Below are 57,671 nucleotides of genomic sequence, written 5' to 3' on the forward strand. Positions count from 1 at the left end.
TGGGGAAATCGAAGCCCCACACCTCTTCCAGGATGCGGCTGCGGGTCAGCACCCGGCGCGGGTTTGCGATCAGCATCTCCAGCAACGCGAATTCAGTGCGGGTGAGGCTGATCTGCCGTTGCCCGCGGGTGACCTCACGGGTCACCGGGTCCAACGTCAGGTCGCCGAAGGTCAGCGCGACGGCTTCCACTTTGTCTTCAGGCCCGGTGCGGCGCAGCAGCGCGCGCATCCTGGCCAGCAGCTCCTCGAGAGCGAATGGCTTGGGCAGGTAGTCATCGGCGCCCGCGTCCAGGCCGGCCACCCGTTCGGACACCGAATCGCGAGCGGTCAGAACCAGAATGGGCAGGTCATCGCCGGTACTGCGGAGCTGGCGACAGACCTCGAGCCCATCGAGCCTCGGCATCATCACATCGAGGACCACCGCGTCGGGACGGTCGGTGGAGATCGCGTTGAGCGCCTCGACGCCATCCTCGGCCAATGAGACCGAGTAGCCGTTGAAGGAAAGGGAACGACGCAGGGACTCGCGCACCGCGCGATCGTCATCAACGACAAGAATGCGCACGGCCACCAGTGTTATCCCAATGTCTGAGAGCGGCCTGAGAGGCGCTCCGAGGAAGTTCCGAAGAAATTCCGGGCGCCCCGGTCACGGAGCGACCGAAGCTCAGCGCTTGTCGAGGTCGACGAGGCCCAGCCGAGCGGCCTTCAGCAAACGACGCGGCACCTTGTGCTGGGCGCCGGCGACGGTCACGTTGACCAGTCCGGTGGCCTCGGTCTTCCACTGCGCGCGGCGGCTACGGGTGTTCGCGCGCGACATCCTGCGCTTGGGCACAGCCATGACGTGCATCTCCTTGCTTGTGTGGTCCGCCGCGCGAAAAGAGCACACGACGCGGCGACGATTGCGATACAGAATAGCCCGCGAGCAGCGTCGGCTCCAAAACGCGCCGGCCTGACCGGCTAGCGGCGACTCTCCGCCCAGCCCACCAGGGTGGCCGGGACCATCACGGCGAGCACCCCGAGCACGCCGATGCCCAGGCAGATCATGGCAGGCCGGCCGTCGCTGATCAGCCAGACCCCGCCTACCGCGACCACCGCGCTCATCACCGCACCCAGCGCCAGCAGCTTGTGCCCACCGACGCCGGCGCGCCGGCGGGCAGGCGAGTTCCAGCGGGACCGGTCGCCGTCGCGGAAGTTCTCCACCAGCGAGGCCAGACCGAACACGGCGAACAATGCCCCGGCCCACGTCGTCGAACCTCGACTGAACTCGACCGCCGGACTGACCAGCATGCCGACCCCGGCACCGACCCACACCACGCCCGCGATCAACATCAGCGTCCGGAATGCCATGCGGCCAGTCTCGGTGGCGCCCGGGGCGGCAGCAATTCACCCTTGACTCGGTACCGCGGGTCCCGGGTAACCTACCGGTTGGTTGGACGACGGGAGAATGTGTGACTGTGCTGGTTCCGCAGGTCCGTATCGGGAACTGTTCGGGCTTCTACGGTGACCGGCTGTCGGCCATGCGGGAAATGCTCACCGGCGGCGAGCTCGACTATCTCACCGGGGACTACCTGGCCGAGCTCACCATGCTGATTCTCGGCCGGGATCGGATGAAGAACCCCGACCGCGGATACGCGAAGACCTTCTTGATCCAGCTCGAAGAGTGCCTGGGCCTGGCGCTGGAGAAGAAGGTACGCATCGTCGCCAACGCCGGCGGCCTGAACCCGGCCGGCCTGGCCGCGGCCGTGCGGACCCTCGCGAAGCGGCTGGGCCTGTCCGTCGATGTCGCATACGTCGAGGGTGACGACCTGCTGTCCAGGGCCGCCGACCTGGGCCTCGGCAGCCCCCTGACCGCCAATGCGTACCTGGGCGCGTGGGGCATCGCCGACTGTCTGCACTCCGGCGCCGACGTGGTGGTGACCGGCCGGGTCACCGACGCTTCGGTGATCGTCGGCCCCGCCGCGGCCCACTTCGGTTGGGACCGTGCCGATTACGACCGGTTGGCCGGAGCCGTGGTCGCCGGACATGTCATCGAGTGCGGGGTGCAGGCCAGCGGCGGGAACTTCGCGTTCTTCGGTGACGTGCCCGACCTGCTCCATCCGGGCTTCCCGCTGGCCGAGATCTACGCCGACGGCACCTCGGTGATCACCAAACACCCCGGCACAGGTGGGCTGGTCAGCGTCGACACCGTCACCGCGCAGCTGCTCTACGAGGTCACCGGCGCGCGATACGCCAACCCGGACGTGACGGCGCGCCTGGACCGCGTGGAGCTCACCGATGACGGGCCGGACCGGGTGCGCATCAGCGGTGTGACGGGCGAAGCCCCTCCCCCGACCTACAAAGTGTCACTCAACAGCATCGGCGGTCACCGCAACGCCATGACCTTCGTGCTCACCGGGCTGGACATCGAGGCCAAAGCGATGTTGGTGCAGCGACAGCTGGGCGCGGCGCTGACCACCACCCCGGCCGAACTGGAGTGGACGCTGGCCCGGACCGACCACCCCGACGCCGACACCGAGGAAGCCGCCAGCGCCCTGCTGCACTGCGTGGTCCGCGACCCCGACGCCACCGTTGTGGGCCGCCAGTTCTCCAGTGCGGCAGTCGAACTCGCCCTGGCGAGCTATCCCGGCTTCCATGTGACGGCACCCCCGGGCGACGGACAGGTGTACGGCGTGTTCACACCCGCCTATGTTGATGCCGGCGCGGTCGCCCACACCGCGGTGCACGCCGACGGCACCCGCGTCGCGATCGTCCCCGCCTCCGAGACCCTCCCGTTGACCCCGGCCGCGGAGCCGGAGTTGCCGTCTCCCCTGCCCCACGGTTCGACCCGCCGTGCACCGCTGGGCACCGTCGCCGGGGCCCGCAGCGGCGACAAAGGCGGCTCGGCCAATGTCGGGGTGTGGGTGCGCACCGAGGATCAATGGCGTTGGCTGGCACACCTTCTCACCGTCGAGAAGCTCAAGCAACTGCTGCCCGAAACGGTCGCACTCGATGTCACCCGGCACCTGCTGCCCAATCTGCGGGCCGTCAACTTCGTGATCGACGGCCTGCTCGGGCAGGGCGTCGCCTATCAGGCCAGGTTCGATCCGCAGGCCAAAGGCCTCGGGGAATGGCTCCGCAGCCGTTACGTCGACATCCCGGAGGACTTTCTGTCGTGAGTACCTGGAACACCCCCGAGCGTGAGCAGCTCCGCAAGACAGTTCGCGGTTTCGTCGACCGGGAGATCACCCCGCACATCGAGGAATGGGAGCGGGCCGGCGAGCTGCCGCGCGACCTGCACCGCAAGGCGGCCGACGCGGGCCTGCTGGGCGCTCCTTTCCCCGAACACGTCGGGGGTGGCGGCGGTGACGGCGCCGATGCCGTGGTGATCTGCGAGGAGATGCACGAAGCCGGCTCGCCCGGCGGAGTTTTCGCATCGCTGTTCACCTGCGGTATCGCGGTGCCGCACATGGTGGCCTCCGGGGATCGGCGGCTCATCGAGCAGTTCGTCGTCCCCACCCTGGCCGGCCAGAAGATCGGGGCGCTGGCCATCACCGAGCCCGGTGGCGGCTCCGACGTCGGACACCTGACCACCAGCGCGGTCCGCGACGGGGAGTTTTACATCGTCAACGGCGCCAAGACCTACATCACTTCCGGGGTGCGCGCCGATTACGTGGTGACCGCGGTGCGCACCGGCGGTCCCGGCGCCGCCGGCGTCTCGCTGCTGGTGGTCGAGAAGGGCACCCCGGGTTTCGAGGTCAGCCGCAAGCTGGACAAGATGGGGTGGCGCTCCTCCGACACCGCCGAACTGTCGTACACCGATGTGCGGGTTCCCGCCGCGAATCTGGTGGGCCCGGAGAACTCCGGCTTCCTGCAGATCGCCGGGGCATTCGTCTCCGAGCGCATCGGCCTTGCCGCCCAGGCCTATTCGAGCGCACAGCGCTGCCTGGATCTGACCGTGCAGTGGTGCCGCGACCGGGAGACGTTCGGGCGTCCGCTGATCTCGCGGCAGTCGGTACAGAACACCCTGGCCGAGATGGCCAGGCGCATCGATGTGGCCCGGGTGTATTCGCGCCATGTCGTCGAACAACAGCTCAACGGCAACCCGAATCTGATCACCGAAGTGTGTTTCGCCAAGAACACCGCGGTCGAAGCCGGTGAGTGGGTGGCGCATCAGGCGGTGCAACTGTTCGGCGGCATGGGGTACATGGCCGAGTCCGAAGTCGAACGGCAGTATCGCGACATGCGGATCCTGGGGATCGGCGGCGGAACCACCGAAATCCTCACCGGCCTGGCCGCCAAGACACTTGGATATCAGTCATGACTTCGCCGCCTCCTCCTCATCGCTCCTGCGCTGCTGCCCGACTCCTCAGCGGCTCGTCCCTCGCCGCATCGTCGTTCGGGCGCGTCGCTCTGCATCGTCGGCGGCGCTCATGACCGCGCTGCAGTCCACCCTCGACCCCACGTCCCCGGCCTTCACGGAAGCCGCCGACGCGATGGCCGTCAAACTCGCCGAACTGAACGGTGAGCTGGAGAAGGCGCTCGCCGGTGGCGGCGAGAAGTACGTGCAGCGCCACCACGGTCGCGGCAAGCTCACCCCGCGGGAACGCATCGAACTGCTGGTGGACGAGGATTCACCGTTCCTGGAGCTGTGCCCGCTGGCCGGGTACGGCAGTCACTACCAGGTGGGCGCCAGCCTGGTCATCGGCATCGGCGTCGTCGAAGGTGTCGAATGCATGATCGTCGCCAACGACCCCACGGTCAAGGGTGGCACCAGCAACCCCTGGACCATCCGGAAGTTGTTCCGGGCCAATCAGATCGCGCTGGAGAACCGGCTCCCGGTCATCTCACTGGTGGAGTCCGGCGGCGCCGACCTGACCACCCAGAAAGACATCTTCATTCCGGGTGGCCGTCAGTTCCGTGACCTGACCCGGTTGTCGGCGGCGGGCATCCCGACGATCGCGCTGGTGTTCGGCAATTCCACGGCGGGCGGCGCCTACATCCCGGGTATGTCGGACCACGTGGTGATGATCAAGGAGCGGTCCAAGGTGTTCCTGGCGGGCCCGCCACTGGTCAAGATGGCCACCGGCGAGGAATCCGACGACGAGTCGCTCGGTGGCGCCGAGATGCATGCTCGCACATCGGGTTTGGCCGACTATCTGGCCGTGGACGAATCCGATGCGCTGCGTCTGGGCCGTCGCATCGTGGCACGGCTCAACTGGCGCAAGCGCGGGCCCGCACCGGGCCCGGTCACCGAGCCGCTGTTCGACGCAGCCGAGCTGGTGGGCATCGTGCCCGCCGATCTGCGTGTTCCGTTCGATCCCCGCGACGTCATCGCCCGGGTGGTCGACGGCTCCGATTTCGACGAGTTCAAACCGCTCTACGGCAGCTCGCTGGTCACCGGCTGGGCGCGGGTGTACGGATATCCGATCGGCATCCTGGCCAACGCGCGCGGGGTGCTGTTCAGCGAGGAGTCGCAGAAAGCCACCCAGTTCATCCAACTGGCCAATCGCAGCGACACCCCATTGCTGTTCCTGCACAACACTACTGGCTACATGGTGGGCAGAGCCTATGAGGAACGCGGCATGATCAAACACGGCTCGATGATGATCAACGCCGTGTCCAACTCGACGGTGCCGCACATCTCGCTGCTGATCGGGGCGTCCTACGGTGCGGGTCACTACGGCATGTGCGGGCGCGCCTACGACCCGAGGTTCTTGTTCGCCTGGCCCAGCGCCAAATCCGCGGTGATGGGTGGGGCCCAGCTCTCGGGCGTGTTGTCGATTGTCAACCGAGCCGCCGCCCAGGCCCGCGGCCAGGAGTATGACGAGGCCGCCGACGCCGCGATGCGCGCGGCGGTGGAAGGACAGATCGAGGCCGAGTCACTGCCGATGGTGCTGTCGGGGATGCTCTACGACGACGGGGTGATCGACCCGCGAGACACTCGCACGGTGCTCGGGATGAGCCTGTCCGCCATCGCCAATGGCCCGATCGAGGGGACGTCGAACTTCGGCGTCTTCAGAATGTAGGGAACGTGATCGCACGAGTTCTGGTGGCCAACCGCGGCGAGATCGCCCGGCGGGTCTTCGCCACCTGCCGGCGCCTCGGCCTGGAGACGGTGGCCGTCTACACCGATCCCGACGCCGACTCCCCGCACGTCGCCGAAGCCGATGTGCGTGTCCGGCTGCACACCAGCTACCTCGACGCCGCGGCCATCATCGCCGCGGCCACCGCTTCCGGAGCCGACGCGATCCACCCCGGCTACGGATTCCTCTCGGAGAACGCCGATTTCGCCGACGACGTGCTGGCCGCGGGACTCATCTGGATCGGCCCGCCGGTGTCCGCGGTGCGGTCGATGGGCTCGAAGATCGAGTCCAAGAAGATCATGGCCGCCGCCGGGGTGCCGGTGCTCGACGAGCTGGACGCCGATGCGGTGACCCAGGCACAGCTGCCCGTTCTGGTGAAGGCGTCCGCCGGAGGCGGCGGACGCGGTATGCGGGTGGTCACCGAACTCGGCGAGCTGGCCGAAGCGGTGAACGCAGCCCAGCGTGAGGCGCAGTCCGCCTTCGGTGATCCGGCGGTGTTCTGCGAACGTTATCTGCCGACCGGGCACCACATCGAGGTCCAGGTGATGGCCGACCAGCACGGCACGGTGTGGGCGGTCGGCGAGCGTGAGTGCTCCATCCAGAGGCGTCATCAGAAGATCATCGAAGAGGCCCCGTCGCCGTTGGTGGAACGCACTCCGGGTATGCGGGCCGAGTTGTTCGACGCGGCCCGCAAAGCCGCGGGCGCCATCGGCTACACCGGCGCCGGCACAGTGGAATTCCTCGCTGTCTCGGACACCGACGGGTCCACCGAATTCTTCTTCCTCGAGATGAACACCCGGCTGCAGGTCGAGCATCCGGTCACCGAGGCCACCACCGGACTTGACCTGGTGCAGCTGCAGCTCGCCGTCGCCGACGGCGCCCGGCTCGACCCGGAACCCCCTGCGACATACGGACATTCGATCGAGGCCCGACTCTACGCCGAGGACCCCGCCAAGGCCTGGCTCCCGCACTCCGGCACCATCCACCACTTCGAGGTGCCCACCGCACGAACCGCGTTCAGCAGTACCGGCGGCACCGAGATCCGGCTGGACTCCGGCATCGTCGACGGCTCTTCGGTATCCATCCACTATGACCCGATGGTGGCCAAGGTGATCTCCTGCGCACCCACCCGCACGCAGGCGGCCCGGCTGCTGGCCACCGCCTTGACCCGCACCCGCCTGCACGGTGTGCGGACCAACCGCGACCTACTGGTGAATGTGCTGCGGCACCCGGCGTTTCTCGACGGCGCCACCGATACCTCGTTCTTCGACACCCACGGGCTGGCCGCGCTGGCGGCTCCGTTGGTGGACTCCCGGGGAGCCCGGCTCTCGGCCGTCGCCGCTGCCCTTGCCGACGCCGCACACAACCGGGCGGCAGCGCCGGTGCTGGCCTCGGCACCCAGTGGCTGGCGCAACCTGCCCTCGGGCAACCAGGTCAAGACCTACCGGACGCCCAGCGGCGAGGAACGCGTGGAGTACCGCGTCACCCGCGGCGAGATGACACTGCCCGGCGACGACGGTATCGGGGTGCGCACAGCGAGCCCTGATCAAGTGGTGCTGACCGACGCCGGCGGCGTCGAGATCCCGTTCGATGTCCGCCGGTACGGCGCCGACGTCTTCGTCGACTCGGCCTTGGGGTCGGTGCATGTGGTGGCGGTGCCGCGGTTCGTCGAACCGGGTTCCAGCACCGCCGCGGGCTCGCTGGTGGCCCCGATGCCCGGCGTCGTGGTGCGGGTGGGCGCCGAAGCCGGCGCATCGGTCACCCGAGGTCAGCCGTTGGTGTGGCTGGAAGCCATGAAGATGGAGCACACCATCGCCGCCCCCGCCGACGGCGTGCTGACCGAACTAAAGGCAAGAGCGGGCGATCAGGTCGAGGTCGGCCAGGTGCTGGCCGTGTTGAACACCGAGGGAGAGCAATGACAGGCTTTGTCGAGGGCTTCATAGAGGGCCCGGAGCGCACGGCGCTGCGCAAGTCGGTGGCCGCGTTCGCGGCCGACTACGGGCAGGACTACTACCTGGAGAAAGCCCGCGCCGGCCAGCACACCGACGAGTTGTGGCGTGAGGCGGGCAAGCTCGGGTTCATCGGAGTGAACCTCCCTTTAGAGTACGGCGGCGGCGGGGCGGGCATGTACGAACTGAGCCTGGTCATGGAGGAGATGGCCGCCGCCGGGTCGGCACTGCTGATGATGGTGGTATCGCCCGCCATCAACGGCACCATCATCTCCAAATTCGGGACCGACGAGCAGAAGCAGCGGTGGATCCCCGGCATCGCCGACGGCACCATCACCATGGCCTTCGCCATCACCGAACCCGACGCCGGTTCCAACTCGCACAGAATCACCACCACCGCGCGCCGCGACGGCAGCGACTGGATCCTCAGCGGCCAGAAGGTGTACATCTCCGGTGTCGACCAGGCCCAGGCCGTCCTGGTGGTCGGTCGCACCGAGGACCACAAGACGGGCAACCTCAAACCCGCGCTGTTCGTGGTGCCCACCGACACTGCCGGGTTGAGCTACACCAAGATCGACATGGAGATCGTCAGCCCCGAGTTCCAGTTCCAGCTGTTCCTCGACGAGGTGCGGCTGCCTGCCGACGCCCTGGTGGGCTCGGAGGACGCCGCGATCGCGCAACTGTTCGCCGGGCTGAACCCCGAGCGGATCATGGGCGCGGCAAGCGCGGTCGGGATGGGCCGCTTCGCACTGGCCAAGGCCACCGAGTACGTCAAGACCCGCCAGGTCTGGAAGACACCCATCGGCGCGCACCAGGGGATCTCACATCCGTTGGCGCAGAACCACATCGAGGTGGAGCTGGCGAAGTTGATGATGCAGAAGGCCGCCTCGCTCTACGACGCCGGTGACGATTTCGGGGCGGCCGAGGCCGCCAACATGGCGAAGTACGCCGCGGGTGAGGCCTCGGTGCGCGCCGTCGACCAGGCGGTGCAGTCACTCGGCGGCAACGGGTTGACCAAGGAGTACGGGGTCGCCTCGATCCTCACCGCCTCCCGACTGGCGCGTATCGCACCGGTGAGCCGCGAGATGATCCTCAACTTCGTCGCACAGACATCACTCGGCCTCCCCCGCTCCTACTGATGACCGGCCCCCTCGTTGCCTACCGGGTCCAGTCCGGCGCCGCGTACCTGACCCTGGACTCACCGCACAACCGCAATGCGCTGTCGACCGCGTTGGTGGGGCAGTTGCACGAAGGCCTGCGCAAGGCGACCGCCGATCCGCAGGCGCGTGTCGTGGTGCTCGGTCACACCGGTGGCACCTTCTGCGCGGGCGCGGATCTGAGCGAGGGTTCGACGGGTGATGCCAGAGCGCAGGCCGTCGCGCGCGCCACCGAGATGGCGACGCTGCTGCGCGCGATCGTCGAATGCCCGCTGCCGGTGATCGGGGCGGTCGACGGGCATGTGCGGGCCGGCGGTCTCGGATTGGTGGGCGCCTGCGACATCGTGGTGGCGGGACCGCGCAGCACCTTCGCGCTGACGGAGGCCCGCATCGGTGTGGCACCGGCGATCATCTCTATGACGCTGCTCCCGAAGATGTCTGCGCGCGCCGCGGGTCGCTACTACCTCACCGGTGAGACGTTCACCGCAACCACGGCCGCCGAGGTCGGGCTGGTGACCGTGGCCGCCGACGATGCCGCGGCGGCGGTCGGTGGGTTCGTCACGGAATTGTCGAAAGCGTCACCCCAAGGGCTGGCTGCGTCAAAAGCGCTGACCACAGCGGCGGTGCTGGCCGGTTTCGACGCCGATGCCGAACGGCTGAGCCAAGATTCGGCGGCGTTGTTCGTCAGTGACGAGGCCAGGGAGGGGATGCTGGCTTTCCTCGAGAAGCGCCCGCCGCGATGGGCATTGCCGAGCTGACGGTGTATCGATTTCGCCGCCCACCTTTGCGGTTGACAACGATCGTCGTAGGCTCGTGCCTGATGAGCAATTCAGCGCCGCGGGACTCATCGTTGCGAGCCGCAGACAACGGTCGGATCCAAGAAGACCGGGTCCAGGTTGCGCAACTGCTGACCGATGCCGCGGCGCAGGGCACGCTGAATCTCGCCGAGTTCGAGGACCGGCTCGCGCGGGCGTACGCCGCCACGTCCTACGAAGAGCTCGAGCTGCTGTCGGCGGACCTGCCGGGGATCGCCAACACCCGCCGGGGCGCGTGCAAGCCCGCGCCCTCGACGGTCCTGCTGGCCATCATGAGTGGTTTCGAACGGCGCGGCCGCTGGAATGTCCCGCGGAAACTGACCACCTTCACACTGTGGGGCGGCGGTGTGGTCGATCTTCGTTATGCGGACTTCACCTCGGCCGAGGTGGACATCCGCGCGTATTCGGTCATGGGCGGGCAGACAATCCTGCTTCCCCCCGAGGTCAACGTCACCGTCCGCGGCACCGGCCTGATGGGCGCGTTCGACCACAATGTCGGGGAAGCCGGCACTCCCGGCGCACCCCAGATCACCATCACCGGTTTCTCGCTGTGGGGCAGCGTGGGCATCAAACGCAAGAAACGCCGCCCCCCGGCCAACGAACTCACCGCCTGAGACGAGAGTCCTCAGAGCGGCTGTCGCGCTGCCGGTCCGGCCGTCACGCGCAGTCAGCGCAGGTCAGGGTGTCCGGCACGGCCAGTCGGCTGCGGTGGTACACCAAAAAGCAGCTCGAACACGTGAACTCGTCGGCCTGCTTGGGGATGATCTTGACCACCAGTTCTTCCCCGGACAGATCCGCACCGGGCAGCTCGAACAGCTCCGCGAACTCGCTGGGGTCGTCATCGACGGCGGCGTCACCGTGCACCGTCAGCCCGGAGGCCACCTCCTGGATCGGATCCGCCGGGGTGTCTTCGACGTCTCGGCGGCGCGGTGCGTCGTAGTCGGTAATGGTTGCCATCGTCCCTCTTTCAGCCGGTGAGCGGGCGTTGACGCACCACACCGTCGTCAACGTGCGATCGGTGTTACCCACCTTTGCGCCGATCCACACCACCAATCCGAGAAAATTTCTGCGCACACCGAATGCACTGTCCCACAACGATTTTCGCAGTCGCTCCGAATTGGCCGTGCCGCCGCGGACTAGTCACGCGGCGGCACAGTCATTACAGTGCGTACCCACTGACGTCCAGAGACAACGGTGCACCCGAACTCTTAACCGGCGCGAAACGGGTCAGGCGTTGTTCAGCAGCGCACGGAACTCCGCGTGCTCGGCATAGCAGTCGATCCACGCTGCCACCTTGTCGGTGTAGTCCTCCGACAACGGGTGCTTCTCCCGCATCACCGCGGTGAGCACGTCCCGGATCACGATCGTGAACTCGCCGACTCCGAGGTTGACGAACGCCATGTCACGTTCGGCTTGTGTCATCGCCGCCCGGTGTTCGTCCACCAGATCCCACGCCAGATCGGCTTCGTTCGGTCGTCGCTTCATAACTAGGGCGTGGGGTCGATCCCGAGGTTCTCGAGCGCGGCGTCCAGGGTGGGGCACATGTTGATGGCCTCGGCGAGCCCGATCAGGGTCAGGGGTCGGCTGGTCGCCGGCCCGTCGGCGACGACGGCGAACTTGACGTCGTCGTCGAGTTCCCGGCGCACCAGCGCCAGCACGTTCATGCCGTGCGAGGCCAGGAAGTCGACGCCGGACAGGTCGACGATCACCGCCGACGGCTCTTTCTTCAGCACCTCCGACAATCGCTGCTCGAGATGCGGCGCGGTGATCATGTCGATGACGCCGGAGCAGCCGACGATGACGGTGGATCCCCACCAGTGTTCGGTCACCACACATTCCGGCAGGTCAGCGTGGCCGTCGAACTGGCCTTTGGAGTTGTTCACCGGATACCTCGCGGTCCATAGCTGGCTGGCTGGCTGCGCTCGACTCGCGGGCACGGGCTGAACCGGGCAAGCATGTGCGCGAAATGCACCACAAGCCTAGCTGCCAGGCGCGCATCACGGTAGCCCAGTCGAGTTCACCGGCGTTTGCGGGCCTTCAGATAGTCGCCCACCACGGCGGCACCGAGACCGTCGACGTCTGGCACCACCACGCGGCCCTGCACGCGGCGGGCCACCTGATCGATGAACCGGGCCAGGCCCGGATCGCTGCCCAGCCGGAAGATGGTGACCTGGGCGCCCAGACGCGCGACCTCGTCGAAACCCTTCACCGTGTGGGCGAGGGTCAGCTTGTGCGGCGGGTAATCAAAAAACACCTGCGGCCCACCCTCTGAGGCACCCCAGTTCTCCAGGTGCGCCGTCGGCTCCCCGTCGGTGACCACCAGCACCACCGGTTGCGCGTTGGGGTGACGGCGCAGGTGCCGGGAGGCCAGCGCCAGCGCGTGATGCAGGTTGGTGCCCTGCTCGTAGACGCCCTCGAGCCCGGTGAGTTCGGCGGCGGTGACCGTCCGCGCATAACGCCCGAACGCGATGATCTGCAACGCGTCGGACCGGAAGCGTGTACTCACCAGATGGTTGAGCGCCAACGCGGTGCGCTTCATGGGCAGCCACCGGTTCTCCATCACCATCGAGAACGAGGTGTCCACCAGCAGGGCCACCGCCGCCTGGGAACGGGTCTCGGTTTCGGAGACCTCGACGTCGTCGACGCTGATCTGGATGGGCCCGTCCTGCCGGTCGGCCACCGGGGTGCCCGCCCGTCGCAGCACGGCGTTGGTGAGCGTGCGCGTGACGTTCCACGGTTCGGTGTCACCGAAAGCCCATGGCCGGGTGGCGCCGGTGAGTTCGCCCGCCGCACCCGCGCGCCGAGTCTCACGCTCGCCGTGGCGGCCCGAAAGCTGTTGTGCGACATCGCGCAACGCCGCCTGGCCCAGTTGACGCATGGCCTTGGGTGAGAGCCGCCAGCGCCCGTCGGAGCTGCGATCCAGGAACCCCTGGTTCATCAGGGCCTTTTCCAGGTCGGCCAGGGTGCGGGCGTCGATGGCGGCGTCCTCCCCGAGCTGTTTGGCCAGCATGTCGAGGTCGACGTCCTCCATCGAGGCACCGGCGTAACTCTGGGACAGCTGCTCGGCGAGCTGTTCGAGCTCGGCGATATCGGCCAGCGCCTGGGCGCCCTCCCCCATGCCGAGCGGTTGATCACCCGAGAAGTTCTCCGAGCCGTCCCAGTCCTCGCCCGGGCGTGCCGACTGCAGATGCGCGTCGAGCCGGTTGAGCGCGTTCATCAGTGATGGCGACCCGAACGCGTTCTGCGCCAGCGCATCGAGTTCGGCGCGCTGATCGGCGCTCAGGCTGTTGCGGAAGCGTTGGGCCGCCGCCGATCGTTTGGCCAGCGAGTCGAGCAACTCGTCGATGTTGCGCGGGTTCTCCGGGAAGAAGTCGCCGTGCTTGTTCATGAAATCGTCAAAGTCCTGCTGGGTGGCCTGGCCCTGGGCGTTCTTGTCCAGCAGGTCGTTGAGGTCGTCGAGCATGTCGTTGACGCGCTGACGGTCTTCGTCGGTGGCGTTCTCCAGCGCCTGCTTCATCCCGGCGAACCGCTGGTCGAGCATCTCGCGGCCCAGCAGATCGCGGATCTGGTCGTACTTCTGCCGGGCCTCGTCGGAGCGCCAGTTGTAATCGGCCAGCTCCTCGACCGCCTTGGCCGGCGACGGGGACAGCGACTCGAGTTGCAGTTCGCCGAACCTGGCGTCGTCGTCGAGGGCCCGCGCCAGCTCCTTGCGCTCGGCCAGCACCGCCTCGTCGAGCAGCTTCTTGACTTCCTGCAGGGTGCCGTCGAGGTTGTTGCGCTGCAACAGCTGACGGCGTTTGCGGTGGGCTTCGGCGGCCAGTTTGTCGGCGCCGGGCAGATTCCTGGTGCCACGGCGCAACAGCTCGGACAGGGCCCGCCGCGGCGAGGTGCCCTCCATGACGTCCTGCCCGATCTGCTCCAGCGCGTCGCGCAGATCCACCGGCGGCGCCAGCGGATCCGGCCCACCGGTATATCGCGAGTACCGCGAGGTGTGGCTGGCTCTAGCCATAAATGGTTTCGCCCTCTCCGGACACTTTGTCGATCCGCTTCGCCAGATACAGCGCTTCGAGTGCCAACTCGACAGCCGCGGCCCGCTCACCGTCGGATTCCGCGTTCAGCCGCTCGGCGATGGCATCGATCACCGGCAGCTCCGGCAACGCCGCCAGCACGTCCTTGGCCGACACCCGCTCGCCCGTCGTCACCGGCTGGTCGGCTTCCACGGCGGCCACCAGGGGGCCCACGTCCAGGCCACCGAGAACCCGCTGTGCGGTTTCGGCGGTCGCGCGGCGCAGCAGATGCTCGAGAACTGCCTGCTCGCGCCCCTCCTCACCCGCTTCGAATTCCAGCTTGCCGCGCAGCACGTCGACGATGGTGCTCAGGTCCACGACGCGGGCCACGGGGTCCGGCTCGCCCAGGATCGCCGAGCGGTGCCGGGCCGAGGCGGCCACCGTCTCGGCCGCTGCGATCGCGAAGCGGGCCGACACACCCGACCGTTGATCCACCGACGTCGATTCGCGCAGCAGCCGGGCGAACCGGCCGATGATCTGCAGCAGATGATCGGGCACTTCGGCCGACAGGTGTGCTTCCTGCGAGATCACCCCGACCTCGGCGTCGAGTTCCTGCGGGTAGTGCGTGCGGATCTCCGCACCGAACCGGTCTTTGAGCGGGGTGATGATGCGGCCGCGGTTGGTGTAGTCCTCAGGGTTCGCGCTGGCCACCACCAGGACGTCCAAGGGCAGCCGCAGGGTGTAACCGCGAACCTGGATATCGCGCTCCTCCATCACGTTGAGCATCGCCACCTGGATGCGCTCGGCGAGGTCGGGCAGCTCGTTGACGGCGACGACGCCGCGGTGCGCACGTGGGATGAGTCCGTAGGCGATGGTCTCGGGATCGCCCAGGCTGCGGCCTTCGGCCACCTTCACCGGGTCGATGTCGCCCACGAGGTCGGCGACGCTGGTGTCCGGGGTGGCGAGTTTCTCGGTGTAGCGCTCGCTGCGGTGCCGCCATGTGATGGGCAGGTCTTCGCCGGATTCGGCGACGCGCCGCACTGATTCGGGGGTGATCGGTGAATAGGGATGCTCGCCCAGTTCGGAGCCGGCGATCACCGGAGTCCACTCGTCGAGCAACCCGATGAGCGAGCGCAGCAGACGGGTCTTTCCCTGACCGCGCTCACCCAGCAGAACGAAGTCGTGCCCGGCGATGAGGGCCCGTTCCACCTGGGGCAAGACGGTGTCCTCGAACCCGACGATGCCGGGCCACACCGTCTCGGCGGTGTCGCCCGCAGCCAGCCGTGCCAGCAGGTTCTCGCGGATTTCCTGCTTCACACCGCGCTCCTGATGGCCGGAGGCGCGCAGCTCGCCGAGGGTGCGGGGCAGATCGTTAGGTGATGTCACGACCTCCACGCTACGACGGTCACCGACATCAGGCAGCCGGTCCCTGCTCTCAGCGAAAAGTTCGGCGCGCGGGAATAACCCCGGAGAACGGTCAGCCGGCGGTCGGGGCCAGCATCTGGAAGCCGCCCAGAATCTGTTCGGTGTCGTCCTGATAGACGGGATCTGCCGGGTTGTCGGTCTGGGTGGTGACCGTCGCGGCATAGGTCCGGTCATCGGTGTGCATGACCGCGATCAGGACCTGCGCGGGTAACTCGCCGACGGGTTCGATCGGCGGGGTGAGGTAGTTGATGACCTCGGCGGGCAAGCCGCACAGGGTGGTTTCGGTGACGGTGACTTCGGTGGCGCCGAAACCGCTTTCCAGCGATTCGCGTTGCTGCTCGAAGACCACCGACGGGTCCTCGATGCCGGGCTTGCTTTCCAGGGTGACGACCACGGTGGGCGCAAAATCGTCGCTGGCGAGCGCGACATTGCTCATCGTGTACCGGAACAGGTCGTCGTCGAGTTCGGAGAACCGTTCCCAGCCGTCGGGCTGCGGGATGCGCAGCACCGGCTCACCCTCGTCGAGCGGTTCGACGTCCGACAGCGGGGCGTCGACCGGCGTGCAGTCGCTGCCGTCCGAGCCGGTCGCCAGTCCGGGACCCGACAACAGCTCCTCGGACGCCACCGGCTCGGCGTCGACATAGCGGGTGCACGACACGGTGAGCGCCATCGGCACCGCTGCCACCAACAGAACCGCCGTCATCCGTGCTGTCACGACAGTGACATTAGTCGGCTCACTCGGCGGCGGGGCCGTCACCGTTGAGGTATGCACTGTTTCCCCAAGCCCGAGCTCCTTCACCTGGCTCGTCCCTCACCAGCCTCGGACTCGGGCCCCACCCCAAGCCAGAGCTCCTTCACCTGGCTCGTCCCTCACCAGCCTCGGACTCGGGCCCCACCCCAAGCCAGAGCTCCTTCACCTGGCTCGTCCCTCACCAGCCTCGGACTCGGGCTCAGTGCGCGAAATGCCGTGCGCCGGTGAGGTACAACGTGATGCCGGCCTTGGCGGCCGCTTCGGTCACCTGATCGTCGCGCACCGAGCCACCCGGGTGCACGATCGCGCGCACGCCGGCGGCGGTCAGCACCTCGAGACCGTCGGGGAACGGGAAGAACGCATCGGAGGACGCGACGGCGCCCTGCACGCGGTCGCCACCGCGCTCGACGGCCAACCGGGCCGCGTCGACCCGGTTCACCTGTCCCATACCGACACCCACAGTGGCGCCGTCCTTGGCCACCACGATGGCGTTGGACTTCACCGCCCGGCATGCCCGCCATGCGAACACCAGATTGCTCAAGGTGTCCGGATCGGCGGGCTCCCCGGTCGCGAGCACCCAGTTGGCCGGGTCGTCGCCCGGCGCGTCGAGCTCGTCGCGCTGCTGCACCAGCAAGCCGCCGCTGACCTGACGGAACTCGGTGGCCCCGGGCTGGGGCTCCGAGGCCACCAGCACACGGATGTTCTTCTTGCGCGCCAGGATCTCGACCGCACCGTCCTCATAGGCGGGCGCGACGATGACCTCGGTGAAGATGTCGGCGACGGTCTCGGCCATCTCCACGCTGACCGCGGTGTTGGTGGCGATCACCCCGCCGAAGGCGCTCAGCGGGTCACACTCGTGGGCCTTGCGGTGCGCGTCGGCCACCGAGACCGAGGAGATCGCGATGCCGCAGGGATTGGCGTGCTTGATGATCGCCACGCAGATGTCCTCGTGGTCGAACGCCGCCCGCCAGGCCGCGTCGGCATCGGTGAAGTTGTTGTAGGACATCTCTTTACCGTGCAACTGCTCGGCCTGCGCCAAACCCGGCCAGGCTGCGTCGTCGGTGTACAGCGCCGCCTGCTGATGCGGATTCTCGCCGTAGCGCAGCACCGCGGAGCGGCGCCACGTCCCGCCGAACCACGCGGGCAGCTTCTGGGCGGGTTCCTCCCGGGCCAGGACATCACCCATCCACGACGCCACGGCGACGTCGTATTCGGCGGTGTGCCGGAAAGCCAACGACGCCAGTATCTTCCGTTCCGCCAGGGTGAAGCCACCGTCCCGGACCGCAGCCAGCACCCCGTCATAACCGAGCGGGTCCACCACCACGGCGACGCTGGGATGGTTCTTGGCCGCGGCCCGCACCATCGACGGGCCGCCGATGTCGATCTGCTCGACACATTCGTCCTCGCCGGCGCCGGAGGCGACCGTCTCGGTGAACGGGTAGAGGTTGACCACGACGAGTTCGAAAGCCGCGACGCCGAGTTCCTCCAGGGCCGCGGCGTGCTCGGGCTTGCGCAGGTCGGCGAGGATCCCGGCATGCACCCGGGGGTGCAACGTCTTGACCCGGCCGTCGAGCACCTCGGGGAAACCGGTGACATCCTCCACCGGGGTCACCGGAATACCTGCTGCGGCAATGGTTTTGGCAGTCGATCCGGTTGAGACGATATCGACACCCGCCTCGTGCAGACCATGAGCAAGATCGGTCAGGCCGGTCTTGTCGTACACGCTGATCAACGCACGCCGGATCGGCTTACGCTCGCTCATCCGATAACTGCCTTTCGTCCACTCCAGGTCACGCCGCGGGTAGCGAGCGCGGCCAGCACGTCCACCAGGAGACGTCGTTCGACCACCTTGATGCGTTCGTGCAAAGTCTGTTCATCGTCGTCGTCCTCGACGGTGACGGCTTCCTGCGCCAGCACGGGACCGGTGTCCATACCCGCGTCGACGAGGTGCACCGTGCAACCGGTCACCCGGACGCCGTACTCCAGGGCCGCGGGTACCGCGTGGGCACCGGGGAACGCGGGCAACAGCGCCGGGTGGGTGTTGACCACCCGGCCGGGAAAGCGCGTCAGGAACTGGTTGCCGAGGATCTTCATGAACCCCGCCGAGACCACGAAATCCGGTGAATGTGCCGCCGTCGCAGCCGTGATGGCGGCATCCCAGGTGGCCCGGTCCGGGTAATCCCGCAGGGGAACGGTGTAGGCGGGCACGCCGGCGTCCGCGGCGATCTCCGCGGCCCGGCACTCGCGGTCCACCCCGACGGCCACCACACGTGCCGGGTACTCCCCGACCGCCGCATCCAACAGCGACCTCAGCAGCGATCCGGTGCCCGAAGCCAGGACGACCAGCCGTGCCGGCGCGCTGGGTGGCACGTGGAGGGGTTGCTGCACGAAACGAGCTTAGTCGGTCCCACAGGTGGTGCCGTCAGCGCTTCCCGTCGTCGGCGGAGCCGTCGTTGTCGGCCTCGAGCAGGTCTTCGGCGTCGGGCAGGTCGGCCAGTGCTTCGTGATCGACCGGCGGTAGCGGGGGCACCGGTTCCGGCTCGGGCAGCGGGTCGGGTTCCGGCTCGGGATCGGGTTCAGCGGCCGGGGGCACCTGGGCGCCGTCGCTCGAGGGAGCCGGTGCGGGCAGGATCAGCGGCGCGGTCTGCGCCTCTGCCAGCACCTCGTCATCCGGCTCGCCCAACGCCTCGGGGGCGGCCGCCTCGGCTGCCGGTTTGACTCGTCTGGGCCGGCGCACCAGGCCGTTGGCCATCACGATCGTCACGCCGCCGACGACGAAGAACCACAGGAACGCCGCGGGCCCGAACGTCGCATGGTCCACGCCGACCGCACCGAAGTTGCCGAGCTGTCCGCCGCCGGCATAACCGAGCAGCGCCATCACACCGGCCGCCAGCAGCGACGCGGTCAGCAGCCGCACCAGGGCCGGCCCGAGCGGCAGAGGCGTGCGGGCACATTGCTGTCCCAAGGCGACGCCGGCGGCGGCACCGACGATCAGCAGGGCCACCCACACCGGCCCCAACGGCGGGGTCGGTGCCGCCGCCAGGATGGGGACCGCCGGGATGTCACCGCCGAAGACGGTGAACGAACTGAATGTCGCGAATCCGATGTGGGCGCTCGACCCGACCGCCATGGCCGCGGCGCCGACGATCACGTTGGGGGCGTACAACACCGACAGCACGGTCAGGCTCAACTGGCCGAAGGCTGATTCGGTGATGCCGAACAGGTCGTGCATGGTGCCCCAGTGCACCACCAGGGCGGCGGCGGTCACGGCCGCCGAGAGCCCGAACAGCGCCAGCACTCCGGCCGTCGCCGCGCGAACCGAACCTGCCATCCAGTCAGGCAGTGGGGACGTCGCGAGCGCCCGCCGCCCCACTTTCGAGCCCACGCCGATCACGGCGCCGATCCCGTGCAGCACCAGAACGTTGAGGAAGGCGTGGCCTGCGCTGGGCGTCTGCAACTGCGTCAGCACCGATGAGGCGTCGTGCACCACTGCCAACGCCAACGCCGCGACCAGCAGGGGTCCGCCGATGGCCGACGCCACGATCCACCGTGTGACAAACCACGACGAGCGCGCCGAGGTGGCTTGTGCGGTGGTGCGCGCGGTGCCCCACACCATCAGGAGTGCGGGTAAGAGCGGCATGACTCCGAGCACGCGGCCGCCGATCGAGATCGGCACCTGGTGTACCCCGAGCCACATGCTGGCGATGGCGCCGAACGCGCCGGTCATATCGCTGTTCGCGATCAGCAGCTGGACCAGCACCACCGCCGCGATGATGACCAGTGCGACCAGCGCTGGACCGAAAGCGACCCTGATCAGGTCACGTGTCTGGCGTGCCCCTGCCGTGCGATTGTCCTGCATTCACGTCAGATCCGCCGCACCTGGACACACCAGGTGCGGCGGCGCCGGACTACGACGAAGTGGGGCCGGGTGACGGCGCCGACTGCTGGGTCTGCGGCTGCTGCGGCGGCTGAGCGCTGTGCTGCCCTGACCCGACCGCGGGCGGCGGGCTGAAGCTGGGGAAACCCGTCGGAGGCGTCGGCGGGCTGTTGTCGCTGCCCGACTGGCCGTAACCGGGGGTGGGGCCGGGCGAGTACGTGCCGTACTGGGTGGGATAACCCGGCCGCGGACCCTGCGGCTGCTGGCCCGGGGCCTGTTGGCCGGGCGTTTGGGGGTAATAGCCGCCGCCGGGCGGCCCGTACTGCCCGTACTGCGGCTGCTCGAACTTCGGTCGCGGCGTCGGCGCGGACAGGACACCGGCCTCCAACAGCAGCGCGCCGATGGCGACGATCGCCTGCAGCACGCTGAATGCCAGCACCAGCCACGCGGCCCAGCCGGTGGTCACGTAGTTCGAGGTGTTGAACAGCTGGCTCACCACCACCAGGACGCCGAGAACCGAGAGGATGGCGACGACGGGGAAATGTCCTCTGACCTTCGGCACCAGGCCGACGGCCGCCAGCAGGGCCGCTAGCAGGGTGGCGAGGGTCAGGAACACCCCGCCACCGCTGGTGGCCTCGACACTGATCGGGCCCAGTTCGGCGCTCGAGGTGAAGACCGGGCCGAAGCTGGACAGGTAGGCAGCCAGTCCGAGCACCACCACGGCGGCGGACAGATAGAGCGGGAGCTTGCTGGGCCCCGGTTCGGCGGCGGGCGCGAACGACTGGGTGGGAGCGTTGTACGAACCGGACGGGTATGCCCCGGAGCCGGAGTACGAACCGGAATCTGCGTAGGAACCGGACTGATACGAGCCGGGAGGCTGCGCCGGCGGAAAGCCGCCTGGCGGGTTACCGGGTGAGCCGGGTGAGTAGGTCATGACCTCTCCTGTGTCGTTGGGCGCCGAGGTGGCGGCGCTTACATCGGACCCACTTCATGGGCCCCCGCTTCATGGACTAGGCCGACGAACACCTGCGTCGGCATTCGAGGCGGGGATTCGCGTCATCCACGCTAGCGCACCAACCTGCGGGTGCCGTGCGCCGATCCGCGTGTCCTCCACAGCGGTCACGCCACCCGGGCTCCGGCCCTCAGGCGCCGGCCGACACCAGTGCTGGTCGTCCCGGAGATTGGGTGTCGGCCGCTTCGATCTCCCGCACCAGCGGCAGCACCCGGGCACCGAAGTACTCGATCTCTTCCTGGAAATGGAGGAAGCCGCCGAGGATCAGGTCGACTCCGCGCTTGCGGTAGGCCGCGATGCGTTCGGCGATCTGCTCAGGGGTGCCGATCAGCTGGGTGCGGAAACCGTCGTTGTACTGCACCAGGTCCTCGAAGGAGGAGTCCGCCCACATCCCCTTCTTGTCGCCGGTGGAGTTCCCGGCCTGCTGGACCGCACCGCGGAACCCTTCGACGGCGGGTTTGTTGGCCTTGGCCACGATTTCGCGCAGGACCTCCTTCGCTTCCTTTTCGGTGTCCCTGGCGATGATGAACCCGTTGAGGCCGATGCTGACCTCCCGGCCCACCTCACGGGCGTGGTCTCGCACCTCCACCACCTGCTCGGTGATGCCGTCGAAATCCTTGCCGTTGGAGAAGTACCAGTCGGCGTAGTACCCCCCGTTGCGGCGGGCGGCGGTGGAGTTGCCGCCCTGGAACAGCTCGGGGTTGGGGCGATCCGGGGTGTTGAGGGGCTTCGGCTTCAACGTGAAGTCATGGATGCGGTAAAAGTCGCCGCGGAAGTCCACGTCATCCTCGGTCCAGATCTTGCGCAGCACCTGCAGGAACTCGGCGCTGCGCCGGTAGCGCTCGTCGTGTTCGAGCCACGGCTCGCCGAGATGGGTGAACTCGTCTTTGAACCAGCCGGATACGACGTTCACCGCGAACCGCCCGCCCGACAGATGATCGGCCGTCGCGCCCAGCTTGGCCAGCACCGCCGGCTGCCACAGGCCTGGATGCACGGCGGCGATCACCTTCAACCTCTCCGTCGCCAACAGCAGCGCCAGGGAGAAACTGGTGGACTCGTGCTGGTATTCGGCGCCGTAGCTGGCCTCGTAGCGGACCTGACTGAGGGCATATTCGAACCCGTTGTTCTCCGCGGTCTGCGCCAGTTTCTTGTTGTACTCGTAATTCCAATCCGTGCGTTGCTCGATGGTGCTGGTCACCAGGCCGCCGCTGACGTTGGGCACCCAGTACGCGAACTTGACGTTCTCGGCGATACGTTCTGTCGTCATGGCGCGATCACACCGCGACCGCCGGTACCGGTCACCCTTTTGAATCGCCCAGAGTCCTAACGGGGCCCACCACGGCGATCGGTGTGGCGGCAATGCCGTTGAATCCGGTGGAGGTCACGGTGGTGTAGGCGCCCATCATCGGACTCACCAGCACGTCGCCGACAGTCAGCGCAGGCATCGGGTAGTCCCGCGCCACCACATCGGTGCTGTCGCAGCTCGGCCCCGCCAGGGTGACCGGCTGTAACTCCGCTGCCGCCCCGTCCACCACCTCGGCGAGCGCGAGGATCGGCGGGTGAACGTCTTCGGTGAGGATGTTCGAGTACGACCCGTAAAGACCGTCGTCGAGGTAGTGCCACACCCGCCCGTTGCGCAGTCTGGTGCCGACCACCGAGGTCAGCAGCGTCATGCTGCCCGCGGCGAGGAACCGGCCGGGTTCGGCGAGCACCGTCAGGCCGTGCCCGGAGCCCAGCGCGGTGCGGATCTCGGCAGCCACGTCGTGCAGCGTCGGCATCGGGTCGCGATAGGTCACCGGGAAACCACCGCCGATGTCGATGGCGTTCGCCTGCACTCCGAGGTGGTCCTCGACCCGGGCGGCGAGTTCGAGGGTGGTGCGCACCGCGGCGCCGAAGGACGTCACCGACGACCCCTGGCTGCCGACGTGAAAGGTGAAGCCGTGGAACTGCACTCCGGCGGCAACCACGTGCTTGACCAGCAGCTCGGCCTCCGCGGGATCGGCGCCGAACTTGGTCGACAGATCCGATTTGGCAGATGCGTTCGGGAACCCGAGACGCACCAGTATCTGGATGTCCGGAGGTAGGCCGCTGAACTTCTGCGCTTCGACGGGGTTGTCGACGACGAAGGTCCGGATCCCGGCGCGGTATGCCGAGCAGATGTCGGCGAGTTTCTTGACGGGATGGGTGTGGATGCACCGAGACATCGGGATGCCAAGCGAATCAACGAGTTCTATCTCGCCGTTGGAGGCGACGTCGAACCCGCCGCCTGCCGCCGCGACGGCCGCCAGCACCGCTGGGTGCGGCGCCGCTTTGACCGCGTAGTGGACGTTGACGCCCGGAAGCGTCTCGGTGAAGGTGCGGTACTGCGCGGTGACCTCCCCCGGGTCGAGCACCAGTAGCGGTGTGCCGTGGGCGTCCAGCAATTCCTGCCAGTGGTGGGCACGGGCCTGCACTCTGAGCTGCTCACGAAGCCGTGACCGACGCCGAGCGTTCATGGTCCACCTCCGCCCACGTGGGCCTGCGCACGACGAGCAATCGCTGGAACCGCTCGTAGCTGACTATCGCCAGCACGTAGAACCCGGCGTCGGCGGCCAGTTTCGCGAAGATCCACCCGGCCACCATGTTGTCGAACATCAGCGGGCCCGCGTAGAACGCCAGCGGCCGGATGGCAAGGCTGTCGATCCCCTCGGCGGGACCGAATTCGACGGCGATACTGCGCAGCGCCAGCCCGTTGGCGACCAGCAACCGCCGGCCGCGAGGAAGGTGCGTGTGGTGGCGGTAGGTGGTGCGCACTGCGGTGAGGAACGCCATGGCGTAGTACCCGGCCGACGCGCCGACGGTGGCGACGACGGCGGCTGCGGCCAGCGAGCCGGTGGCCAGGTAGGCGATCGTCGCGCCGCCCAATTCGCAGATGGTGCTGGCGATTTCACACGGCAGATACCGTCGCACCCACTCGCAGATCTTGTTTCCGGCCGCTCGCCTGGTCCCCACATTGCGCACTGTTCCGGTTGTCTGCGTGCCCTGTCGTGAGTAGCGCGCTACGCGAATCCGCCGCCGCGGCCCTTGCCCTATCGGTTAGAACACGTTCTAATTCTGTCATGGATTACGGGCTCGTACTGTTCACCAGTGACCGCGGTATCGCACCGGCCGCTGCGGCCAAGCTCGCCGATGACCATGGCTTCACCACCTTCTACGTGCCCGAACACACTCATATCCCGATCAAGCGTCAGGCTGCGCACCCCACCACCGGCGACGAGTCACTGCCCGACGACCGCTATATGCGCACCCTCGACCCGTGGGTGTCCCTGGGCGCCGCCAGTGCCGTCACCTCGCGGGTGCGGTTGTCCACCGCGGTGGCCTTGCCGGTCGAGCACGACCCGATCACCTTGGCGAAGTCGATCGCCACGCTGGATCATCTGTCCGGCGGCCGGGTGAGCCTGGGTGTCGGATTCGGTTGGAACACCGACGAACTCGCGGATCACAACGTGCCACCCGGTCGGCGCCGCACCATGCTGCGCGAGTACCTGGAGGCGATGCGCGCGCTGTGGACCGAGGAAGAGGCCGAGTATGACGGCGAATTCGTGAAATTCGGCCCGTCGTGGGCATGGCCGAAACCGGTGCAGTCCCACATCCCGGTCCTGGTCGGAGCGGCGGGTACCGAGAAGAACTTCAAGTGGATCGCCCGCAGCGCCGACGGTTGGATCACCACGCCCCGCGACTTCGACATCGACGAGCCGGTCAAACTGCTCCAGGACACCTGGGCCGCCGCGGGCCGCGACGGCGCACCGCAGATCGTGGCGCTCGATTTCAAGCCGGTACCCGAAAAGCTGGCCCACTGGGGCGAACTCGGTGTCACCGAGGTGCTGTTCGGCTTACCGGACAAACCCGAGGCGGAGGTCGCCGCCTATGTGGAGCGGCTGGCCGGCAAGCTCGGCGCGCTGGTGTAGCCGACTCGCGTAGCCGACTACGCGTGAACAACAGGGTGCCGCAGACGACAGTCCGTGGGTGAGGCCTCACGCAGGCGACGTTCATCCCGGAAGGAATTCCCATGCCCGGCATCAGCCCACTGATCATCCAGTTGTTCGACGACCCGCATGCCAGGCACCGCCACGGCAATCGGGAAGACACCAGCAAGCAACGCCGGTCTGAATCCAAGGGACGGGTGCTGCGGCGCCGGCGCCGACATGACGACTGAGCGGTCGGCTCACGCGGACAGCTCGGCGCGGTTTCCGTTCTCCGTGGTCCGCACGCTGATCGCCGCGCCCAGCGGATCACCGTCACTCATGAGGGCCACCAGCTCTTCGTTCTCGGTGGTGGCCATGAAGCGCGAGCCGTCGGTATCGAGCCGGCCGACGATGATCCCGGTGCGCACGGGCCAGTCGTGGCGCACCGAATAGGTTTCGATGGCGCCGGTGCCGTCGACGGTCTTGGTCACCGGCACCGTTGGCAGTGCGGCGACTTCGGCGTTGAGCGCCTCGCTGCGGCTGGTCCGCCACGCGACGGGCTCGGTGGAGTAGATGCCCACCGAGTACTTGCTCATGATGCCGCCGTTGGCGCCGACGAACCCGAACTGGCCGGGCTTGTCCCGCATCTCGGCCACGGTCTCGGCGATACCGTGCAGTGAGTAGCTGTTGCCCGGGCCGCCGAAGTACGGCAGCCCGCCGGTCAGCGTCAGGCCTCGTGGATCGTCACCGGAGATCCCGAGGGCTTCGCAGATGACGAACACCGGGAACGGGAAGCAGCTGTACAGATCGAATGTCGCGATGTCGTCGACGCCGATCCCGGCCACCCGCAGCGCCTCGTGGGCCGCTCGCCCGGCGGCGGGGCTGGCGCCCAGGTCGGGGCGGACCAGCAGTGCCTGCTCGACGAGGTCGGAGTGCCCGTGCAGGTACACCCATTTCTCTTCCGGCACCCCGAGCCTGCGTGCGGCGGCCACCGACATCAGTACGGTGGCCGCGCCCTGGTTCACCGTGTCGCGTGCGACGAGCAGCCGTGGGTACGGGTCGCAGATCATCCGGTTGTCGGCGGTGACGGTTGTGATCTCCTCCACCGAGCGCTCCACCGGTGACGACGAGAACGGGTTCTTGGCAGCCACTTTCGACATCGGCGCGAACAGCTCCGCCATCTGGTGGCGGTACTGGGCGACCCCGAGGCCCAGCCGGGCTCGGCGCGCGTTGTCCAGCAGGCCGTACTGCACCGGCGCCCCGGTCAGGCCATGGGTGACGGTGTACTCATCGATATAGCTGTAGATCTGGTGTCCCCGGTCCTCCAGCTGACCGTCGACATGTTCGGTGAAATCGGGTTTGTCGTCCCTGTCCGCGAAGTACCGCGCCGTGGAGCCCGGCTCGGACCCGATCACCATGGCGACCTCGATGTCCCCGGCGGCAATGGCGGTGGCGAATTCGGTGACCACCTTCTGCGAGCCCTGCCCGCCGACCGGTTCGAGCACCACGCGCGCCGGGTCGGCACCGAGACGCCGCATCACCGACCGCGGATAGTTGTTGGATCTGCCGAGCACAGCCGGCATGGGTCCGGAGATCTCGAACTGCCGCAGGCCCACCACCACTTCGACCGCGCGTGCCACATCCTCCGGCCGCGCCCCAGTGTCCGCCAACGCCGCCCGGGCCGCCTCGGTGGCCAGTTCCACCGCAGACATCCCGCGATAGTCCGCTTCATCGATGCGCTCGGTGAACTGCCCGACGCCGACGATGACGGGCGTGCGTGGATCGACGGGCATGGCAGACCTCCTCGGAGTAACTACTTCGACACGCTAATAGAACATGTTCTTGTTTGACGACCCGGATGGGTTTCCAGCCTGCTGTACATCAGCACCGATGTACGCCAATATCGGCGTACATCAAGCTAGGCGTACAGTGAAGCGATGAACTGGCCCCTGCGCCCCATGACGCTGGTGGTGGGCGGCGTCGTGCAACCCGACGACGTGGTGGGCAGGTACCGCGAAGCCGAGGCCGTCATCGCGGCACTCCCCCACAGCGGCGCGGTCCTGGTGGGCGACCGGCGCCACGGCAAGACCTCCTTGTCGCGTGTGGTGCAACAACAGGTACGCCGGGCCGGGGCCCTGGTAGGCGCCGCAAGCGCCGAACGCGGGACCTACGCCGATTTCGTGTCGGCGCTGGCCGCCGAACTCGCCCGCTTCGAACCGGGCTGGCGCAAGGAACTGTCGAAGCTGCGGGTGACGATCACCGCCGGACCGGTGACGGTGGAACGCGACGCCCGGGCCGCAACCGCCATGGACGAGTTGCTTCGCCAAGCCGTCGACCGCGCGCATGGACGTCAGGTGGTGCTGTTCATCGACGAGGTCACCGTGCTGGCCCGCAAGCTCGAACGGACGCAGCCCGGATCCGGGGAGGATTTCCTGCGCACCTTGCGCCGCTTCCGCCAGGACCATGGCGGTCGCGTCGCAACCGTCCTGTCCGGATCGATCGGCTTCCACCACGTGTCCGAGGATGCCCCGAGCACCGTCAATGACATCCGCAAGATCGCGATAGGGCCTATCCGGTCGGATCACGCGACGTATCTGGCCGGATGTCTGCTGCTCGGCGTGGGCGCTTCCCCGGCGGACGCCGGTCGAACGGCGCCGGCCCTTGCCGAGGCCGCCGAAAACGTGCCCTACTACATCCAGCATCTGGTCCTGGCCTCACAGGAACAGTGGTCGCGCACCGGCGCACTGCCCTCACCAGACCAGATCCCCGGACTCGTCACCGCCGCCATCGAGGACGTCAACGATCCCTGGGATCTCCGGCACTACCGGGACCGCCTCGACACCTACTACGGCCCAGCCGCAAGCCTCACTGCGAACCTGCTCGACGTCTATGCCCACTCGCCGCGGCCCCTTGGCGTCGACGAAGTGATGAAACTGCTTGCCAGTGAAGGTAATCCGATCCACGATCGGGACCGGGCGGTCCGGATGATCGAACGTCTGGAACTCGACCACTACCTCGAAAGGCGCGGTGACGCCGACCGCTTCGCGTCACCTCTGATCCAGCGCGCCTGGAAGGCGATGCGCAGGTGAACAGTTCGCCTGTGGCGCACACCCCCTCGGCGATGAGCACCGTGGACCTCGATGCCGCCACAGTTGGCCGGGAGGCGCTCTTCGCGCGCCTGGTACGCCGCATCAGCGGCGCCGCGCGGGACGGTTCGCGACCGCACACCTTGCTCGTCGCGCCGCGCGGCGGCGGTAAGACACACACCGTGCGCGTCGCGGTACATCGCGCGATGGTCGATGCCGCAACCGCCGAAAGGACGCTCCCCGTCCTGATTCCGGAGGATGCGCTGGGCATCGGCTCCTATCTCGACCTCCTGGTGGAGGCGGCGCGGGCCATCGGCCCCGACGTCCACGAGACATCGCGCGCCCTGCGCCGAGCCAAGGATGTCATCGGGATCGAGCAGGCGATCTCGGGGGCCGCTGCGGGACGTATGGTGCTGCTGGCCGTCGAGAACCTGGATCGGGTGTTCGACGGTATGGGCATCGATGGGCAGGGCAGCCTGCGCGCCTGGGTGGAAACATCCACCGAGGTGATGATTCTCGCCACCACACCCGCATTGTTCCCCGGAGTGTCGTCGCGGCGTTACCCGTGGTACGGGTCGTTCATGGTGGAGCAACTGACCGATCTCGAGCTGCCCGACGCTGCGGCCATCGTGGCGGGCGCCGCCCGCAGCAGCGGAGCCGACGATCTCGCTGCGTTCGTCGAATCAACCACCAGCACAGAGTCTTTGACCGCCATCCATCAGATCATCGGTGGCGCGCCGCGACATTGGCAGCTGCTCGGCCAATTGGCCGACGCCGGCATGCTCCAGGCGGTGACGCCGGCCGTCGATGCGCTCCTGGACCGCCTGGTTCCGAACTACCAGCGGCAGATGGCCGAACTCCCACCCGGGGAGCAACGCCTGGTCGTCGAACTCGCACGCGGCGACGGACCGCGCACCGTCAGTGATCTGGCCTCCGCTGTCGGCGTATCGAATCAGTCGGCGGCGACGGCACTGGGCCGCCTCACGGCGTCACACTGGGTGACGTCGGCGAAGAACGACGCCGACCGCCGCTCCACCTGGTACGACCTCTCCGATCCGCTGCTGCGGCGCGTGCTGCGGTACCGGGATCACTGAGACAACACCAAGGGTCGCTTGACGCGCCTGTCACTTGGTGACACAGTGGAGATGTCACTAAGTGACAGACAGACATCACCCAACCGGCACACGGTCCCCGATGCCGAAAGGACACCGTGACCACAACGACTGCACCACAACGTATTTCAGTCGAGGAATTCTTCAGCCCGCCCGAACGCGCGGGCGCCGCCATCTCACCGGACGGCACCCGGATCGCCTACCTGGCGCCGTGGCGCAACCGCCTCAACATCTGGGTACAAGATCTCGACGCTCCGGACTCCGAACCTCGCTGCGTCACCGCCGACGAGACCCGGAGCGTGTACATCTTCAGCTGGACCCACGACTCACGCCGGCTCCTGTACATGCAGGACAACGGTGGTGACGAGCACTACCACGTCTACCGCGTCGACCTCGACGACCCGGACGCCACCGCCGTCGACCTCACCCCGTTCCCCAACACCCGGGCGTCCTACGAACTGCTCAGGGCGCGTCCGGGCAAGGCTGTCGTGCAGCACAACGCCCGCAACGGCGAGCTGTTCGATGCCTACGAACTCGACATCGCCACCGGCGAACTCACGCTGCTGGCGGAGAACCCCGGCAACGTCGTCACCTGGATCGCCGGTCCGGGTGGTCATCTGTTCACCAACACGCTGACCGCCGACGGGGACGTCGAGATCTCGCAATGGGATCCGGACACCACGACGCTTCGCCCCGTCAAGGTCTACGACGGGCGCGACTACCCATTGGGCATCTATCCCGTCGCACCCACTCCGGACGGCACCGGGCTCTGGCTGGGCTCCTACGACGGAAGTGACCGCCTGCGCCTGGTGCGCCTCGATGTGGCGACCGGGACCGAGACCGTTGTGGACAGCCATCCCAGCTTCGATCTGGGCGCGCAGATCACACTGCCCTCGCCGTTCATCCTCAGCGAGCAGACCGGTGAGCTGATCGGCGCCCGTTATTACGGTGAGCGACAGGTGATTCACGCGTTGGACCCTGATTTCGCCATCATTCTGGACAGGCTCAACGCCTTGTCGGACGGTGATCTGGGAGCGATCTCGACCGACGACAGCGGGCAGCGCTGGGTGGTCAGTTTCAGACACGACCGCGATCCCGGTATCACCTACTTCTACGACAACACCACGGGCGAGAGCAGGCTGCTGTTCCGGCCCTACCCGAATCTGGACCCGGCTGCGCTGGCGCCCATGACACCGGTCTCCTTCCCGGCCAGGGACGGACTGGAGCTACACGGGTATCTGACACTTCCCGTCGGCCAGGAGCCGGCCAACCTGCCCATGGTCCTGTTGGTGCATGGTGGACCGTGGGCCCGGGACTGCTGGACCTATCAGCCCGATGTGCAGCTGCTGGCCAACCGTGGATATGCGGTGCTGCAGGTCAACTTTCGCGGATCAACCGGCTACGGTAAGGCCTTCACCCAGGCGGCCATCGGTGAGTTCGCCGGAAAGATGCACGACGATCTCATCGATTCGGTGGACTGGGCCGTCAAGCAGGGTTACGCCGACCGTGACCGGGTGGGGATCTTCGGCGGCTCGTACGGTGGCTACGCCACGTTGGTGGGCGTCACCTTCACCCCGGACGTCTTCGCCGCGGCCATCGACTACGTCGGGGTCTCCAGCCTGCCCAATTTCATGAAGACGCTGCCGAATGTGGGCCGGCGCTTCCTGGCCACCAATTGGCACCTCTATGTCGGCGATCCGGCGGACCCCGCGCAGGAAGCCGATATGCTGGCCCGCTCGCCGATCACGAAGGTGGATCAGATCCGCACCCCGCTGCTGGTTGTCCAGGGCGCCAACGACTCTCGCGTGGTGCAGGCCGAGTCCGACAACATGGTCGCCGCACTGCGCGCCCGCGGTGTGGAGGTCGAGTACATGGTCAAAGAGGACGAAGGCCACGGGTTCGTCAACCCGGACAACAGCATCGACCTCTACCACGCGGTCGAGCGGTTCCTCGCCGAGCACCTGGGCGGGCGCCCCTAGTCCCGTCAACAGAAAAGGCCCCCGCATCGGCGGGGGCCTTTTGCTGTGTGGAGATCTACAGCTTGCTGAACAGCTCGCGTGCCTTGGCCGCAGTCTCGGACGGCGTCTTGCCGACGGCCACCCCAGCGGCCTCGAGTGCTTCTTTCTTGCCCTGCGCGGTGCCCGCACCGTCGGAGACGATGGCGCCGGCGTGGCCCATGGTCTTGCCCTCCGGAGCGGTGAAGCCCGCGACGTAGCCGACCACCGGCTTGGTGACGTTGGCCTGGATGAAGGCGGCGGCCTTCTCCTCGGCATCGCCACCGATCTCACCGATCATGACGATCAGCTTCGTCTCGGGGTCCTTCTCGAACGCCTCGAGCGCGTCGATGTGCGTGGTGCCGATGACCGGGTCACCGCCGATGCCGATGGCGGTGGAGAAGCCGAGATCGCGCAGCTCGTACATCATCTGGTAGGTCAAAGTGCCCGACTTCGAGACCAGACCGATCGGGCCCTTGCCGGTGATGTTGTTCGGCGTGATGCCGACCAGCGACTCACCGGGGGTGATGATGCCGGGGCAGTTCGGACCGATGATGCGGGTCTTGTTGCCTTTTTTGACGTTGTAGGCCCACGCGTAGGCGCTGTCCTGCACCGGGATTCCCTCGGTGATGACCACCAGCAGCGGGATCTCGGCGTCGATGGCCTCGATGATGGCGTCCTTGGAGAACGCCGGCGGCACGAAGGCGATCGACACGTCGGCGCCGGTCTCCTTGATGGCCTCGGCCACCGAACCGAACACCGGTAAACGGACGTCCTTGCCATCTTTGTCTACGTGGGTGACCTCAGTGCCGGCCTTGCGCGCGTTCACGCCACCGACGATCTGGGTGCCGGCCTTGAGCATCAGCGCGGTGTGCTTGGTGCCTTCACCGCCGGTGATGCCCTGGACGATGACCTTGCTGTCCTTGTTCAGGAAGATTGACATAAGTTGTTGGCTCCCTTACTTGTTGGCCAGCTCGGCGGCCTTGTCGGCCCCGGAGTCCATGGTCTCGGCCTGCACGACCAGCGGATGGTTGGCCTCGGCGAGGATGCGACGGCCCTCTTCGACGTTGTTGCCGTCGAGGCGGACCACCAGCGGCTTGTTGGCCTCGTCGCCCAGAATCTGCAGCGCCTTGACGATGCCGTTGGCCACCGCGTCACACGAGGTGATGCCACCGAAGACGTTGACGAACACGCTCTTGACCTGGCTGTCGCCCAGGATGACATCCAGGCCGGCCGCCATGATCTCGGCGGAGGCGCCGCCGCCGATGTCGAGGAAGTTGGCGGGCTTGACGCCGCCGTGCTTCTCCCCGGCGTAGGCCACCACGTCGAGGGTGGACATGACCAGACCGGCGCCATTGCCGATGATGCCGACCTCGCCGTCGAGCTTGACGTAGTTGAGGTCGTTCTCCTTGGCCTTGAGCTCCAGAGGATCGGTGGCGTCCTTGTCCTCGAACTCCTCGTGGCCGGGCTGACGGAAGTCGGCGTTGGCGTCGAGGGTGACCTTGCCGTCGAGGGCCAGGATCTGGTCATCGGGCGTACGGACGAGCGGGTTCACCTCGACGAGGGTGGCGTCTTCGCCGATGAACACCTCCCACAGCTTCTGGATGGTGATGGCCGCGGCGTCGAGCACCTCGGTGGGCAGGTGGCCCTTCTCGGCGATCTCCCGCGCGAAGGCCAGGTCGACACCCTTGACGGCATCGACAGGCACCTTGGCGAGGCGCTCGGGCTTGGTGGCGGCCACCTCTTCGATCTCCATGCCGCCCTCGACCGAGCACATGGCCAGGTAGGTCCGGTTGGAGCGGTCGAGCAGGAAGGAGATGTAGTACTCCTCCGCGATGTCGCTGGCTTCAGCGACCAGCAGCTTCTTGACGACGTGGCCCTTGATGTCGAGGCCCAGGATGTTCTGCGCGTGGGTGAACGCGTCGTCGGGGGTGGCGGCGTACTTCACACCGCCGGCCTTGCCGCGCCCGCCGACCTTGACCTGCGCCTTGACCATCACAGGCTTGCCGATCTCCTCGGCGATGGCCTTGGCGTCCTCGGCCGAGTCGGTCACCCGTCCGGGAGTGGTCGGAACGTTGTGCTTGGCGAACAGCTCTTTCGCCTGATACTCGAAAAGATCCATGTGGCTCACTGTCTATCTGCCGGAAGTGGCGGCATCGTTTTTTTGATGACGTTCGGTTTCTCAGGTCACGCCGGGGGGAACTTTATCGACATCAGTGGTCGGCGATACCACCGCCTACCGCTCATGTGGCAGATGTCACCGGCGGGGTATTAGTGATACAACTCACAATCCTCATCGGAGTCTTTGCTTGGCTTGCCACTTGTATTGGAATTTGGTTAACGTCTCCTGGTCCAGATAACGCTTTGGTCACGACTAGAGGGACGTTTCAGGTTGGCGCAACACCACTCGGCACCCACTCCCACCAGGGACGAGCCGAAAAGTGCACGCGACATCTCGCGGTTTTCGAGCCGCTTCATCGACCCCAACGAGGTCACTGACATCGTTCCGTTCAATGACTTCGGCGCTGAGTTCGGCACTCTAGAGGACGTGAATTTCCGCAGCAGTGCGTTCGACGGCGCTCCCCTCGACAAGGGAGTGCTTCACGCACCGGAGCTCGACGACCTGCACGACATCGATGACATCGCCGCGGCCCTGCTGGTCCGGCGCACCGATCTCGATGACGTCCGCCTGATCGAGGACACCCCCTCCGGCAACGCCTCTCTCGACGATGCCGACGACCTTGGGTACGACCCCGACCTCACTGAGGTGATCCCGCGCGCGGGGCAGCATCGCAAGCCCGCCGCCAGCGCCCTCAAGGGCCGCGTGATGATCGCCGCCATGGCCGCAGGCGCCGCTGCAGCTGCCGCGCACTCCGCCATCAACCCGTCCGAGACCGCCTCCGCCGAAGCGGTGCTGGCCGCCGACCAGATGTCCATGAACGGCGCGATGAACACCGCGTCGCAGGGCATGCAGATGGTCACCGTCAATCCGACCGCGATGGCGAGCATGCACTCCGAGGAGCTGGCCAAGGGCGCCGCATTCGCCCAGGAGCGCGCCGAGCGTGAAGCTCGCTTGCAGCGCCCGCTGTTCGTCAAGCCCACCCAGGGCATCTTCACCTCGGGCTACGGCTACCGCTGGGGCGCCCTGCACGGCGGCGTGGACATCGCCAACGCCATCGGCACTCCCATCTACGCGGTGTCCGACGGTGTGGTGATCGAGGTGGGCCCCACGGCCGGCTACGGCGCGCTGGTGAAGCTGCGCCACTTCGACGGCACCGTGACCCTCTACGGCCACATCAACAGCTGGAACGTGAGCGTCGGTGAGCGTGTGTTCGCCGGCGACCAGATCGCCACGATCGGCAACCGGGGTAACTCCACCGGCCCGCATCTGCACCTCGAGGTTCTGGTGAACGGCACCGACCGCATTGATCCGGTGCCGTGGCTGGCCAAGCGCGGCATCAGCGTCGGCGCCTACTCCGGCTGACCTGGTGCCAGAGCCAGATCCTTCTCAGGACTCATCCGAGCACACCCGCATCATCCGGCGCGCACCTGCCTCGCCTCCACCTCCGCGCCAACCACCGCCCGAGGACACCCGAACCGGCATCATCCGCCGGGCCCCCACGGGTTCTCTTCCGGCGCAACAAGATCCGCGGACCACGCACATCCCTACCCCCGCCGAGGCTCCCACCGGACTCATCCCGCCCGTGCCGGCGCCCGTGCCCACCCCCGCAGCACCCGTCGCACCTGTCGAGCCGTCGGCGCGCAGTGCCATCGCCACGTGCGTCGTCGCGATCCTCAGCGGTTGGGCGGTGTCGGTGGTGGCCACCGACCTCATCACCGGCTGGTGGCAGACCGACAGACTGTTCTGTCTCGGGGTCGGCTTTCTGACCTTCGTGTTCGCCGCGTCGACGATCTCGGGCGTCGTCACGGTGCTGCTACGACGCGCGGTCGGTCACTACCTGATCCTCACCGGTGCGGTCGTGGCGCTGCTGACCTTCGGCGCGGTGTTCATCGCCGGTGCGCAGGTGCCGTGGCCGGTGTTTGTCATTCCGGTGTTCCCGGTACTGAGCGTGCTGCTGGCCTTCCTGCCCGGCACCCGCCGATGGACCCGCGCCGGCTGAATTCGGTGCTGAGCCAGGATCACCCGAAGTGGCTCAAAGCCGGGCGCCGCGCCCCTACAGCTTGGTGATCGGCGCGTGGTTGTGCATCAGTTTGACTCTGCCCGCGCTACCGAAGTCGATGAGCGACATCGCCGATTCGCCGACGCCGTTGACCTCCTCGACCCGCCCCAGCCCGTACTTGTCGTGGGTCACCCGGTCTCCCGGTTCGAGCGTGATCACCTGACGATTGCGCGCGGGGGCACTACGCCCGGGCGCCGGCCGCGGGGTTCCGTAACGCCCGGCATTGCCCACTGGCGCGCTGAACGCGGACGGGGTGGCGTCGGTGCGCCGCCAATCGATGAGATCCTGCGGAATCTCGCGCAGGAAGCGCGATTCCGGGTTCAGCATCGGCTGGCCCCACGACGAGCGCACCTTGGCGCGGCTCAGATACAGGCGTTGCCGCGCACGGGTGATCCCGACATAGGCCAGACGGCGCTCCTCGGACAGCTCCTGCGGGTCGCCGAGTGCACGCATGTGCGGGAACATGCCGTCCTCCCAACCCGTCACGAAGACCACCGGGAATTCCAGCCCCTTCGCGGTGTGCAGCGTCATCATCGTCACGACACCGGAACCGTGTTCGGGAATCTCGTCGGTGTCGGCCACCAGAGACACCCGTTCCAGGAACTCGGCCAGCAAGCCCGTCTCGGGGATGTCCTCGTCCACCGGGTCCTCTTCGTCGCGCAGAGCCAGGGCGTTGGCCCGGTCGGTGCTGAATTCGTGTGCGACGCTGACGAGTTCGTTGAGGTTGTCCAGCCGCGCCAGGTCCTGCGGATCGTTGGACGCCTCGAGCTCGCGCCGGTACCCGGTCCGGTCCAGCACGTCCTCCACCAGATCGCCGAGCTCGTCGTCCAGTTTCGCGCGCATCTGGTCGAGCATCTCCACGAACGCCGCGATGGCCTTCTCGGAGCGGGTGTTCAGCATCGGAACCTTGCCCTCGGCGGCGGCCTGCAGGGCGTCGTTGAACGTGGCGCCCGTGTTCTCGGCGTACACCGCGACACAGGCTTCGGCCCGGTCTCCGATACCGCGGCGCGGGGTGTTCAGGATGCGGCGCATGCTCACCGCGTCACCCGGATTGTCCAGCACGCGCAGGTAGGCCACGATGTCGCGGATCTCCTTGCGCTCGTAGAAGCGCACGCCCCCAACGACTTTGTACGGAATGCCGGCGCGGATGAAGACCTCTTCCAGCGCGCGGGAGGAGTTGTTGGTGCGGTAGAACACCGCGACGTCGTTGTAACTGATCTCGCCACGGTCCGCCAACGCGTCGATTTCCTGCGCCACGAAACGCGCTTCATCGTGTTCGTTGTCGGCGACGTAGCCGACGATCAGCTCGCCTTCGCCGGAATCAGTCCACAGCCGCTTCTCGCGCCGCCCGGCGTTGCGGGCGATCACCGAGTTGGCGGCGTTGAGGATGGTCTGGGTGGACCGGTAGTTCTGCTCGAGCAGGATCGTGGTGGCGTTCGGGTAGTCGCGCTCGAAGTCCTCGATATTGCGGATGGTGGCGCCGCGGAAGGCGTAGATCGACTGGTCGGCGTCACCGACCACGCACAGCTCACCGGGCGGCACACCATCGTCTTCGGGCAGGTCGTGGCCCACCAGCTCGCGGACCAACATGTACTGCGCGTGGTTGGTGTCCTGGTACTCGTCGACCAGGATGTGCCGGAACCGGCGCCGGTAGTACTGCGCGATCTGCGGGAAGGCCTGCAGCACCGCCACCGTCTCGCCGATCAGGTCGTCGAAGTCCATGGCGTTGGCCGCGCGCAGCCGACGCTGATACTCGCCGTACACCGAGGCCACCGTGCGAGCCAGGTCGTCGGCGGACTCGTCGAGATCGGTCACCGCACGTTCCGGATCGATCAGTTCGTTCTTCAGGTTCGAGATCGCCGTGGCCAGCAACCGCGGGGTGTACCGCTTGGTGTCCAGCCCCATGTCCTTGCCGATCATCAGCAGCAGGCGGCGGGAGTCGTCGGCGTCATAGATGGAGAAGTTGGAGTTCAGCCCCGGCAGCAGGGACGCCTGGTTGCGCAGGATCCGCACGCACGTCGAGTGGAACGTCGACACCCACATGGACCTGGCTCGGGGCCCGACCAGTTGCGCCACCCGCTCGCGCATCTCGGCGGCGGCTTTGTTGGTGAACGTGATGGCCAGAACCTGCCCGACGCCGACATCGCGCGCGGCCAGCAGGTAGGCGATGCGGCGCGTGAGCACGGCCGTCTTTCCCGACCCGGCGCCGGCCACGATCAGCAGCGGCGTGCCCTCATGCAGCACAGCTTGGCGCTGCTGAGGGTTGAGTCCCTCCAGCAGCTGGTCAGTTTCGGTGGTGAGAGTCATTTCGTGCTCAAACCTACCGCTGCGCACAGACACTTTGCGCCGATGGCGCCCTTAGTGGCACACTCGATCCGTGCTCAATGCGAAGCGTCGATTTTTTTACGGGTACCGGATTCCGGTGCCCGGCGCTTAGCTGATTCCCTGAGCCCCGTGGTCCGAATCCGGATCCGGGGCTCTTCTGTTGCGTGAGGCCCGAAACCGGATGAGACCCAAACCACCGAAAGCGCCACCCACCAACAGTGAGAACGCGGAGCAAGACATGAGCATCGAAGCAGACACCCAGCGCGAAGCCTCGGCTGAGGACATCGATCAGCTGCGCCTCGAAATCGACCGCCTGGACGCCGAGATCCTGGCCGCGGTCGCCCGCCGCACCGAGGTCTCCAAGATCATCGGCAAAGCGCGGATGGCCTCCGGCGGCACCCGGCTGGTGCACAGCCGCGAGATGAAGGTGATCGAGCGCTACAGCGAACTCGGACCCGAGGGCAAAGACCTGGCGATGCTGTTGCTGCGCATGGGCCGCGGCCGCCTCGGTTACTGAAGCAACTGCGGCAGCAACACGCGGGTATCCGGGACGAACGGCCACGCCGGATCGGCCAGATGATCCTTGAACTCGCTGTCGGTCCACCACCATCCCTCGGCGATCTCCTCCGGCTGATGGCGCAGCGGCCCGTCATAGCGGGTCCCGAAGGCGAACAGGTGACACCGCATCGGCCGGCCAGCCCACACCCCGTCCCAGGCCACCGACGCCAGCGGCACCGGCGTCCTGCCTGTGACACCGAGCTCTTCCTCCAGTTCGCGGACCGCGGTCTGTAGCGGTGTCTCCCCCGGGTCGATGACGCCGCCCGCCAGGCAGTCGTGCATACCGGCGAACACCGCTTTGGTGTCGGTGCGCCGGTGCACATAGATTCGCTGACCATCCCCGGAACGGACCAGCACCCCGGCGCTGCCGTGCCACAGCCCTTCGGCGTACACCTGCGCTCGCGGGGCCGCACCGATCGCCCGCCCGTCGGCGTTGTACACCGCGACGGTTTCGTCGGTCACTGCGACAGCGCTTTCACCAGCCACGGCGCCAACCATTCCACGGCCTCAGGGGTGGGATGCAGGCCGTCACCGCGCAACCGGATCCCGTCGACCCGATTGGTGTAGACACCGCCCGGCCCCATCTTCTTGTTCAGATCCAGCACCGTCACGTTCGGCCGGTCCGCGGCGACCTCCCGCAACAGGGTGTTCCAGGCGTTGGTGCGCGCCGGCCGGTCCTCCGGATAGAGACTGCCGTCGGATCGTTCGGCGCGCCGGCTGTACGGCGCCGTGGTGACGACGACGTGCGCGCCGGTGGACCCGAGAATGTCCAGCGCCCGGGTCAATTCGCTCTTCAGATAGGCGTCGTAGTCGTCGTCGCCGACGTGGGTCCACTCCCCGTCGTGCATGCGGTCGACGATCTCCCACCGACCGATCATCAACAGCACCGAATCCGGCCGCGAATGCTGGACGCGCTGGGCCCAGCGCTCCGGCCAGGTGTCGCACTCCGGCTTCTGGTTGAGCTCCTGGCCCGTCGTCCGGTAGGGCCCGCCGCGGGCGATGCCACAACCGATGGTCGTGTAGTCGGCCATCCGTAGCTCCGGGGTCTGGGGGAAGTAACGCATCAGCGTCCACGCCACCGAATCACCGAACACGGCCGCCGACGGAATGCCGGGCTTGGCGGTATCCGGCCCCACCACCACCGCCCGCTCGGGCATCACCATGGCCGCCGATGAGATGTCCAGCGCATCATCCTGGGCAGGGGTTGCATCAACCCGGACGAACGTCGCCGTCACAACGGCCGCCGTCGCCGCGGTGGCCGTCGCCAGGCGCAGCATGGGTACCGAGGCGGGCCGCCATTTCTGCACGGGCTGCTCGATCGCCCACCACGACAGCGTGGCCAGCGCCAGTGTCACGGCACACCGCACCGCGAACAGCGACCAGCCTGACCAGCCGGTGCGTTCGCCGTTGAGCACCAGGAACACCGGCCAGTGCCACAGGTAGATGCCATAGGAGATGGTGCCGAGCCACACCAGCGGCCGCAGCGCCAGCACCCGCGCCACCGGGCCCCGCTGGTCCAGGGCCACCGGCACCACCACCAGCACCGCACCCACGGCCGTCGCGATCAGCAGACCGGAGCGGAAGTCGTCGACGTCACCGGTGGCGCGGTGTGCTGCCACGGCCAGGACCGCGACACCGATCAGTGACACCAGCCGCGCGACCCAGCGGACCCACCGCGATGTCAGGTGATTGCCGCCCGCGGTGACCGAGGACCAGTCACGCACCAGCAGGGCGGCCGCCGCCGCGCCGATCAGCAGGGCCTGCACACGGGTGTCGGTGCCGAAGTAGACCCGGTTCAGGTTCTGCTCGGACACCAGCAGGATCGCCAGCGCGGCGGACCCGGCCGTCCCGGCCAGGGCGAGCGCGAATACCGTCAACCGCACCGCCCGCAGCCCGGGTGTCACCTTCCGCACGGCCAGAAGCAGCAGCGCCACTGCGACGATCAGCAGCGGCCAGGCCAGATAGAACTGCTCCTCGACTCCCAGCGACCACATGTGCTGCAGCGGCGAGGGCGGGCTGCCTTGCGAGAAGTAGTCGGTGCCCTGAGCCACGAACGCCCAGTTCGCCACCCACAGGAAGGCGGCGACCGCGTCGTTGCGCAACTCCCCTGTCGCGTCGGGCGGGAACAGCTGGCGCACCAGCAGTACGGCCGCCACCACGATCAGCAGAGCGGGCAGCAACCGGCGGGCGCGGCGAATCCAGAACTCGCGCAAGCTGATCCGCCCGGTACGACCGAGCTCGTCGAGGAGCAGCGACGTGATGAGGAAACCGCTGAGGACAAAGAAGACGTCGACGCCCAGGAAGCCGCCGGGCACACCGGGAACGCCGCCGTGCTCGGCGAGCACCAACACCACCGCCACCGCGCGCAGACCGTCGAGTGCCGGGATGGCACGGCGTCCTGACGAACGCAGGCGTGGCGAGGACGCCTCAGTCACCCACCGACGACGCCCGCCGATGCGGACGGGCCCCGCAGTCACGTCCAGACCTCCCATGTCGCCCGAGGGGAGTCTAGAAGTGCCGCGAGGCCCGATCCGGGAGGCGCTCCGGGGTGGCGCTCAGTTCGTCAGAGCGATGTATTTCGTGTCGAGATACTCCTCGATGCCCTCGGTGCCACCTTCGCGACCGAAGCCGGATTCCTTGATGCCACCGAACGGTGCGGCGGCATCGGAGATGACTCCGCGGTTGACGCCCACCATGCCGGATTCGATGCCCTCGGCGACCCGCAGTGCGCGGTCCAGCGACTGCGTGTAAACGTAGGCGGCCAGGCCGTATTCGGTGTTGTTGGCCGCAGCGATGCCCTCTTCTTCGGTGTCGAAGCCGATGATCGGCGCGACGGGCCCGAACACCTCCTCCTTGAGGATCCTGGCGTCGGCGGGCACGTCGGTCAGGACGGTGGCCGGGTAGAAGTAGCCGGGACCGCCGGGGGCCTGCCCGCCGACGGCGACTGCTGCGCCGCGGTCCACCGCGTCGGAGACCAGCTCACCCACCTTGGCGAGCTGCTTCTCGTTGATCAGCGGACCCAGTTTCGAGGAATCTTCGAGCCCGTTGCCGAGCGGGAACTCGCTCATCCGCTTCACCAGCTTCTCGGTGAACTCCTCACGCACCGCGTTGGCGACGTGGAACCGGTTGGCGGCGGTGCAGGCCTCGCCGCCGTTGCGCATCTTGGCCAGGATCGCGCCGTCCACGGCGGCGTCGACATCGGCGTCGTCGAACACGACGAACGGCGCGTTGCCACCGAGTTCCATCGAGGTCCGCAGCAGCTTGTCGGCGGACTGCTTGACCAGCGCCTTGCCCACCCCCGTCGATCCGGTGAAGGTGAGCTTGCGCAGCCGCCCGTCATCGATCAGTGCGCTCGTGACGGCACCCGGGTCGCTGGTCGGCAGCACCGAGAGCACACCCTTGGGCAGACCGGCCTGATCCATCAGCTTGGCCAGCAGCAGCATGGTCAGCGGCGTCTCCTGAGCCGGCTTGACGATCATGGTGCAGCCCGCGGCGAAGGCCGGGCCCATCTTGCGGGTGCCCATGGCCAGCGGGAAGTTCCACGGCGTGATGGCGTAACACGGGCCGACGGCCTGTTTGGTGACGATGATGCGGCCGGTGCCGGCCGGGCTCGGGGTGTAGCGACCGCCGATGCGGACGGCTTCCTCGGCGAACCAGCGGAAGAACTCCGCGCCGTAGGTCACCTCGCCCTTGCTCTCGGCAACCACCTTCCCCATCTCGAGGGTCATCAGTGCGGCGATGTCGTCGGCGTTGGCGGTGATGGTCTCGAACACCGATCGCAGGATCTCGCCGCGCTTGCGGGCCGGGGTGGCGGCCCACTCGGCCTGCGCACCGGCGGCGGCGTCGAGCGCGGCGATGGCGTCGGCGGCGGTGGCGTCGGCGACGGTGGTCAGGACTGCACCGTCGGCGGGATTCAGTACGTCGAAGGTCGACGAACCCTGGCGTTCGTCACCACCGATCCACAGTCCGGTTGGAACGGATGACAGCAGCTTGGCGATGTCCATACATCCATCATCTACCCCTTCTTTGCACCGCCCGCATTAGGGTTTGGGAATGACCGAAATCGCGGATATCTCCCAGACTCCAGCCTGGAATGCACTTGCCCGTCACCACGATCAGATCGGTACGACGCACCTCCGCGAGATCTTCGATCAGGACCCCGGCCGTGGTGAGGAACTGACCCTGACCGTCGGCGACCTGTACATCGACTACAGCAAGCACCGCGTCACCCGCGAGACCTTGCGCCTGCTGATCGACCTGGCCAAGGCCGCCGATCTCGAGGGTCGCCGCGACGCCATGTTCGCCGGCGAGCACATCAACACCTCCGAGGACCGCGCCGTTCTGCACACCGCGTTGCGGCTGCCGCGGGACGCGTCCCTGACGGTTGACGGCCAGGACGTGGTGGCCGACGTGCACTCGGTGCTCGACGCCATGGGTGAGTTCACCGACCGGCTGCGCAGCGGCGAGTGGACCGGGGCGACCGGCGAGCGCATCAAGACCGTGGTGAACATCGGTATCGGGGGGTCCGATCTGGGACCGGTGATGGTCTATCAGGCGCTGCGGCACTACGCCGACGCCGGCATCTCGGCGAAGTTCGTCTCCAACGTCGACCCGGCCGATCTGGTGGCCGCCCTGGCCGACCTGCACCCCGCGACGACGCTGTTCATCGTCGCGTCGAAGACGTTCTCGACGCTGGAGACGCTGACGAACGCGACTGCGGCACGACGCTGGCTCACCGACTCCCTCGGCGACGCGGCGGTCAGCAAGCACTTCGTCGCGGTATCGACGAACAAGAAGCTGGTCGACGAGTTCGGCATCAACACCGACAACATGTTCGGCTTCTGGGACTGGGTGGGTGGCCGCTATTCGGTGGACTCCGCGATCGGGCTGTCGGTGATGGCCGTGATCGGCAAGGAGGCGTTCGCCGATTTCCTGTCCGGCTTCCACCTCGTCGACGAACACTTCCGCACGGCGCCACTGGAATCCAACGCGCCGGCACTGCTCGGGCTGATCGGGCTGTGGTACTCCAGCTTCTTCGATGCGCAGTCCCGCGCGGTGTTGCCCTACTCCAACGACCTGGCGCGCTTCGCGGCCTACCTGCAGCAGCTGACCATGGAGTCCAACGGAAAATCGGTGCGCGCCAACGGCACTCCGGTCACCACGGACACCGGCGAGATCTTCTGGGGTGAACCGGGCACCAACGGCCAGCACGCGTTCTATCAGCTGCTGCACCAGGGCACCCGCCTGGTGCCCTCGGATTTCATCGGCTTCTCCCAGCCCACGGATGACCTGCCGACCGCCGACGGCACCGGCAGCATGCACGACCTGCTGATGAGCAACTTCTTCGCCCAGACCCAGGTGTTGGCCTTCGGCAAGACCGCCGACGAGATCGCCGAGGAAGGCACTCCCGCAGATGTGGTGCCGCACAAGGTGATGCCCGGAAACCGCCCGTCGACGTCGATCCTGGCGACGCGCCTCACCCCGTCGGTGGTGGGCCAGCTGATCGCTCTTTACGAACATCAGGTGTTCACCGAAGGCGTGATCTGGGGTATAGATTCGTTCGACCAGTGGGGTGTCGAGCTGGGCAAGACGCAGGCAAAGGCGTTGCTGCCCATCCTCACTGGTGAGCAGTCACCGCCCGAGCAGTCGGACAGCTCCACGGATGCACTGGTGCGCCGGTATCGCCAGGAGCGCGGCCGGGCGGGCTGAGCACAGAAAAGCACAACGCGACGCACGATCGAGGTGATCGTGCGTCGCGCTGGGTTCTCAGGTGCTACTCGGGCCCGTCAGATCTAGGGGGCCGGGATGGTGGCACAGCCGACGTTCGGGATGCAGCCAGTCGCTCCACCGGGTCCGGCGGTGCCGCTGGGGCCGACCGGCGAGAGGCTACCGCTGGCGCCACCCGGTCCTGCCGTCCCGGCCGGTCCGCTCGGAATGGCACCGCTGGCACCGCCGGGGCCGGCCTCGCCCGCAGGGCCTACCGGTGAAAGGCTGCCGCTGGCGCCACCGGGGTTGGCTTCACCACCGGGACCGAAGGGGATGGCACCGGCCGCACCGCCCGGGCCTGCCTGACCCCCGGGGCCACCGGGGATGTTGACGTCAGCGCCGCCGGGGCCGACGATGCCGATGTCCGCGCACGGAGTTCCATCAACGTTGACGCATGGTGGCGGTGGCGGCGGAGCGGGCTCAGCCATCGCTGCTGGGGCGAAGGCGAACGCCGCGGCCGCGGCACCTGCGAACAATGCTGGAGTCATCTTCGAAAGTTTCACCATCATGTCAGTGGAACTACCACCTCAGCCAAATCCCTAAACCACTAGAAAACCTTTACGGCGGCGGAATCGAAAACCGCCGCCATGGATGCAACCCGTTGTCCTTCACCGGAGTTGACTACACGGGCCCATCGATTCATCTGCCTCCGGACGCGCGACGCCGCCCGGAAACAGGCGGTCCGGCCAGGCCCGAATTGTTAACACTGGGTAAATCGCGCTCCACCGGTTGCCGACGCTGGAACCCTCCATGACCATAGGTGCAACCGCTTGCGCAAGGCATTGCACGAGCGATTTCGCAGAGGAGGACTCCAAGTGCCGTCGAGGCAGATCGACATCACCGCGCTGGACCCCGCGCTGGCATACAAAGTGCTGGTCGGCGCGGTTCAGCCCCGGCCGATCGCGTGGGTGTCCACCGTCGCCGCCGACGGGACCACCAATCTGGCCCCGTTCAGTTTCTTCACGGTGGCCTCCCGGGAGCCCGCAACCCTTCTGGTCTCGATCGGACCCAAGGCCGACGGCGGTGTGAAGGACACCTTGGCCAATGTGCGTGCCACGGGAGACTTCGTCGTCAACGTCGCGTCGTTCGACCACCACCTCGCGGTGAGCGCGACAGGGGCCACCGTAGCCCCGGAGGTAGACGAGTTCGAGTTGGCGGAGCTGACGCCCGTCGCCTCGGATGTGGTGCGCGCACCCCGGGTCGCCGAGGCACGGCTTTCCATCGAGTGCCGGCTGCGTGAGGAGCATCAAATCGGCACGGACACAGTGATTTACGGCACCGTGTTGCGCGTCCACGCCGCCGAGGGCGTGCTGGACGACACGCTGCGGGTGGACAATGACGTGCTCAACCCGCTCGGCCGGCTGGCAGGCCCGTGGTTCTCGGGACCCCTGACCGGCATTCCCGAAGGATGGCAGCCCGCCGAGACGGTGACCCATGGCTGAGTCCCTGCGCGTTGGTGTTGTCCAGCTGAAGGCCATCCCGGGCCGCGCTGAGGTCAACCTCGCCAACGCCGAGCGCCGAGTCGCTGAACTGGCCGGCCAGGGCGCCGGCGTCGTCGTACTGCCCGAACTGTTCGCCACCGGCTACGACCTGGACATGGACCTGGCCACGGCCAGCCTCGACGCCGAGGAGCACACCCAGGCCGTGATCGGTTGGGCCCGCGAACACGACTTGGTGATCGCCACGGCTCTGCTCACCCGCTCGCCGGACGGCGAGCTGATCGACCTGGCCGTCGTCATCGGCGCCGAGGGAGTTCTGGCGTCGGCGTCCAAGCGGTTCCTGTGGGGCGGCGAACGGCGCAAGTTCGGCCGTCGGGTGGAACCGGGCGCTCTGGTCAAAACACCCTGCGGCACAATCGGTGTCGCAATCTGTTATGAGGCAGGTTTCCCGGAAGTGGTGCGTGATCTGGCGCTGCGGGGAGCCGACATCATAGCCATCCCAGCCGCTTTCGGCCGTCAGCGGCTCTACGCCTGGGAACTGCTCACCCGCTCACGCGCCCTGGAGAACGGCTGCTTCGTGGCGGCGGCCGGCCTGACGGGCACCAATCCCGGCGGAGTCTCGTTCGCCGGGCACAGCCGCATCATCTCCCCCACCGGCGACATCCTGGCCGGGCTCGCCCGCTCCGAAGGCGCTGCCCTGGCGTCGATAGACCTGGCCGATATCGATCACTCACGTGCCGCAATCCCTTACCTGTCCGACCTCATCGCCGATCGCGTCGAGGCCGCCGCTGAAGACGAAGGAGAACAAACATGGCTGACGTCGACGTCGTGATCTGCGGAGCGGGTATCGGCGGCCTGGCCGCCGCTGCCGCGCTGCGCGGCAAGGGCATCAGTACCACCGTGCTGGAGCAGGCACCTCAGCTCGGTGAGGTGGGCGCCGGACTGCAGATCGGCCCCAACGCCACCCGCGTGCTGCACCATCTCGGTCTGCAGGATGCAATGGACCGCATCTCACTGGAGGTGCAGGAGACGGTGAACCGTCGTTGGTCCGATGGTTCGATCATCGCCAAGACCACGCTCGGAGCAAGCGCCACAACACGTTACGGCTCGCCGTACCTCCAGGTGCACCGCGCCGACCTGCACGACGCGCTGTTGTCGGCGGCCGTTGACGACGGCTTCTCCGGGCCCCCTGCGCGGATCCTGACCAACAGCACCGCCGTCGGCGTCGACGAAACCGATCCGCTGCGCCCGAAGGTACTGCTCTCCGACGGCACCGCGATCGCCGGCAATGTGGTGATCGGTGCCGACGGCATCCGATCGACCATCCGCGCGTACATCGGTGCTCCCAATGACGTCGAAGACAGTGGCGACATGGCATTTCGCACCCTGATCGACGGTGATGCGGTGCGTCAGGACCCCGCTACCCGCTTCCTCGTCGACTGGCAGGCCGGCAATGTGTGGTTCGGCCCCGGAGGCCATCTGGTGGTCTACCCCGTGCGCCGCCAGAAGCTCATCAACATCGTGGGCATCTTCCCGATCAGCGAGGACGTCTCGCGCGACTGGAGCAGGCCGGCCACCCATGAGGAACTGCTGGCCGCCTATCAGGGCTGGGATGACCGGGTCATCGCGCTGCTGAGCAAGGCCACCGGCCCGATCATGCTGTGGGCGCTCAAGTGCCAGGAACCGTTCTCGCAGTGGAACCGCGGCAACATCGCGCTGCTCGGCGACGCCGCCCACTCGATGGTTCCCTATGTCTCCCAGGGCGCTTCGCAATCCATCGAGGACGCGGCGGTCCTGGCCGAGGAACTCGCCGACACAGATTCCGCCGGCGTGGCCGTCGCGCTGGAGGGCTACGTCCAGCGGCGCGCCGAACGTGCCCGCGCCGTGCAGATCGCCGCGATGGACAACCGCGGTGTCTTCCACCTGCCCGACGGGCAGCAGCAACGTGAGCGCGATGCAAGGATGCGCGCGGTCGCCAAGAACGTCGACACCAAACTCGACTGGATCTACCAGGGCACCCCGCTGGGCGGCTTGACCGTCTCGGCCCGCTGAAACCCCCTCCACCCGAAAGGCACACCATGAAGATCCGCAGAACCCGGGCAGGTATCGCCCTTTTCGCCATCCCGTTGCTCATGACCGCCGCATGTGGTTCGTCGGACTCGTCGGAAGAGTCCGCCGAGGGCGGCTCCCCCGTGGTCAAGATGGACGGCGTGGTGCCCGACCCGTTCGGCGTCGTACCCGTGTTCGTGAAAGAGGAAGGGCTGGACAAGAAGTACGGGTTCACCCTCGAGTACACCGAAGGCGACCCGGCCGGCGGCACCACCCCGTTCCTGCAGGGCCAGGTGCAGTTGGGTCCCGGCGACGCGGTGTCAGCAGCCATCGCCAACGGTGAAGGCCACGACACCGTGGCGTACTACCCGTTGATGTCGCAGACCGCCGGTGTGATCGCCAGCGGCGCCAGCGGTATCAAGACCCCGGAAGATCTGCGCGGCAAGCGAGTAGGCCATTTCGGCAACGACTCCGGCACCACCCAAGCCATCACGCTGACCCTCAAGGACGGCTGGAACATCGACGTCAACAAGGACCTGACGCTGGTGCAGTCCTCACCCGAGGCGCTGCCGGCCCTGCTGGCCAAGGGCGAGGTGGACGCGATCTTCAACTTCGAACCCTTTGGTGACCGCGCCGTCCAGATGGCTCAGGGCACCCGGGTGCTCGAAGTGACCAAGTACTGGCAGGACAAGGAAGGCTGGGCTCCGCCGCTGGCGATGCTGTGGTCCAACCGGAGCTGGCTCACCGAGAACCCGGAACTGGCCAACAACGTCGTCGCCGCCTACAGCGAGGCCATGCAGACCATGATCGACGCCAATTACGAGACCTTCAAAGAAGAGCCGTACAAGTCGTTCCTCGATGCCGAGTCCGATGAGGAGCTCGACCGGCTGGTCAGCTACTGCCAGAGCCTGCCCTGCTACACCAACTCCTGGACCGAGGAAGACGCCACGGCGATGAACGACTGGGTCAAGATGATGGTCGACGACGGCATGCTGCCGAATTACCCCGAGAACGCGCCGGCCGCCACGCTCGACTCGGTCCTTGCCAAGTAAGTCGTTCCATGTTGAGTAGACGGACCCAATCGGTGCTGTACTCCGTTGCCGGCGCCGCCTCCATCATCGCCCTCTGGGCGTTCGGTGGCGCCGGCAGCAACTTCATCGCCCCGATCGGCGAGGTGTTCGGCGAACTGCCCACGTTCCTGGCCGATCCCGATGTGTGGGCCAGTGTCGGCGAGACCTGGATACGGGTGCTGCTCTCGCTGGCCCTCGGCCTGGCGCTGGGCATCGCGGTGGCGGTGGTGATGTGGAAATCGGACTTCTGGGGCCGGTTCGCCAGCGTGTACGTCGCGGTGTTCATCACGGTCCCGAGCACCATCACCGCGCTCATGGCGGTGTCGTTCTTCCGCAATGTCGAACTCGGCGCCGTGGTGGTGCTGGTGGCCACGATCTTCCCGTTCGTGGCGCTGGTGGTGCTCTCGGCCCTGCGCGGAGTGGACTCCGGCCTGCTGGAAATGGCTGCGACATACCGTTATTCACGGTGGCAGTACGTCCGGGAGATCCTGGTGCCCCACACCGCGGGCGCGGTGATGACCGCGGTGCGCAATGAGCATGCCCACCTGTGGAAGGTGGTCGTCGTGGTGGAGATCTTCCTGGTCAGCAGTGGCATGGGATTCCAGTTCGACCGTTCGTTCTCCAAATTCAACCTCGTTGACGTGATGCTGTGGCTGATCGTGTTCGCGGCCATCTTGTTGGCCACCGAATACCTGGTGATCAGGCCGCTGGAGAAGAAAGCCCAGCACTGGACAGGAGTGTCGTCATGACCGTTCACCTCGAACCGCCCGCAGCGACAGAGCAGATGAATTTTCTCGATCTACAAGGCATCTCGATCACCTACGGCACCAAGACCGCCGTACGTGACATCGACCTGCGCATCGGCGCGAACGAGTTCGTCTCGATCATCGGCCCCAGCGGCTGCGGCAAGTCGACGTTGCTGCACGTGTTGGCCGGGTTGAAGTCGCCGGCGTCGGGGCAGATCACCTACCGCGACGCCGATGTGACCGCCGACGTGGGCAAGCGGCTGCGCACCGGCTACGTCTTCCAGGATCACCGGCTACTGCCGTGGCGCAGCGTCCGGCGCAACATCGAGATCGCGATGCGCAGCGCGGGTGTGCCGAAAGCTGAGTGGGACAGCCAGATCGAACGGTATCTGGCGCTGCTGCAGGTCCGCGACCACATCGACGCCCTGCCGATGAACCTCTCCGGCGGGCAGCGCCAGCGGGTGTCCATCGCTCGCGCACTGGCGGTGCGCCCCGACCTGGTGCTGATGGACGAGCCGTTCAGCGGGCTCGACGAGGTCACCGGGCGCACCATCCGGGTCGAGCTCGACCGGATGCGGCAGAGTTCGGCGACGCCGACGTTGTTCGTGACGCACTCGATCCGGGAAGCGTTGTACCTGTCCGACCGGATCCTGGTGCTCAGCCGCGGCCCCGCCACGGTGCTCAAAGAGATCACCATCGATCTGCCACGGCCCCGCTCCTACGGTGATCCGCGGCTGGTCAAGCTGGAGGAGGAACTGGTCGACGAGGTGCTGCAGGTGTGGGAACCCACGGCGGAGACGCGGTCGTGACGACCCTGGATACCCCGGCAGTCGCCGACGTGACCCCGGCACCCGGCCCGAAGCGAAACCTGGCCTGGATCAATCGGTTCGGCGCTCCGGCGCTGGCGCTTCTGGTGGGGCTGGGGGTCTGGGAACTGGCCAGCATCACCTCCGACGGCTGGGTGCCGTCCATCGCGGACCTGTTCGCCGCGACGGGCTCGGTGTTCTCCTCCGACACCTTGGTCGCCGATCTGCTCATCACCTTGCGACGGGTGCTGCTGGTGTGGGCGGGATCGGTGGCGGTGGGCCTGGTCCTGGGCGTGGCGGCCGGATTCAGCTGGCAGCTGCGGGCTTTCCTGCGCCCGATCCTGGCGGTGGCCCTGGCGGTGCCGGACATCGTCTACATCATCATCGTGATCCTCATCCTCGGAACCGCCGAGAGCTCCGGCATTCTCGCGGTGATCCTGGCCATCGCGCCGCTGGTCGTCAACGTCACCATGGCGTCGGTGCTGGCCCGCGATGTGCGCCTCGACGAGATGGCCGCCGCCTACAAGTTCGGTCCGCTGACCTACATGCGGCACGTGCTGTGGTACCAGCTGCGCCCCGCCGCCGAAGCCGCGGCCAGGACGTCGTTCGCGTTCTCGTGGAAGCTGATCGTGCTACTGGAGGCCATCACCTCACCCGATGGGATCGGGGCGCGGATCATGCAGGAGTTCAAATATCTGCGCCCGGCCGAGATGATCGTTTACGCACTGCTTTTCACGGCGCTCATGAAGGCCATCGAAGTGCTGGTGATCGACCGGTTCCTGCGCACCAAGCCCGGCCCGGTGTCATGAGCTCAGCCGGTGGTGGACTCCCTGATCACCAGTTCGGTGGGCAGGGTGGTCGACGAGGTGGGCAGGCCGTACAGCACGGCCAGCAGGGTCTGTACGGCGCGCACGCCCATCTCCTCCATGGGGCTGCGCACGGTGGTCAGCGGGATCATCAACTCGCCGGCGACGCCGATGTCGTTGTACCCGGCGACGGCCACGTCGCGGCCGGGTCTGCGGTCGAGCTCACGCAGTGCGCCCATCACACCGATCGCCGAGAAGTCGTTGACCGCGAAGATCGCCGTCGGTGGCCTGGCCTGGGTCAGCAGTTGCATCGCACCCTGGTGGCCGTGGTCGGCGTCGAAGCCCAGTTCGAGGATGTTGGCCGGGGGCACCTCCACACCCGCCGCGGCCAGGGCGTCGACGCAGCCGTTGACCCGGTCCACACTGGTACTGGCCCAGTTCGGCCCGGCGATGATGCCGACCTCGGTATGGCCAAGGGCGGCAAGGTGTTCCCCGATCTGGCGACCGCCGCGGTAGTCGTCACCGCACACCGACAGATAGCCGGGGCTGCGGCGCGACACCAGCACGAACCGCACCTTGCGGCGCTCCAGTTCGGCCAGGTTGGAACCGTCGAGGCGGGCGTCACCGAGGATCAGGCCGTCCACCCGGCGCCCCAGCAGCAACTCGAACCGGCGGACCTGTTCGGCCGGGATGTCGTGGGTGTTGGCCACGAACGTCTCGTAACCGGCCTTGTCGGCCTCACTCTCGATGGCGTCGTACACCAGCGACAGCACGATGTCGGTCAGATGCGGAACCAACACACCGAGTGCGGTGGACCGGTTGGTGGTCAGGCTCGCCGCGTTCGGGTTGGGCGTGTAGCGAAGTTCCTTGGCCAGCGCGACGATTCGGGCGTCGGCGGCGCTGACCTCGGCCCCCGGAGTGGCCGCGCGGCGCAATGCCCGCGACACCGTGGACACGTGCACCCCGGCGGCGTCCGCGATCGTGCGCAACGTCACCGGACCATCGGGTGTCACCACGCAAGCCTCCCTCACCTGTCCCCCGCAACCGAGCACACATCATAAGCAACCGTTCGCGCAATACGTTGCGCAACTCAGTATCAAAGGAGATGTGACCATGAATCTGTCCGGAGTCGACCTGGTGAAGCTGTTCGCCCGCGAGTTCGAGCTGTGCAAGATGTCCGCCGGTGAACACGTCATCGTGCTCACCGAACCGACCAGCCGGCCCGACTATGTGGCGGCCGCCTTCGGTGCCGCCCAGCAGTTCGGCGCGCACGTCGCCACCATCACCGCCCCCGCCGGCACCCCGATCCCGGAACCGGCCACGCACACCGGATCCGGCCCCGGGCTGCAGTCGGTACTGGACAACCGGGTCATCCAGGAGACCCTCAAAGCCGCCGACATGGTGGTGGACCTGACCCACGAGGGCTTTGTGCACGCCCCCGTCCAGTCCGAGATCCTGGCCGCAGGCACCCGCATCCTGTTCGTCTGCGACGCACCCGATGTGCTGGCCCGCAACCTGCCGTCGGTGGACGACACCGAATTGGTGGAATCCGCGCGCGATCTCATCAAGGCGTCGAAGGTGATGACGGTGCGTTCCGAGGCCGGCACCGATTTCACCGTCGACCTGATCGACAGCCACCCCGGCTTCCAGAAGGGTTTCGTCGACAAGCCGGGCAAGTGGGATCACTGGCCCTCCACCATGGTGGTGTGCTGGCCGATGACCTCCAACGGCACGATCGTGCTGACCGCAGGCGACATCCTGCTGCCGTTCAAGGAGTATGTCTCCAGCGACATCCGCCTCGAGGTGGTCGACGGGCGGATCGAGGACATCAGCGGCGGCCCCGACGCCAAACGGTTACAGCAGTTCTTCGACGACTCCGACGATCAGTGGGCCCGCTCGCTGTCGCATATGGGCTGGGGCCTGATGAAGTCCGCCAATTGGTTTGCCACCGCGATGTATTCGAAGCACGAGATCATGGGCATGGATGCGCGCGCCTTCGCGGGTAACTTCCTGTGGTCCACCGGCCCGCACCCGTTCCTCGAGCACGATTCGTTCGCCCACCTCGACATCGCCATGCGCGGCTGCTCGATCGTCGTCGACGACACCCCGGTGACCAAAGACGGTCGGTTGCTGTGAGCGACATACTCAACCAGGACGCGTGCGCTCAGGCGACGGCGGTCCAGGATGGGATCATCTCGCCGCGTGAACTGGCTGAAGCCGCGATCACACGTATCGAGACGGCCAATCCGGAGCTCAACGCGCTGAGCTGGGAGCGTTTCGAGCAGGCTCTCGACGAATGCGAGCGGGTCAATCCCGCCGCACCGTTCGCGGGGGTGCCCATCCTGCTGAAGGACCACCGCTGCACGGCGGCGGGTCAGGAGACCCGCTACGGCACAACCGTGTTGGCGAACACCCGCACCCCGGGAACGGTGGACAGCAACATCTACCGTGCCATCGTCGACGCCGGCTTCGTGGTGCTGGGCCGGACCACGGTGCCCGAGTTCGCGACAGCGTTCATCACCGAATCCGACGCCGCCGGGGTGACCCGCAATCCGCGGGCGCTCGATCGCACCCCCGGCGGCTCCAGCGGCGGCGCCGCCGCGGCAGTGGCAGCCGGCATGGTGGCCGTCGCGCATGCCACCGACGGCGGCGGCTCGATCCGGCAGCCGGCCAGCTGTTGCGGGCTGGTGGGCCTCAAGCCGTCCCGCGGCCGGGTCAGCCTCGGCCCCGACGCCGGTGAATCCTGGGCCGGCGCCACCGTGGAGGGTGTCATCACCAGGACCGTGCGAGACGCCGCCGCGGTCACGGCCGCCCTCGCGCGGCCATTCCTGGGTGACCCGTATTCGGTTGCGGGACCGGCGATCACACCAACCCCCGACGCCATCACCCCGCAGCGGATCGGTGTCATGCGGCAGCACCCGTCAGGCAGCCCGTGGCCGTCGGCCGACGTCCGGGCGGTTTTCGAAGGCGTCACCGCCGTGCTGTCCGACCGCGGGCATCAACTCAGCGACAGTTTCCCCGCCGCCCTGACCGAGACCGAGTACCAGCGGCACTACGACACCATCGTCGACGTCGACGTCGAGCTGTTGTCCCGCAAGGTCGAAGCCCTGCTGGGTCGCCCTATCGAGGATTCCGAACTGGCCCCGCGGAACGCGCAGAAGCGTGCCCGGGCACGCGCTCTGGGGGCACCGGCCTACCTGGAATCGCGGTACTGGCTGGCGACGTGGACCTACCGCCTGCAGTCGTGGTGGTCGGATTGTGATCTGCTGATGACACCCACCATGGGCGATCTGCCGTCCCTCGTCGGCGGCGATGATGCCAGCATCGCGGCCCGTTCTTCTGCAATGACGGTCATGACGAACTTCGCCAACATCGGTGGCCTGCCGGCGATCAGCCTGCCGCTGGGCCAGACCGACGCCGGGATTCCCATCGGCATCCAGTTCGTCGGCCGTCCCGGCGCGGAGAACACACTTGTTGCGCTGGCCAAGGACTTCGAGGCACGGGGCCCCTGGTTCATTTGAGCAGTTTCGACATCCGCCGGTCGGCGAGCACCTTGCCGCCGGTCTGGCAGGTGGCGCAGTACTGAAAGGACTTGTCGGCGAACGACACTTCGCGCACGGTGTCCCCGCAGACCGGGCACGGCATCCCGGTGCGGGCGTGCACCCGCAGCCCGGATCGTTTCTCGCCTTTGAGGGTGGCGGCCTGCTGACCCACCGATCGTGAGACCGCGTCGGTCAGCACGGTGATCATCGCGTCGTGCAGCGCGCCGAGCTGGGCTTCGGTCAGCTTCCCCGCGGTGGCGAACGGCGAGAGCTTGGCCACATGCAGAATCTCGTCGCTGTAGGCATTCCCGATCCCGGCGATCACCTTCTGGTCGGTGATCACCGACTTGATCCGCCCGGTGTTCCCGCGCAGCACCGCAGCCAGTTCGTCGGGCCCGAGCGACAGCGCATCGGGTCCCAGCGTGGCGATGCCGGGGACTTTCGCAGGATCGTCGACCAGCCACACCGCCAGCCGCTTCTGGGTTCCCGCCTCGGTCAGGTCGAAGCCCGGGGCCTCCCCGGGCGTGCCCAGGTGCACCCGCAACGCGTTCGGGCCCTTGCCCGGCTTCAGCGGGTTGGCGGCCAATTTGTCGGACCACCGCAGCCACCCGGCCCGCGACAGATGGGTGATCAGGTGCAGCTCACCGATCTGCACCCCCAGATACTTGGCCCATCGGTGGGCGCCGGTGACGGTCTGCCCGTACAGCGCCGTGACGGGCGGATCGAAGGTCTTCAACACCGAGAAAGCCGACACGTCGATACGGCCCACCGGCAAGCCGACGGCATGACTGCGCAGATAGTCGGCGAGCGCTTCGACCTCGGGTAGTTCGGGCACGGTGTCCAGTCTGCCGACCATTCCGAAGCCTTGTCACCCGTTATCCGCAAAGATGAATCGGTGCGCCTTCGCTGTCTCGCAGTTCCTCTGGCCGTCGCGGCCCTCTTCGCCGGTGCCCCCGTCGCCTCCGCCGAGCCCAGCCCGCTCTACACCTTGGTCGACACCGTCGCCCAGCGGCTGCAGACCGCCGAGCCGGTGGCGGCGTTCAAGTGGATCAACGGCGGCCCCGTCAACGACCCGCCACGGGTCGCGGTGGTGCTCGACACCGTCGCGGCGGACGCCACCGCGCGGCAGGTCGACGCCATGTACGTGCGGCTGGTTTTCCAGGACCAGATCAACGCCAACGAGGGCATTCAGTACACCCGCTTCGGGCAGTGGAAACTGGATCCCGCGGCGGCGCCGGCCACCGCGGCGGACCTGGCGGCGTCGCGGGACGCGATCAACGGCTTCAACAAGACGATCGTCAACGAGATCTCGCTGCACCGGGATACGCTGCTCGGCCCGGCTTGCCAACAGGCTTTGGACAGCGCCGAACAGGCGGTGATCCACGACCGCGGGCTGGATCCGATGTACCAGCAGGCGCTGGCGACGGCCACCGGCTCCTACTGCTAGAGAATCGCCCCGACCACCCGCCTTTTTCGACCACAAGAACTAGAACGTGTTCTAGTCTGGGCGTCATGCGGTTCACCTATGCGGAAGCCATGACCGACCCGACCTACTACATCCCGCTGGCCAAAGCGGCGGACGAGGCCGGGTACCACGCGATGACGATCCCGGACAGCATCGCCTACCCCCTCGAGTCGGATTCGGAGTATCCGTACACCGAGGACGGCAACCGCGAGTTCCTCGACGGCAAGGCGTTCATCGAGTCGTTCGCGTTGATCGGTGCGCTGTCGGCGGTGACGACCAGACTGCACTTCAACATCTTCGTGCTGAAGCTGCCGATCCGGCCGCCGGCGTTGGTGGCCAAACAGGCCGGCTCGCTGGCGGCGTTGTTCGACAACCGCCTGGGCCTCGGCGTCGGCACCAGCCCGTGGCCGGAGGACTACGAGATCATGGGCGTCCCGTACGCCAAGCGCGGCAAGCGGATGGACGAGTGCATCGACGTGATCCGGGGCCTGACCTCCGGCGACTACTTCGAATATCACGGCGAGTTCTACGACTTCCCGAAGACGAAGATGACGCCGGCGCCGACGAAGCCGGTGCCGATCCTGGTGGGCGGGCACGCCGACGCCGCGCTGCGCCGCGCCGCCCGCAACGACGGCTGGATGCACGGCGGCGGCGACCCCGAAGAACTCGACCCGCTGCTGGCCAAGCTGGCGAAGTTCCGCGACGAGGAAGACCGCATCGGGCAGGCCGAGGAGTTCGAGATCCACGTCATCTCCATCGACGGATTCACCCTCGACGGCATCAAACGCCTCGAGGACAAGGGCGTCACCGACGTCATCGTCGGCTTCCGCATCCCCTACATCACGGGCCCCGACACCGAGCCGCTGGATGCGAAGATCCGCAACCTGGAGTGGTTCGCCGAGAACGTCATCGCCAAGGCTGGGTCCTGACTCACCGTTCGGAATCCAGCGCGGCCATGTGCTCGGCCGGGTAGCGGGTACCGGAAATCTGGCCGACGGGCACGGCCGCTTCGATCTTCGCGAGTTGGGCGTCGTCGAGTGCCACCCCGATGGCGCCGAGGGATTCGGTGAGCCGCGTCCGGGTCTTCGCACCGACCAGCGGCACGATGTCATCGCCTCGGGAGCCCACCCAGGCGATCGCGGCCTGTGCCACCGTGATGCCGAGTTCGTCGGCGACACTGCGCAGGGCCTCGACCAGCGCCAGGTTGCGGTCCAGGTTGTCGCCCGAGAAGCGGGGGGTGTGCAGCCGGAAGTCTCCTTGGCCGCCACTGGTTTTCGACCAGTGCCCACTGATCAGTCCCCGCGACAGCACGCCATAGGCGGTGACGCCGATACCGAGTTCGCGGCAGGTGGGCAGGATCTCGCGCTCGATGCCGCGGTCCGCCAGGGAGTACTCGATCTGCAGGTCGCTGATCGGGCGGACGGCCGCGGCGCGCCGGATGGTCTCCGAGCCGACCTCGGACAGCCCGATATGGCGCACCTGACCGGCGTCGACGAGTTCGCCGATGGCGCCGATGGTTTCCTCGATCGGCACAACGGGATCCAGCCGCGCCGGCCGGTAGACGTCGACGTAGTCGGTGCCGAGGCGCTGCAGCGAATACGCGAGCGCGGTGGTGACGGCGGCGGGCCGGCCGTCGAACCCGACCATCGCGCCACCCACACCGACCTGGGCGCCGAACTTCACGCTCAGCTGATAGCTCTCGCGCGGAACGCCGCGCAACGCTTCGGCGA

At 67.3% G+C, this 57,671-nt stretch carries 54 protein-coding genes and 1 pseudogene (2 of these 55 running past the window's edge); 27 read left to right on the top strand and 28 right to left on the bottom strand.

Features of this window, described 5'->3' with window-relative positions; translation table 11 throughout:
- The 3 genes from AC3A6P_RS12575 to AC3A6P_RS12585 all read right to left on the bottom strand — a co-directional run.
- A protein-coding gene (locus tag AC3A6P_RS12575) for a response regulator transcription factor (protein ID WP_487691828.1) crosses the window boundary here: on the bottom strand, positions 1-562 show its 5' portion. It extends 125 nt beyond the left edge of the window; only the first 562 of its 687 coding nucleotides appear in the window; the start codon lies at positions 560-562; the stop codon falls past the left edge of the window.
- Between the two features lie 99 nt (positions 563-661).
- Positions 662-835 (bottom strand): 50S ribosomal protein L32, encoded by a 174-nt coding sequence (rpmF, locus tag AC3A6P_RS12580; protein ID WP_487691829.1) that lies wholly within the window; start codon positions 833-835, stop codon positions 662-664.
- A 119-nt stretch (positions 836-954) separates the two neighbouring features.
- Positions 955-1,344: a hypothetical protein gene (locus AC3A6P_RS12585; protein WP_487691830.1), complete on the bottom strand. Its 390-nt coding sequence runs from the start codon at positions 1,342-1,344 to the stop codon at positions 955-957.
- Between the two features lie 110 nt (positions 1,345-1,454).
- On the opposite strand from AC3A6P_RS12585, the gene AC3A6P_RS12590 reads away from it, so the two are divergent.
- The 7 genes from AC3A6P_RS12590 to AC3A6P_RS12620 all read left to right on the top strand — a co-directional run bounded on the left by AC3A6P_RS12590 (position 1,455) and on the right by AC3A6P_RS12620 (position 10,594).
- Entirely contained in the window at positions 1,455-3,152 is a 1,698-nt protein-coding gene (locus AC3A6P_RS12590; protein ID WP_487691965.1) for an acyclic terpene utilization AtuA family protein, read from the top strand.
- A complete protein-coding gene (locus tag AC3A6P_RS12595) occupies positions 3,149-4,297 on the top strand; it encodes an acyl-CoA dehydrogenase family protein (protein WP_487691831.1) in 1,149 nt (382 codons plus the stop codon). Before AC3A6P_RS12590 ends, AC3A6P_RS12595 begins: the two co-directional genes overlap by 4 nt.
- Before the next feature lie 109 nt (positions 4,298-4,406).
- Positions 4,407-6,002: an acyl-CoA carboxylase subunit beta gene (locus AC3A6P_RS12600; protein WP_487691832.1), complete on the top strand. Its 1,596-nt coding sequence runs from the start codon at positions 4,407-4,409 to the stop codon at positions 6,000-6,002.
- Between the two features lie 5 nt (positions 6,003-6,007).
- On the top strand, positions 6,008-7,978 hold the full coding sequence (locus AC3A6P_RS12605) for an acetyl/propionyl/methylcrotonyl-CoA carboxylase subunit alpha (protein WP_487691833.1): 1,971 nt from the start codon (positions 6,008-6,010) through the stop codon (positions 7,976-7,978).
- The gene (locus tag AC3A6P_RS12610) at positions 7,975-9,147 is read left to right on the top strand and encodes an acyl-CoA dehydrogenase family protein (protein ID WP_487691834.1); all 1,173 of its coding nucleotides are present in this window, start codon (positions 7,975-7,977) and stop codon (positions 9,145-9,147) included. The genes AC3A6P_RS12605 and AC3A6P_RS12610 overlap by 4 nt, the downstream gene beginning before the upstream one ends.
- Positions 9,147-9,923, top strand: a complete 777-nt coding sequence (locus AC3A6P_RS12615) for an enoyl-CoA hydratase family protein (RefSeq protein ID WP_487691835.1) — start codon at positions 9,147-9,149, stop codon at positions 9,921-9,923. Before AC3A6P_RS12610 ends, AC3A6P_RS12615 begins: the two co-directional genes overlap by 1 nt.
- 62 nt (positions 9,924-9,985) lie before the next feature.
- Complete coding sequence (locus AC3A6P_RS12620) at positions 9,986-10,594, top strand: DUF1707 SHOCT-like domain-containing protein (protein WP_487691836.1); 609 nt, start codon at positions 9,986-9,988, stop codon at positions 10,592-10,594.
- 43 nt (positions 10,595-10,637) lie between these two features.
- Here the strand turns inward: AC3A6P_RS12620 and AC3A6P_RS12625 are convergent, their stop codons facing one another.
- The 13 genes from AC3A6P_RS12625 to AC3A6P_RS12685 all read right to left on the bottom strand — a co-directional run bounded on the left by AC3A6P_RS12625 (position 10,638) and on the right by AC3A6P_RS12685 (position 24,043).
- Positions 10,638-10,937 carry a DUF4193 domain-containing protein gene (locus AC3A6P_RS12625; protein ID WP_487691837.1) on the bottom strand — a complete coding sequence of 100 codons (300 nt, stop codon included), beginning with the start codon at positions 10,935-10,937 and terminating at the stop codon, positions 10,638-10,640.
- A 270-nt stretch (positions 10,938-11,207) separates the two neighbouring features.
- Positions 11,208-11,465: a hypothetical protein gene (locus tag AC3A6P_RS12630; RefSeq protein ID WP_487691838.1), complete on the bottom strand. Its 258-nt coding sequence runs from the start codon at positions 11,463-11,465 to the stop codon at positions 11,208-11,210.
- A gap of 2 nt (positions 11,466-11,467) precedes the next feature.
- Entirely contained in the window at positions 11,468-11,863 is a 396-nt protein-coding gene (locus AC3A6P_RS12635) for an STAS domain-containing protein (RefSeq protein ID WP_487691839.1), read from the bottom strand.
- Positions 11,864-11,997: 134 nt separating this feature from the next.
- On the bottom strand, positions 11,998-13,989 hold the full coding sequence (locus tag AC3A6P_RS12640) for a vWA domain-containing protein (RefSeq protein WP_487691840.1): 1,992 nt from the start codon (positions 13,987-13,989) through the stop codon (positions 11,998-12,000).
- Positions 13,982-15,373: a sigma 54-interacting transcriptional regulator gene (locus AC3A6P_RS12645; protein ID WP_487691841.1), complete on the bottom strand. Its 1,392-nt coding sequence runs from the start codon at positions 15,371-15,373 to the stop codon at positions 13,982-13,984. The genes AC3A6P_RS12640 and AC3A6P_RS12645 overlap by 8 nt, the downstream gene beginning before the upstream one ends.
- Positions 15,374-15,464: 91 nt before the next feature.
- Complete coding sequence (locus AC3A6P_RS12650) at positions 15,465-16,127, bottom strand: LpqN/LpqT family lipoprotein (RefSeq protein ID WP_487691842.1); 663 nt, start codon at positions 16,125-16,127, stop codon at positions 15,465-15,467.
- A 235-nt stretch (positions 16,128-16,362) separates the two neighbouring features.
- Positions 16,363-17,925: a bifunctional phosphoribosylaminoimidazolecarboxamide formyltransferase/IMP cyclohydrolase gene (gene purH / locus AC3A6P_RS12655; protein WP_487691844.1), complete on the bottom strand. Its 1,563-nt coding sequence runs from the start codon at positions 17,923-17,925 to the stop codon at positions 16,363-16,365.
- Positions 17,922-18,551: a phosphoribosylglycinamide formyltransferase gene (purN, locus tag AC3A6P_RS12660; protein WP_487691845.1), complete on the bottom strand. Its 630-nt coding sequence runs from the start codon at positions 18,549-18,551 to the stop codon at positions 17,922-17,924. Before purN ends, purH begins: the two co-directional genes overlap by 4 nt.
- A 34-nt stretch (positions 18,552-18,585) precedes the next feature.
- Positions 18,586-20,022: a cell division protein PerM gene (locus AC3A6P_RS12665; RefSeq protein WP_487691846.1), complete on the bottom strand. Its 1,437-nt coding sequence runs from the start codon at positions 20,020-20,022 to the stop codon at positions 18,586-18,588.
- Positions 20,023-20,071: 49 nt separating this feature from the next.
- Entirely contained in the window at positions 20,072-20,974 is a 903-nt protein-coding gene (locus tag AC3A6P_RS12670; RefSeq protein ID WP_487691847.1) for a DUF5336 domain-containing protein, read from the bottom strand.
- Positions 20,975-21,182: 208 nt separating this feature from the next.
- On the bottom strand, positions 21,183-22,319 hold the full coding sequence (gene sfnG, locus AC3A6P_RS12675; RefSeq protein ID WP_487691848.1) for a dimethylsulfone monooxygenase SfnG: 1,137 nt from the start codon (positions 22,317-22,319) through the stop codon (positions 21,183-21,185).
- Positions 22,320-22,350: 31 nt separating this feature from the next.
- A complete protein-coding gene (locus AC3A6P_RS12680; RefSeq protein WP_487691849.1) occupies positions 22,351-23,547 on the bottom strand; it encodes a type III PLP-dependent enzyme in 1,197 nt (398 codons plus the stop codon).
- Positions 23,516-24,043, bottom strand: coding sequence for a hypothetical protein (locus AC3A6P_RS12685; RefSeq protein WP_487691850.1), 528 nt, complete (start codon positions 24,041-24,043; stop codon positions 23,516-23,518). The genes AC3A6P_RS12680 and AC3A6P_RS12685 overlap by 32 nt, the downstream gene beginning before the upstream one ends.
- 107 nt (positions 24,044-24,150) lie before the next feature.
- Between AC3A6P_RS12685 and AC3A6P_RS12690 the strand changes: the two genes are divergently transcribed.
- Positions 24,151-24,999 carry an LLM class F420-dependent oxidoreductase gene (locus AC3A6P_RS12690; RefSeq protein ID WP_487691851.1) on the top strand — a complete coding sequence of 283 codons (849 nt, stop codon included), beginning with the start codon at positions 24,151-24,153 and terminating at the stop codon, positions 24,997-24,999.
- A gap of 101 nt (positions 25,000-25,100) precedes the next feature.
- Entirely contained in the window at positions 25,101-25,247 is a 147-nt protein-coding gene (locus tag AC3A6P_RS12695; RefSeq protein WP_487691852.1) for a hypothetical protein, read from the top strand.
- A gap of 9 nt (positions 25,248-25,256) precedes the next feature.
- Here the strand turns inward: AC3A6P_RS12695 and AC3A6P_RS12700 are convergent, their stop codons facing one another.
- On the bottom strand, positions 25,257-26,789 hold the full coding sequence (locus AC3A6P_RS12700; protein ID WP_487691853.1) for an acetyl-CoA acetyltransferase: 1,533 nt from the start codon (positions 26,787-26,789) through the stop codon (positions 25,257-25,259).
- 144 nt (positions 26,790-26,933) lie between these two features.
- Here AC3A6P_RS12700 and AC3A6P_RS12705 point away from each other — a divergent pair, with 144 nt between their 5' ends.
- The 3 genes from AC3A6P_RS12705 to AC3A6P_RS12715 all read left to right on the top strand — a co-directional run bounded on the left by AC3A6P_RS12705 (position 26,934) and on the right by AC3A6P_RS12715 (position 31,173).
- Positions 26,934-28,085, top strand: a complete 1,152-nt coding sequence (locus AC3A6P_RS12705) for an AAA family ATPase (RefSeq protein ID WP_487691854.1) — start codon at positions 26,934-26,936, stop codon at positions 28,083-28,085.
- Between the two features lie 11 nt (positions 28,086-28,096).
- Positions 28,097-29,176, top strand: a complete 1,080-nt coding sequence (locus AC3A6P_RS12710) for a MarR family transcriptional regulator (protein WP_487691856.1) — start codon at positions 28,097-28,099, stop codon at positions 29,174-29,176.
- A 116-nt stretch (positions 29,177-29,292) separates the two neighbouring features.
- Positions 29,293-31,173, top strand: coding sequence for a S9 family peptidase (locus AC3A6P_RS12715; protein ID WP_487691857.1), 1,881 nt, complete (start codon positions 29,293-29,295; stop codon positions 31,171-31,173).
- A 55-nt stretch (positions 31,174-31,228) separates the two neighbouring features.
- Here AC3A6P_RS12715 and sucD read toward each other — a convergent pair whose 3' ends face one another.
- On the bottom strand, positions 31,229-32,131 hold the full coding sequence (sucD, locus tag AC3A6P_RS12720; RefSeq protein WP_487691858.1) for a succinate--CoA ligase subunit alpha: 903 nt from the start codon (positions 32,129-32,131) through the stop codon (positions 31,229-31,231).
- Positions 32,132-32,146: 15 nt separating this feature from the next.
- Positions 32,147-33,310 (bottom strand): ADP-forming succinate--CoA ligase subunit beta, encoded by a 1,164-nt coding sequence (gene sucC / locus AC3A6P_RS12725; RefSeq protein ID WP_487691860.1) that lies wholly within the window; start codon positions 33,308-33,310, stop codon positions 32,147-32,149.
- Between the two features lie 270 nt (positions 33,311-33,580).
- Here sucC and AC3A6P_RS12730 point away from each other — a divergent pair, with 270 nt between their 5' ends.
- A complete protein-coding gene (locus AC3A6P_RS12730) occupies positions 33,581-34,672 on the top strand; it encodes a M23 family metallopeptidase (RefSeq protein WP_487691861.1) in 1,092 nt (363 codons plus the stop codon).
- Between the two features lie 4 nt (positions 34,673-34,676).
- A complete protein-coding gene (locus AC3A6P_RS12735) occupies positions 34,677-35,309 on the top strand; it encodes a hypothetical protein (RefSeq protein ID WP_487691862.1) in 633 nt (210 codons plus the stop codon).
- 54 nt (positions 35,310-35,363) lie between these two features.
- On the opposite strand, the gene pcrA is transcribed toward AC3A6P_RS12735, so the two are convergent.
- Positions 35,364-37,676, bottom strand: a complete 2,313-nt coding sequence (gene pcrA / locus AC3A6P_RS12740; RefSeq protein ID WP_487691863.1) for a DNA helicase PcrA — start codon at positions 37,674-37,676, stop codon at positions 35,364-35,366.
- A 199-nt stretch (positions 37,677-37,875) separates the two neighbouring features.
- Here pcrA and AC3A6P_RS12745 point away from each other — a divergent pair, with 199 nt between their 5' ends.
- Positions 37,876-38,211: a chorismate mutase gene (locus AC3A6P_RS12745; RefSeq protein WP_487691864.1), complete on the top strand. Its 336-nt coding sequence runs from the start codon at positions 37,876-37,878 to the stop codon at positions 38,209-38,211.
- Here AC3A6P_RS12745 and AC3A6P_RS12750 read toward each other — a convergent pair.
- From AC3A6P_RS12750 to AC3A6P_RS12760, 3 genes are all read right to left on the bottom strand, one after another.
- On the bottom strand, positions 38,205-38,750 hold the full coding sequence (locus AC3A6P_RS12750; RefSeq protein WP_487691865.1) for an NUDIX hydrolase: 546 nt from the start codon (positions 38,748-38,750) through the stop codon (positions 38,205-38,207). The two genes, AC3A6P_RS12745 and AC3A6P_RS12750, sit on opposite strands and share 7 nt — an antisense overlap.
- Complete coding sequence (locus tag AC3A6P_RS12755; protein ID WP_487691866.1) at positions 38,711-40,744, bottom strand: SGNH/GDSL hydrolase family protein; 2,034 nt, start codon at positions 40,742-40,744, stop codon at positions 38,711-38,713. Before AC3A6P_RS12755 ends, AC3A6P_RS12750 begins: the two co-directional genes overlap by 40 nt.
- A 63-nt stretch (positions 40,745-40,807) precedes the next feature.
- Positions 40,808-42,256 (bottom strand): NAD-dependent succinate-semialdehyde dehydrogenase, encoded by a 1,449-nt coding sequence (locus AC3A6P_RS12760; protein ID WP_487691868.1) that lies wholly within the window; start codon positions 42,254-42,256, stop codon positions 40,808-40,810.
- 49 nt (positions 42,257-42,305) lie between these two features.
- Here AC3A6P_RS12760 and pgi point away from each other — a divergent pair, with 49 nt between their 5' ends.
- Positions 42,306-43,961, top strand: a complete 1,656-nt coding sequence (pgi, locus tag AC3A6P_RS12765; protein WP_487691869.1) for a glucose-6-phosphate isomerase — start codon at positions 42,306-42,308, stop codon at positions 43,959-43,961.
- An 83-nt stretch (positions 43,962-44,044) separates the two neighbouring features.
- Here the strand turns inward: pgi and AC3A6P_RS12770 are convergent, their stop codons facing one another.
- Positions 44,045-44,506: a hypothetical protein gene (locus AC3A6P_RS12770; RefSeq protein WP_487691870.1), complete on the bottom strand. Its 462-nt coding sequence runs from the start codon at positions 44,504-44,506 to the stop codon at positions 44,045-44,047.
- Positions 44,507-44,833: 327 nt separating this feature from the next.
- Between AC3A6P_RS12770 and AC3A6P_RS12775 the strand changes: the two genes are divergently transcribed.
- From AC3A6P_RS12775 to AC3A6P_RS12805, 7 genes are read left to right on the top strand one after another with little or no spacing between them, the layout of a single operon-like run.
- The gene (locus AC3A6P_RS12775; protein WP_487691871.1) at positions 44,834-45,460 is read left to right on the top strand and encodes a flavin reductase family protein; all 627 of its coding nucleotides are present in this window, start codon (positions 44,834-44,836) and stop codon (positions 45,458-45,460) included.
- Entirely contained in the window at positions 45,453-46,289 is an 837-nt protein-coding gene (locus AC3A6P_RS12780) for a carbon-nitrogen hydrolase family protein (RefSeq protein ID WP_487691872.1), read from the top strand. The genes AC3A6P_RS12775 and AC3A6P_RS12780 overlap by 8 nt, the downstream gene beginning before the upstream one ends.
- Positions 46,268-47,509, top strand: a complete 1,242-nt coding sequence (locus tag AC3A6P_RS12785; RefSeq protein WP_487691873.1) for an FAD-dependent monooxygenase — start codon at positions 46,268-46,270, stop codon at positions 47,507-47,509. The genes AC3A6P_RS12780 and AC3A6P_RS12785 overlap by 22 nt, the downstream gene beginning before the upstream one ends.
- 26 nt (positions 47,510-47,535) lie before the next feature.
- Positions 47,536-48,558: an ABC transporter substrate-binding protein gene (locus tag AC3A6P_RS12790; protein WP_487691874.1), complete on the top strand. Its 1,023-nt coding sequence runs from the start codon at positions 47,536-47,538 to the stop codon at positions 48,556-48,558.
- 32 nt (positions 48,559-48,590) lie between these two features.
- Positions 48,591-49,325, top strand: coding sequence for an ABC transporter permease (locus AC3A6P_RS12795; RefSeq protein WP_487691875.1), 735 nt, complete (start codon positions 48,591-48,593; stop codon positions 49,323-49,325).
- Positions 49,322-50,131 carry an ABC transporter ATP-binding protein gene (locus tag AC3A6P_RS12800; protein WP_487691876.1) on the top strand — a complete coding sequence of 270 codons (810 nt, stop codon included), beginning with the start codon at positions 49,322-49,324 and terminating at the stop codon, positions 50,129-50,131. Before AC3A6P_RS12795 ends, AC3A6P_RS12800 begins: the two co-directional genes overlap by 4 nt.
- On the top strand, positions 50,128-50,937 hold the full coding sequence (locus tag AC3A6P_RS12805; protein WP_487691877.1) for an ABC transporter permease: 810 nt from the start codon (positions 50,128-50,130) through the stop codon (positions 50,935-50,937). Before AC3A6P_RS12800 ends, AC3A6P_RS12805 begins: the two co-directional genes overlap by 4 nt.
- Positions 50,938-50,939: 2 nt before the next feature.
- Here the strand turns inward: AC3A6P_RS12805 and AC3A6P_RS12810 are convergent, their stop codons facing one another.
- Positions 50,940-51,950, bottom strand: a complete 1,011-nt coding sequence (locus AC3A6P_RS12810; protein ID WP_487691879.1) for a LacI family DNA-binding transcriptional regulator — start codon at positions 51,948-51,950, stop codon at positions 50,940-50,942.
- Positions 51,951-52,047: 97 nt separating this feature from the next.
- On the opposite strand from AC3A6P_RS12810, the gene AC3A6P_RS12815 reads away from it, so the two are divergent.
- Positions 52,048-53,070 (top strand): 2,5-dihydroxypyridine 5,6-dioxygenase NicX family protein, encoded by a 1,023-nt coding sequence (locus tag AC3A6P_RS12815; protein ID WP_487691880.1) that lies wholly within the window; start codon positions 52,048-52,050, stop codon positions 53,068-53,070.
- On the top strand, positions 53,067-54,455 hold the full coding sequence (locus AC3A6P_RS12820; RefSeq protein WP_487691882.1) for an amidase: 1,389 nt from the start codon (positions 53,067-53,069) through the stop codon (positions 54,453-54,455). The genes AC3A6P_RS12815 and AC3A6P_RS12820 overlap by 4 nt, the downstream gene beginning before the upstream one ends.
- Here the strand turns inward: AC3A6P_RS12820 and AC3A6P_RS12825 are convergent.
- Together AC3A6P_RS12825 and AC3A6P_RS12830 are read right to left on the bottom strand one after the other, a co-directional pair.
- A complete protein-coding gene (locus AC3A6P_RS12825) occupies positions 54,448-54,906 on the bottom strand; it encodes a zinc finger domain-containing protein (protein WP_487691966.1) in 459 nt (152 codons plus the stop codon). The genes AC3A6P_RS12820 and AC3A6P_RS12825 overlap by 8 nt on opposite strands.
- Before the next feature lie 162 nt (positions 54,907-55,068).
- Positions 55,069-55,332: pseudogene (locus AC3A6P_RS12830) on the bottom strand (DNA-formamidopyrimidine glycosylase family protein); the annotation flags it as partial.
- 39 nt (positions 55,333-55,371) lie between these two features.
- On the opposite strand from AC3A6P_RS12830, the gene AC3A6P_RS12835 reads away from it, so the two are divergent.
- Complete coding sequence (locus tag AC3A6P_RS12835) at positions 55,372-55,923, top strand: chorismate mutase (protein WP_487691883.1); 552 nt, start codon at positions 55,372-55,374, stop codon at positions 55,921-55,923.
- Positions 55,924-55,988: 65 nt separating this feature from the next.
- The gene (locus AC3A6P_RS12840; protein WP_487691885.1) at positions 55,989-56,870 is read left to right on the top strand and encodes an LLM class flavin-dependent oxidoreductase; all 882 of its coding nucleotides are present in this window, start codon (positions 55,989-55,991) and stop codon (positions 56,868-56,870) included.
- A gap of 1 nt (position 56,871) precedes the next feature.
- Here the strand turns inward: AC3A6P_RS12840 and AC3A6P_RS12845 are convergent, their stop codons facing one another.
- On the bottom strand, positions 56,872-57,671 hold the 3' portion of the coding sequence (locus tag AC3A6P_RS12845; protein WP_487691887.1) for an aldo/keto reductase. It continues 181 nt past the right edge of the window; only the last 800 of its 981 coding nucleotides appear in the window; its start codon lies beyond the right edge, outside the window — the gene reads right to left on this strand; the stop codon is at positions 56,872-56,874.

The sequence above is a fragment of the Mycobacterium sp. Soil_C_30 genome (assembly GCF_057656995.1).

Coding starts and splice junctions, on each gene's coding strand:
- rpmF (WP_487691829.1), bottom strand. CDS start 835: ATGGCTGTGCCCAAGCGCAGGATGTCGCGCGCGAACACCCGTAGCCGC.
- AC3A6P_RS12585 (WP_487691830.1), bottom strand. CDS start 1,344: ATGGCATTCCGGACGCTGATGTTGATCGCGGGCGTGGTGTGGGTCGGT.
- AC3A6P_RS12600 (WP_487691832.1), top strand. CDS start 4,407: ATGACCGCGCTGCAGTCCACCCTCGACCCCACGTCCCCGGCCTTCACG.
- AC3A6P_RS12610 (WP_487691834.1), top strand. CDS start 7,975: ATGACAGGCTTTGTCGAGGGCTTCATAGAGGGCCCGGAGCGCACGGCG.
- AC3A6P_RS12615 (WP_487691835.1), top strand. CDS start 9,147: ATGACCGGCCCCCTCGTTGCCTACCGGGTCCAGTCCGGCGCCGCGTAC.
- AC3A6P_RS12620 (WP_487691836.1), top strand. CDS start 9,986: ATGAGCAATTCAGCGCCGCGGGACTCATCGTTGCGAGCCGCAGACAAC.
- AC3A6P_RS12625 (WP_487691837.1), bottom strand. CDS start 10,937: ATGGCAACCATTACCGACTACGACGCACCGCGCCGCCGAGACGTCGAA.
- AC3A6P_RS12630 (WP_487691838.1), bottom strand. CDS start 11,465: ATGAAGCGACGACCGAACGAAGCCGATCTGGCGTGGGATCTGGTGGAC.
- AC3A6P_RS12640 (WP_487691840.1), bottom strand. CDS start 13,989: ATGGCTAGAGCCAGCCACACCTCGCGGTACTCGCGATATACCGGTGGG.
- purH (WP_487691844.1), bottom strand. CDS start 17,925: ATGAGCGAGCGTAAGCCGATCCGGCGTGCGTTGATCAGCGTGTACGAC.
- AC3A6P_RS12665 (WP_487691846.1), bottom strand. CDS start 20,022: ATGCAGGACAATCGCACGGCAGGGGCACGCCAGACACGTGACCTGATC.
- AC3A6P_RS12670 (WP_487691847.1), bottom strand. CDS start 20,974: ATGACCTACTCACCCGGCTCACCCGGTAACCCGCCAGGCGGCTTTCCG.
- sfnG (WP_487691848.1), bottom strand. CDS start 22,319: ATGACGACAGAACGTATCGCCGAGAACGTCAAGTTCGCGTACTGGGTG.
- AC3A6P_RS12680 (WP_487691849.1), bottom strand. CDS start 23,547: ATGAACGCTCGGCGTCGGTCACGGCTTCGTGAGCAGCTCAGAGTGCAG.
- AC3A6P_RS12690 (WP_487691851.1), top strand. CDS start 24,151: ATGGATTACGGGCTCGTACTGTTCACCAGTGACCGCGGTATCGCACCG.
- AC3A6P_RS12695 (WP_487691852.1), top strand. CDS start 25,101: ATGCCCGGCATCAGCCCACTGATCATCCAGTTGTTCGACGACCCGCAT.
- AC3A6P_RS12700 (WP_487691853.1), bottom strand. CDS start 26,789: ATGCCCGTCGATCCACGCACGCCCGTCATCGTCGGCGTCGGGCAGTTC.
- AC3A6P_RS12705 (WP_487691854.1), top strand. CDS start 26,934: ATGAACTGGCCCCTGCGCCCCATGACGCTGGTGGTGGGCGGCGTCGTG.
- sucD (WP_487691858.1), bottom strand. CDS start 32,131: ATGTCAATCTTCCTGAACAAGGACAGCAAGGTCATCGTCCAGGGCATC.
- sucC (WP_487691860.1), bottom strand. CDS start 33,310: ATGGATCTTTTCGAGTATCAGGCGAAAGAGCTGTTCGCCAAGCACAAC.
- pcrA (WP_487691863.1), bottom strand. CDS start 37,676: ATGACTCTCACCACCGAAACTGACCAGCTGCTGGAGGGACTCAACCCT.
- AC3A6P_RS12745 (WP_487691864.1), top strand. CDS start 37,876: ATGAGACCCAAACCACCGAAAGCGCCACCCACCAACAGTGAGAACGCG.
- AC3A6P_RS12750 (WP_487691865.1), bottom strand. CDS start 38,750: ATGGTTGGCGCCGTGGCTGGTGAAAGCGCTGTCGCAGTGACCGACGAA.
- AC3A6P_RS12755 (WP_487691866.1), bottom strand. CDS start 40,744: ATGGGAGGTCTGGACGTGACTGCGGGGCCCGTCCGCATCGGCGGGCGT.
- AC3A6P_RS12760 (WP_487691868.1), bottom strand. CDS start 42,256: ATGGACATCGCCAAGCTGCTGTCATCCGTTCCAACCGGACTGTGGATC.
- pgi (WP_487691869.1), top strand. CDS start 42,306: ATGACCGAAATCGCGGATATCTCCCAGACTCCAGCCTGGAATGCACTT.
- AC3A6P_RS12770 (WP_487691870.1), bottom strand. CDS start 44,506: ATGACTCCAGCATTGTTCGCAGGTGCCGCGGCCGCGGCGTTCGCCTTC.
- AC3A6P_RS12780 (WP_487691872.1), top strand. CDS start 45,453: ATGGCTGAGTCCCTGCGCGTTGGTGTTGTCCAGCTGAAGGCCATCCCG.
- AC3A6P_RS12785 (WP_487691873.1), top strand. CDS start 46,268: ATGGCTGACGTCGACGTCGTGATCTGCGGAGCGGGTATCGGCGGCCTG.
- AC3A6P_RS12790 (WP_487691874.1), top strand. CDS start 47,536: ATGAAGATCCGCAGAACCCGGGCAGGTATCGCCCTTTTCGCCATCCCG.
- AC3A6P_RS12800 (WP_487691876.1), top strand. CDS start 49,322: ATGACCGTTCACCTCGAACCGCCCGCAGCGACAGAGCAGATGAATTTT.
- AC3A6P_RS12815 (WP_487691880.1), top strand. CDS start 52,048: ATGAATCTGTCCGGAGTCGACCTGGTGAAGCTGTTCGCCCGCGAGTTC.
- AC3A6P_RS12840 (WP_487691885.1), top strand. CDS start 55,989: ATGCGGTTCACCTATGCGGAAGCCATGACCGACCCGACCTACTACATC.